Origin of the sequence: Agrobacterium vitis (assembly GCF_013337045.2) — a bacterium.
Classification (GTDB): domain Bacteria; phylum Pseudomonadota; class Alphaproteobacteria; order Rhizobiales; family Rhizobiaceae; genus Allorhizobium; species Allorhizobium vitis_B.
In genome coordinates, this window is sequence record NZ_CP118259.1 from 1,545,776 (window position 1) to 1,599,420 (window position 53,645).

Annotated in this window: 72 protein-coding genes (2 of these 72 running past the window's edge); 24 read left to right on the top strand and 48 right to left on the bottom strand. The window is 58.3% G+C overall.

What is annotated here, in order from left to right; genetic code table 11:
* The 24 genes from G6L01_RS07275 to G6L01_RS07390 all read right to left on the bottom strand — a co-directional run.
* Positions 1–685, bottom strand: the 5' portion of a protein-coding gene (locus G6L01_RS07275; RefSeq protein WP_070164792.1) for a hypothetical protein. The gene continues 101 nt to the left of window position 1, outside the view; 685 of the gene's 786 nt are visible here — the first part of the coding sequence; its start codon is at positions 683–685; the stop codon falls past the left edge of the window.
* A gap of 2 nt (positions 686–687) precedes the next feature.
* A complete protein-coding gene (locus G6L01_RS07280; RefSeq protein ID WP_070164793.1) occupies positions 688–1,059 on the bottom strand; it encodes a hypothetical protein in 372 nt (123 codons plus the stop codon).
* A 3-nt stretch (positions 1,060–1,062) separates the two neighbouring features.
* Positions 1,063–1,572, bottom strand: coding sequence for a hypothetical protein (locus G6L01_RS07285; RefSeq protein ID WP_070164794.1), 510 nt, complete (start codon positions 1,570–1,572; stop codon positions 1,063–1,065).
* Between the two features lie 77 nt (positions 1,573–1,649).
* Positions 1,650–2,666, bottom strand: coding sequence for a major capsid protein (locus G6L01_RS07290; RefSeq protein WP_070164795.1), 1,017 nt, complete (start codon positions 2,664–2,666; stop codon positions 1,650–1,652).
* An 11-nt stretch (positions 2,667–2,677) separates the two neighbouring features.
* Positions 2,678–3,040, bottom strand: a complete 363-nt coding sequence (locus G6L01_RS07295; protein ID WP_070164796.1) for a head decoration protein — start codon at positions 3,038–3,040, stop codon at positions 2,678–2,680.
* 3 nt (positions 3,041–3,043) lie between these two features.
* Positions 3,044–3,499 (bottom strand): hypothetical protein, encoded by a 456-nt coding sequence (locus G6L01_RS07300; protein WP_070164797.1) that lies wholly within the window; start codon positions 3,497–3,499, stop codon positions 3,044–3,046.
* 145 nt (positions 3,500–3,644) lie between these two features.
* Positions 3,645–4,565: a S49 family peptidase gene (locus G6L01_RS07305; protein WP_070164798.1), complete on the bottom strand. Its 921-nt coding sequence runs from the start codon at positions 4,563–4,565 to the stop codon at positions 3,645–3,647.
* Positions 4,566–4,575: 10 nt separating this feature from the next.
* Positions 4,576–4,842, bottom strand: a complete 267-nt coding sequence (locus G6L01_RS07310; RefSeq protein WP_070150693.1) for a hypothetical protein — start codon at positions 4,840–4,842, stop codon at positions 4,576–4,578.
* On the bottom strand, positions 4,842–6,479 hold the full coding sequence (locus tag G6L01_RS07315; RefSeq protein WP_070164799.1) for a phage portal protein: 1,638 nt from the start codon (positions 6,477–6,479) through the stop codon (positions 4,842–4,844). The genes G6L01_RS07310 and G6L01_RS07315 overlap by 1 nt, the downstream gene beginning before the upstream one ends.
* Positions 6,476–8,491 (bottom strand): terminase gpA endonuclease subunit, encoded by a 2,016-nt coding sequence (locus tag G6L01_RS07320; protein ID WP_070164800.1) that lies wholly within the window; start codon positions 8,489–8,491, stop codon positions 6,476–6,478. Before G6L01_RS07320 ends, G6L01_RS07315 begins: the two co-directional genes overlap by 4 nt.
* A complete protein-coding gene (locus G6L01_RS07325; RefSeq protein ID WP_070164801.1) occupies positions 8,488–9,090 on the bottom strand; it encodes a hypothetical protein in 603 nt (200 codons plus the stop codon). The genes G6L01_RS07320 and G6L01_RS07325 overlap by 4 nt, the downstream gene beginning before the upstream one ends.
* Before the next feature lie 242 nt (positions 9,091–9,332).
* On the bottom strand, positions 9,333–9,962 hold the full coding sequence (locus tag G6L01_RS07330; protein WP_070164802.1) for a phage tail protein: 630 nt from the start codon (positions 9,960–9,962) through the stop codon (positions 9,333–9,335).
* A 286-nt stretch (positions 9,963–10,248) separates the two neighbouring features.
* The gene (locus tag G6L01_RS07335) at positions 10,249–11,028 is read right to left on the bottom strand and encodes a hypothetical protein (RefSeq protein WP_070164804.1); all 780 of its coding nucleotides are present in this window, start codon (positions 11,026–11,028) and stop codon (positions 10,249–10,251) included.
* 449 nt (positions 11,029–11,477) lie between these two features.
* A complete protein-coding gene (locus G6L01_RS07340) occupies positions 11,478–13,481 on the bottom strand; it encodes a phage/plasmid primase, P4 family (protein ID WP_070164805.1) in 2,004 nt (667 codons plus the stop codon).
* Positions 13,478–13,663, bottom strand: a complete 186-nt coding sequence (locus G6L01_RS07345; RefSeq protein WP_345799425.1) for a hypothetical protein — start codon at positions 13,661–13,663, stop codon at positions 13,478–13,480. The genes G6L01_RS07340 and G6L01_RS07345 overlap by 4 nt, the downstream gene beginning before the upstream one ends.
* A complete protein-coding gene (locus G6L01_RS07350) occupies positions 13,660–14,925 on the bottom strand; it encodes a hypothetical protein (RefSeq protein WP_156584058.1) in 1,266 nt (421 codons plus the stop codon). The genes G6L01_RS07345 and G6L01_RS07350 overlap by 4 nt, the downstream gene beginning before the upstream one ends.
* On the bottom strand, positions 14,922–17,129 hold the full coding sequence (locus G6L01_RS07355; RefSeq protein ID WP_174089237.1) for a DNA cytosine methyltransferase: 2,208 nt from the start codon (positions 17,127–17,129) through the stop codon (positions 14,922–14,924). Before G6L01_RS07355 ends, G6L01_RS07350 begins: the two co-directional genes overlap by 4 nt.
* 2 nt (positions 17,130–17,131) lie before the next feature.
* Positions 17,132–17,452, bottom strand: coding sequence for a hypothetical protein (locus G6L01_RS07360; RefSeq protein ID WP_156584060.1), 321 nt, complete (start codon positions 17,450–17,452; stop codon positions 17,132–17,134).
* Positions 17,445–17,933: a hypothetical protein gene (locus tag G6L01_RS07365; RefSeq protein WP_156584061.1), complete on the bottom strand. Its 489-nt coding sequence runs from the start codon at positions 17,931–17,933 to the stop codon at positions 17,445–17,447. Before G6L01_RS07365 ends, G6L01_RS07360 begins: the two co-directional genes overlap by 8 nt.
* Positions 17,930–18,364, bottom strand: coding sequence for a hypothetical protein (locus G6L01_RS07370; RefSeq protein ID WP_156584062.1), 435 nt, complete (start codon positions 18,362–18,364; stop codon positions 17,930–17,932). The genes G6L01_RS07365 and G6L01_RS07370 overlap by 4 nt, the downstream gene beginning before the upstream one ends.
* Positions 18,361–19,626: a DNA-methyltransferase gene (locus tag G6L01_RS07375; RefSeq protein ID WP_081344050.1), complete on the bottom strand. Its 1,266-nt coding sequence runs from the start codon at positions 19,624–19,626 to the stop codon at positions 18,361–18,363. The genes G6L01_RS07370 and G6L01_RS07375 overlap by 4 nt, the downstream gene beginning before the upstream one ends.
* Positions 19,623–20,450, bottom strand: a complete 828-nt coding sequence (locus G6L01_RS07380; RefSeq protein ID WP_156584063.1) for a helix-turn-helix domain-containing protein — start codon at positions 20,448–20,450, stop codon at positions 19,623–19,625. Before G6L01_RS07380 ends, G6L01_RS07375 begins: the two co-directional genes overlap by 4 nt.
* Positions 20,450–20,653: a hypothetical protein gene (locus tag G6L01_RS07385; RefSeq protein WP_070164814.1), complete on the bottom strand. Its 204-nt coding sequence runs from the start codon at positions 20,651–20,653 to the stop codon at positions 20,450–20,452. Before G6L01_RS07385 ends, G6L01_RS07380 begins: the two co-directional genes overlap by 1 nt.
* Positions 20,650–21,114 carry a hypothetical protein gene (locus G6L01_RS07390; protein WP_070164815.1) on the bottom strand — a complete coding sequence of 155 codons (465 nt, stop codon included), beginning with the start codon at positions 21,112–21,114 and terminating at the stop codon, positions 20,650–20,652. Before G6L01_RS07390 ends, G6L01_RS07385 begins: the two co-directional genes overlap by 4 nt.
* Before the next feature lie 127 nt (positions 21,115–21,241).
* Between G6L01_RS07390 and G6L01_RS07395 the strand changes: the two genes are divergently transcribed.
* Positions 21,242–21,559: a hypothetical protein gene (locus G6L01_RS07395; RefSeq protein ID WP_156762428.1), complete on the top strand. Its 318-nt coding sequence runs from the start codon at positions 21,242–21,244 to the stop codon at positions 21,557–21,559.
* A gap of 64 nt (positions 21,560–21,623) precedes the next feature.
* Positions 21,624–22,445: a S24 family peptidase gene (locus G6L01_RS07400; protein ID WP_081344051.1), complete on the top strand. Its 822-nt coding sequence runs from the start codon at positions 21,624–21,626 to the stop codon at positions 22,443–22,445.
* Here G6L01_RS07400 and G6L01_RS07405 read toward each other — a convergent pair.
* Positions 22,442–23,329: a hypothetical protein gene (locus G6L01_RS07405; protein WP_139190301.1), complete on the bottom strand. Its 888-nt coding sequence runs from the start codon at positions 23,327–23,329 to the stop codon at positions 22,442–22,444. The genes G6L01_RS07400 and G6L01_RS07405 overlap by 4 nt on opposite strands.
* Before the next feature lie 182 nt (positions 23,330–23,511).
* Here G6L01_RS07405 and G6L01_RS07410 point away from each other — a divergent pair, with 182 nt between their 5' ends.
* The 21 genes from G6L01_RS07410 (at position 23,512) to G6L01_RS07510 (ending at position 34,129) form a co-directional block, all read left to right on the top strand.
* Entirely contained in the window at positions 23,512–23,676 is a 165-nt protein-coding gene (locus G6L01_RS07410; protein WP_156584065.1) for a hypothetical protein, read from the top strand.
* A gap of 7 nt (positions 23,677–23,683) precedes the next feature.
* The gene (locus G6L01_RS07415; RefSeq protein WP_070164819.1) at positions 23,684–23,872 is read left to right on the top strand and encodes a hypothetical protein; all 189 of its coding nucleotides are present in this window, start codon (positions 23,684–23,686) and stop codon (positions 23,870–23,872) included.
* The gene (locus G6L01_RS07420) at positions 23,869–24,165 is read left to right on the top strand and encodes a hypothetical protein (protein ID WP_070164820.1); all 297 of its coding nucleotides are present in this window, start codon (positions 23,869–23,871) and stop codon (positions 24,163–24,165) included. The genes G6L01_RS07415 and G6L01_RS07420 overlap by 4 nt, the downstream gene beginning before the upstream one ends.
* Positions 24,162–24,860, top strand: coding sequence for a hypothetical protein (locus G6L01_RS07425; protein WP_070164821.1), 699 nt, complete (start codon positions 24,162–24,164; stop codon positions 24,858–24,860). The genes G6L01_RS07420 and G6L01_RS07425 overlap by 4 nt, the downstream gene beginning before the upstream one ends.
* Positions 24,861–24,876: 16 nt before the next feature.
* A complete protein-coding gene (locus G6L01_RS07430; protein ID WP_070164822.1) occupies positions 24,877–25,314 on the top strand; it encodes a hypothetical protein in 438 nt (145 codons plus the stop codon).
* Positions 25,314–25,679 (top strand): hypothetical protein, encoded by a 366-nt coding sequence (locus G6L01_RS07435; protein ID WP_070164823.1) that lies wholly within the window; start codon positions 25,314–25,316, stop codon positions 25,677–25,679. Before G6L01_RS07430 ends, G6L01_RS07435 begins: the two co-directional genes overlap by 1 nt.
* Positions 25,679–25,924, top strand: a complete 246-nt coding sequence (locus G6L01_RS07440; protein ID WP_070164824.1) for a hypothetical protein — start codon at positions 25,679–25,681, stop codon at positions 25,922–25,924. Before G6L01_RS07435 ends, G6L01_RS07440 begins: the two co-directional genes overlap by 1 nt.
* Positions 25,924–26,400: a single-stranded DNA-binding protein gene (locus G6L01_RS07445; protein WP_070164825.1), complete on the top strand. Its 477-nt coding sequence runs from the start codon at positions 25,924–25,926 to the stop codon at positions 26,398–26,400. Before G6L01_RS07440 ends, G6L01_RS07445 begins: the two co-directional genes overlap by 1 nt.
* Positions 26,401–26,445: 45 nt before the next feature.
* Positions 26,446–26,790 (top strand): hypothetical protein, encoded by a 345-nt coding sequence (locus tag G6L01_RS07450; protein WP_070150669.1) that lies wholly within the window; start codon positions 26,446–26,448, stop codon positions 26,788–26,790.
* 58 nt (positions 26,791–26,848) lie between these two features.
* Entirely contained in the window at positions 26,849–27,793 is a 945-nt protein-coding gene (locus G6L01_RS07455; RefSeq protein WP_070164826.1) for a DUF2303 family protein, read from the top strand.
* 4 nt (positions 27,794–27,797) lie between these two features.
* Positions 27,798–28,067, top strand: coding sequence for a hypothetical protein (locus tag G6L01_RS07460; protein WP_070164827.1), 270 nt, complete (start codon positions 27,798–27,800; stop codon positions 28,065–28,067).
* Positions 28,068–28,295: 228 nt separating this feature from the next.
* Positions 28,296–28,517 (top strand): hypothetical protein, encoded by a 222-nt coding sequence (locus tag G6L01_RS07465; protein ID WP_070164829.1) that lies wholly within the window; start codon positions 28,296–28,298, stop codon positions 28,515–28,517.
* 5 nt (positions 28,518–28,522) lie between these two features.
* On the top strand, positions 28,523–29,305 hold the full coding sequence (locus G6L01_RS07470; RefSeq protein WP_070164830.1) for a hypothetical protein: 783 nt from the start codon (positions 28,523–28,525) through the stop codon (positions 29,303–29,305).
* Positions 29,302–30,402, top strand: a complete 1,101-nt coding sequence (dnaN, locus tag G6L01_RS07475) for a DNA polymerase III subunit beta (RefSeq protein WP_174089204.1) — start codon at positions 29,302–29,304, stop codon at positions 30,400–30,402. The genes G6L01_RS07470 and dnaN overlap by 4 nt, the downstream gene beginning before the upstream one ends.
* Positions 30,403–30,412: 10 nt before the next feature.
* Positions 30,413–30,778 carry a hypothetical protein gene (locus G6L01_RS07480; RefSeq protein ID WP_070164831.1) on the top strand — a complete coding sequence of 122 codons (366 nt, stop codon included), beginning with the start codon at positions 30,413–30,415 and terminating at the stop codon, positions 30,776–30,778.
* Positions 30,779–30,781: 3 nt separating this feature from the next.
* Positions 30,782–31,693 (top strand): hypothetical protein, encoded by a 912-nt coding sequence (locus G6L01_RS07485; protein ID WP_197432310.1) that lies wholly within the window; start codon positions 30,782–30,784, stop codon positions 31,691–31,693.
* Positions 31,686–32,099, top strand: a complete 414-nt coding sequence (locus G6L01_RS07490; RefSeq protein WP_070164832.1) for a hypothetical protein — start codon at positions 31,686–31,688, stop codon at positions 32,097–32,099. The genes G6L01_RS07485 and G6L01_RS07490 overlap by 8 nt, the downstream gene beginning before the upstream one ends.
* A gap of 4 nt (positions 32,100–32,103) precedes the next feature.
* Positions 32,104–32,352, top strand: coding sequence for a hypothetical protein (locus tag G6L01_RS07495; RefSeq protein ID WP_070164833.1), 249 nt, complete (start codon positions 32,104–32,106; stop codon positions 32,350–32,352).
* Position 32,353: 1 nt separating this feature from the next.
* On the top strand, positions 32,354–32,536 hold the full coding sequence (locus G6L01_RS07500; protein ID WP_070150661.1) for a hypothetical protein: 183 nt from the start codon (positions 32,354–32,356) through the stop codon (positions 32,534–32,536).
* Entirely contained in the window at positions 32,536–33,609 is a 1,074-nt protein-coding gene (locus tag G6L01_RS07505) for a tyrosine-type recombinase/integrase (protein WP_081344053.1), read from the top strand. The genes G6L01_RS07500 and G6L01_RS07505 overlap by 1 nt, the downstream gene beginning before the upstream one ends.
* A 352-nt stretch (positions 33,610–33,961) precedes the next feature.
* On the top strand, positions 33,962–34,129 hold the full coding sequence (locus G6L01_RS07510) for a Thivi_2564 family membrane protein (protein WP_234902226.1): 168 nt from the start codon (positions 33,962–33,964) through the stop codon (positions 34,127–34,129).
* Between the two features lie 136 nt (positions 34,130–34,265).
* On the opposite strand, the gene G6L01_RS07515 is transcribed toward G6L01_RS07510, so the two are convergent.
* The 15 genes from G6L01_RS07515 to G6L01_RS07585 all read right to left on the bottom strand — a co-directional run bounded on the left by G6L01_RS07515 (position 34,266) and on the right by G6L01_RS07585 (position 42,854).
* Positions 34,266–35,150 carry a class I SAM-dependent methyltransferase gene (locus G6L01_RS07515; protein ID WP_174109422.1) on the bottom strand — a complete coding sequence of 295 codons (885 nt, stop codon included), beginning with the start codon at positions 35,148–35,150 and terminating at the stop codon, positions 34,266–34,268.
* Positions 35,151–35,155: 5 nt separating this feature from the next.
* Positions 35,156–36,919 carry a hypothetical protein gene (locus G6L01_RS07520; RefSeq protein WP_202037081.1) on the bottom strand — a complete coding sequence of 588 codons (1,764 nt, stop codon included), beginning with the start codon at positions 36,917–36,919 and terminating at the stop codon, positions 35,156–35,158.
* Positions 36,916–37,098, bottom strand: a complete 183-nt coding sequence (locus tag G6L01_RS07525; RefSeq protein ID WP_156615295.1) for a hypothetical protein — start codon at positions 37,096–37,098, stop codon at positions 36,916–36,918. The genes G6L01_RS07520 and G6L01_RS07525 overlap by 4 nt, the downstream gene beginning before the upstream one ends.
* 4 nt (positions 37,099–37,102) lie before the next feature.
* Positions 37,103–37,405, bottom strand: coding sequence for a hypothetical protein (locus G6L01_RS07530; protein ID WP_139190298.1), 303 nt, complete (start codon positions 37,403–37,405; stop codon positions 37,103–37,105).
* Positions 37,406–37,495: 90 nt separating this feature from the next.
* Positions 37,496–38,143: a hypothetical protein gene (locus G6L01_RS07535; RefSeq protein WP_070164778.1), complete on the bottom strand. Its 648-nt coding sequence runs from the start codon at positions 38,141–38,143 to the stop codon at positions 37,496–37,498.
* 187 nt (positions 38,144–38,330) lie between these two features.
* Positions 38,331–38,813 carry a hypothetical protein gene (locus G6L01_RS07540; RefSeq protein WP_070164779.1) on the bottom strand — a complete coding sequence of 161 codons (483 nt, stop codon included), beginning with the start codon at positions 38,811–38,813 and terminating at the stop codon, positions 38,331–38,333.
* Complete coding sequence (locus G6L01_RS07545; protein WP_070164780.1) at positions 38,813–39,337, bottom strand: lysozyme; 525 nt, start codon at positions 39,335–39,337, stop codon at positions 38,813–38,815. The genes G6L01_RS07540 and G6L01_RS07545 overlap by 1 nt, the downstream gene beginning before the upstream one ends.
* Complete coding sequence (locus tag G6L01_RS07550; protein ID WP_070164781.1) at positions 39,324–39,569, bottom strand: DUF7940 domain-containing protein; 246 nt, start codon at positions 39,567–39,569, stop codon at positions 39,324–39,326. The genes G6L01_RS07545 and G6L01_RS07550 overlap by 14 nt, the downstream gene beginning before the upstream one ends.
* Before the next feature lie 64 nt (positions 39,570–39,633).
* Positions 39,634–40,647, bottom strand: coding sequence for a phage late control D family protein (locus G6L01_RS07555; RefSeq protein ID WP_070164782.1), 1,014 nt, complete (start codon positions 40,645–40,647; stop codon positions 39,634–39,636).
* Entirely contained in the window at positions 40,647–40,880 is a 234-nt protein-coding gene (locus G6L01_RS07560) for a tail protein X (protein ID WP_070164783.1), read from the bottom strand. Before G6L01_RS07560 ends, G6L01_RS07555 begins: the two co-directional genes overlap by 1 nt.
* Positions 40,877–41,296, bottom strand: coding sequence for a phage tail protein (locus G6L01_RS07565; protein ID WP_070150712.1), 420 nt, complete (start codon positions 41,294–41,296; stop codon positions 40,877–40,879). The genes G6L01_RS07560 and G6L01_RS07565 overlap by 4 nt, the downstream gene beginning before the upstream one ends.
* Positions 41,297–41,377: 81 nt before the next feature.
* Entirely contained in the window at positions 41,378–41,551 is a 174-nt protein-coding gene (locus tag G6L01_RS07570) for a hypothetical protein (RefSeq protein ID WP_174109424.1), read from the bottom strand.
* A 19-nt stretch (positions 41,552–41,570) separates the two neighbouring features.
* Positions 41,571–42,311, bottom strand: coding sequence for a BRO family protein (locus G6L01_RS07575; RefSeq protein WP_174109426.1), 741 nt, complete (start codon positions 42,309–42,311; stop codon positions 41,571–41,573).
* Positions 42,308–42,616, bottom strand: a complete 309-nt coding sequence (locus G6L01_RS07580; RefSeq protein WP_174109428.1) for a hypothetical protein — start codon at positions 42,614–42,616, stop codon at positions 42,308–42,310. The genes G6L01_RS07575 and G6L01_RS07580 overlap by 4 nt, the downstream gene beginning before the upstream one ends.
* Positions 42,617–42,683: 67 nt before the next feature.
* The gene (locus G6L01_RS07585; RefSeq protein ID WP_174109430.1) at positions 42,684–42,854 is read right to left on the bottom strand and encodes an Arc family DNA-binding protein; all 171 of its coding nucleotides are present in this window, start codon (positions 42,852–42,854) and stop codon (positions 42,684–42,686) included.
* A gap of 89 nt (positions 42,855–42,943) precedes the next feature.
* On the opposite strand from G6L01_RS07585, the gene G6L01_RS07590 reads away from it, so the two are divergent.
* Positions 42,944–43,192: an Arc family DNA-binding protein gene (locus G6L01_RS07590; protein ID WP_174109432.1), complete on the top strand. Its 249-nt coding sequence runs from the start codon at positions 42,944–42,946 to the stop codon at positions 43,190–43,192.
* A gap of 30 nt (positions 43,193–43,222) precedes the next feature.
* Here G6L01_RS07590 and G6L01_RS07595 read toward each other — a convergent pair whose 3' ends face one another.
* The 8 genes from G6L01_RS07595 to G6L01_RS07630 all read right to left on the bottom strand — a co-directional run.
* A complete protein-coding gene (locus G6L01_RS07595) occupies positions 43,223–45,010 on the bottom strand; it encodes a phage tail tape measure protein (protein ID WP_174109434.1) in 1,788 nt (595 codons plus the stop codon).
* A 4-nt stretch (positions 45,011–45,014) separates the two neighbouring features.
* Positions 45,015–45,485 (bottom strand): phage tail assembly protein, encoded by a 471-nt coding sequence (locus G6L01_RS07600; protein WP_174109436.1) that lies wholly within the window; start codon positions 45,483–45,485, stop codon positions 45,015–45,017.
* Positions 45,482–46,015: a phage major tail tube protein gene (locus G6L01_RS07605; RefSeq protein ID WP_070164786.1), complete on the bottom strand. Its 534-nt coding sequence runs from the start codon at positions 46,013–46,015 to the stop codon at positions 45,482–45,484. The genes G6L01_RS07600 and G6L01_RS07605 overlap by 4 nt, the downstream gene beginning before the upstream one ends.
* Positions 46,016–46,042: 27 nt before the next feature.
* Complete coding sequence (locus G6L01_RS07610) at positions 46,043–47,305, bottom strand: phage tail sheath protein (RefSeq protein WP_174109439.1); 1,263 nt, start codon at positions 47,303–47,305, stop codon at positions 46,043–46,045.
* Between the two features lie 108 nt (positions 47,306–47,413).
* Positions 47,414–48,577, bottom strand: coding sequence for a hypothetical protein (locus G6L01_RS07615; RefSeq protein ID WP_174109441.1), 1,164 nt, complete (start codon positions 48,575–48,577; stop codon positions 47,414–47,416).
* Positions 48,578–48,586: 9 nt separating this feature from the next.
* Positions 48,587–51,796 carry a DUF4815 domain-containing protein gene (locus G6L01_RS07620; RefSeq protein ID WP_156584044.1) on the bottom strand — a complete coding sequence of 1,070 codons (3,210 nt, stop codon included), beginning with the start codon at positions 51,794–51,796 and terminating at the stop codon, positions 48,587–48,589.
* Between the two features lie 12 nt (positions 51,797–51,808).
* Positions 51,809–52,942: a phage tail protein gene (locus tag G6L01_RS07625; RefSeq protein WP_174109443.1), complete on the bottom strand. Its 1,134-nt coding sequence runs from the start codon at positions 52,940–52,942 to the stop codon at positions 51,809–51,811.
* On the bottom strand, positions 52,939–53,645 hold the 3' portion of the coding sequence (locus tag G6L01_RS07630; RefSeq protein WP_081344049.1) for a baseplate J/gp47 family protein. Its footprint extends 151 nt past the window's final position; the window shows 707 of its 858 coding nt (coding positions 152–858); its start codon lies beyond the right edge, outside the window — the gene reads right to left on this strand; it ends in the stop codon at positions 52,939–52,941. The genes G6L01_RS07625 and G6L01_RS07630 overlap by 4 nt, the downstream gene beginning before the upstream one ends.

A 53,645-nucleotide genomic window follows, 5' to 3' on the forward strand; every position in this document is an offset into this window, starting at 1 on the left:
GAACCGGCTTGGTCACGCCCAGCATCGCCTGCACCTCTTCCCATTTGGCGAGACTGGCGCCACCAGCCAGCGAGGCCGAGAAGATCCGCGCCAGATCGGCATAATCGTCCGTTGCGGTCATTTTCGCCAACCCGGTCGCAATCACCTCTGGTACATCCTGCCCCAGGGATGGCTCGGCTATCGGGTCGAGCGTGACTTCAATGATCCGGGCCGCATGCTTTCGTCCGCTTTCCGGATCGACCATGCGAACATCGCTGATCCTCCCGAAACCGCCGATGAGGCCAAGCAGGATCTGGGACCATTCATTTGCCGGGTCCGACAAAGCCAGCCGCCATTGCCGGTCCATCAGGTTCAAACTTGCTTCCAGCGCCGCATCCGTGGTGCCGATTTCCAGCATGGACATGCTGCCCGGACCGCCGTTTTCATCTTCCACCGCGACCGAAACAGATTTTGCCACGGCCATCTGCAACTGCAATGTCATGCTGACATCGGTGCGAAACAGGCCGTCGCCAGTTGATGGGCTGAGGCTGTCCTCGACAGAAACGGCGATGATTGGCTTCGGGTCATCATCCATGATTAATGGCAACGCCATGATCAAACTGTCCTTGACGCGATCCTCGGCAATGGTCCGCCAAAGAAGCGCTTCCGTCGCGGCAATCTGGATCAGCTGGCGAACAACACCCATGATTAGACCTCCGACAGCCAGAAAATCACGCCGGCGCCAGCATCCTCGCCAGGTCGCACGACTTCGAAGACATCGCCGTTGGCCCGCGAGATCTGGTCACCCTGTTTGGGCAACCAGGCAAGTGCTGCCCGGTCAAAGCTGACCGTCTTGGTTGCCGCACCCACGGTGGCGCGGGTGCGCACCACATCACCGCCACCCAATGCCGTATCGTCAGGCACAGAATCGAACCGCGCCATGACGCCGGTCTGCAAATCGCGCGACAGGTCGCGCCCCGACTTCATTTTGCTGATCGTCATCGGCGTGATGGTCGCGGGCTCACCAAGCAGAGCCCGCGTCATCGATGGCAAGGCAGCACGGGCAGCAGCGATATCCATGGATCAAGCCTTGCTCTGGCCGGACAAATCGAGCTGCTTGGCCTCATCAGCCGCCTTCTTCGCAGCAGCTTCATCAGCGGCCTTCTTGTCCGCAGCGTCCTGTTCTGCCTTGGCCTTGGCCGCAGCCTCTTCATCGGCCTTTGCCTTGGCAGCGGCTTCCTCGGCAGCCTTCTTATCGGCTGCGTCCTGCTCTGCTTTGGCCTTGGCGGCAGCTTCTTCCTCGGCTTTCACCTTGGCAGCGGCGGCGTCCGCAGCATCCTGTTCAGCCTTGGCCTTCGCGGCGGCCTCGTCATCGGCCTTCGCCTTGGCAGCAGCTTCCTCGGCCAGCTCTTCAGCAGATAGCACCTGCTCGAAGACAAGATCGAGCGCGGTCAAACGTTCAATGTCTTCATCGTCAAGCACCGGATCAGGGGTCAACGTCTCGGTCCTGTTGGGACGGATGGTGCAGTGGCCGCCGCGAACGCGGATAGCCTGCGACCGAAACCCATTATTCGTCACAGCATAGGAAACCATGATTTTTCCTTCCAATTCCAGGCAAACAAAGAACTGAAAAGGCGGGTCACCCCGCCTTTCCGATCTCGGATGGAAGATTACAGCGTGGCGCGGCGCAGGACCTGCGGCTGAACACACATGTAGAGGGGGTAGGAATAAAGCTCCCCCTTCGCCCAGGCCTCGCGGTCCTTATCCAAGATGTTCATGGCGTAGACATCCTGGCCTTTGGTGTTGACGAAGGGCATGAATTCTTCAGCAGGCGAGACGAACTTTTTGAAGACATTGCTCGCACCGACCGGGAAGATGCTGGCTTCATCGGTCGGAATGGCAACCGTCGAATTGTCATCAGTGCCGCGATAATTGTGCCAGGTGACGCCACCGAAGGTGAAGGCCTGGAACGCAATGTTCTGCCGCAGATCGGCAGCAGCAGCCCAGTTTTCATAAGTCCGGATGACCTTCGGGTGGTTCACCAGAGTGTCATAGAATTCATCGCCTGCGAGAGCGTGAACGCTGGTCGCAGTCGTGAACGCTCCTTTGGCGGAACGCGCCATGCTGCGGGTCAGTTCATGGCATTTGCCACGAACGTCGGTGGTCTCGACACCAAGAGCGAGATCGATGGCAGCAGGTTCGGCGATGTCGAATTCATCGAAATAGTCATAAATGATCGACGTGCCATTTGCATCGAGCAGCTTGCCCTGCAATGCGCCGAGGCGATGATATTCGTGGGTCAGATCCATATTGGTCCGTACATCCGCCATGCGTTCAGCATATTCGGTCTGCACTACCTTCAGCTCGCTTTCCGTGCCAAACGCACGGAAGCCCGCAACTTCGGAAGCGTAAAGTGTGAAACCGTCAGCCAGGCGGACAGACCGGAAATCACGGATATTGCCCGTTGTTGGCGTGGACTGACGCGGCGGGGCGCCATCTGGGGAAGTCGGGATCAGGCTGAGAGTATCGCCCTTTTTCTCGACGGCGATCTTGCGCACATATACGCCCTTTTCCTCGAAAATGCCGAGCGATCCCAGCAACTGAGGCACGTACTCGACTTCCTTCACCGCAGCGGAAAGCTCCACCATGCTGAAGGCATCGTCCCTGAAAATGTCCATGGATGCCATGGTATTGCTCCTTATCGCGCGATGATGCCGAGAGCCGCAAGTGCGGTGATCCCAGCGGTTTTCTGGTTGTCGGTGGCGCCGCTGAACCAGTTCAAGATTGGTGCCTTGACTTGGCAATGACGGCGCAGGACCGTCGCTTCGTCCTCGCCGGTCACCGGGTAGATGAGGATGGCGGCAACCGTCTGGCTGCCATCATTGTTGGCGGGGTTGTAAATGGCGTACTTGCCGGAAGCGGTGATTTTGCCCAGCACGGTATTGGCCGGATATGTCACGCCGACGCCAGGCGCGACGACAACAACGTCGCGGCTGTAAAAGTGGTCGCCTTCCTGGATGATGCAGGAACCGGGGCCGAGTTTTTCGGTCAGGACGGTCATGGGTTATGCTCCCTTCCGGCCGACGCCGGCCTTGGCAATGGCATCCTTCCAGGATGCACCTACGGTTTCCTTGGCCGCTGGCTGTCCGCCGCCGGGCATGGCAAGATTGGCGGCAGCAAGGCGCTGCTGCTCATAGGATATGGCTGGCTGACCAGCCGGTGCGGCGGCGGCGGGCGCTGGCGCCGAAGCCGCAGCAGGCGCGGCGGTGTTGGCACCGGCAACATTGCCCGTCACGAATGCCACGACCTGTTCGGCTGTCATGCCGGGGGCCGTGCTGGCGAGTTCGAGGGCGGCGCTCATGCGGGTGCCGTCCCCCTTGATGCCGTCTGCCGACAGGATCGCATTGATCCGGGTCATGGCAGCCTGTACGCCATCGGCACCACCCTGAACGGCGGCAGCGACGGCGGCGGTTGCTCCGGTCGCGGAAGCCGCGCCGGGCAGTGTCTGATTTACAGACATGTCACCTCCAGTGGTTGATGCCTCAGGGGTCAGAGGCGCTTCGTATAAGGACGCATTTGCGTCCGGTTCACCCTCGTCGAGGGCAAGGGGGTGCGATCCCGGAGAAACAATCCCCCGGATCGTGGCAATCAAACTGGTCATGGGATCAACTCCGGTTAACTTCCTTCACGAAGGCGTCGAACGCCTCGATGGGATCGCCGATGGCATCCACCAAACCCATGGCAAGGGCCTGCTTTGCGTCATAAACATCGGCTTCAGACGCCAGCGCCTTCGCCTTGGTGATCCGGTTCTTGCGGCCCTTGGCGACGGTTTCGGCGAATTTGTCGCGCATCTGGTCAGCCTGCGCCTGCCAGCGGTCGGCAACATCGGCGGACAATGGTTCGTAAGGGTTCCCATCCGCCTTTTTCTTGCCGGAGCGGATGATGGTGACCTTGATGCCATCCTGTTCAAGGGCCTGCGAATAATCGGCATGCATGATGATCACGCCAATGGACCCGGCCCCGCCGAATTCCGGCATGACGATGCCCCGCGCCTGCGATGCCAGCAGATACCCCGCCGAATAGGCAAAATCGGTCAGGATCGCCAGGGTCGGCTTTTCCCGCGAAAGCGCCTGCATGGCGGCGGCTGTTTCAAAACCGCCATTCACCTCGCCGCCGAAACTATCGACCTCGAACACCACACCTTTGACACTCGGATTTTTACGCGCCGCCGAAATCTGCGCCTGCAAGCCCTGGTAAGAGGTCTCGCCAGAATTAGAGCCAACCCATCCGCCCTTATGCACGAGACTGCCCTCAATCGGGATGATTGCTACATTATCGATCACGGCGAACGGCAGCAAGTTGGCGCGCTGATAGGCGCGCTCCAGTTGGTTTCCGACCTTACCCGCCAGTGGACGGCCATTGCCGAAAGCAACATGATCCGCAGCGCCCGCCGGGTTGGCGATGACGATGGTATCACCAGCGATCCGGCTGCCCATGCCTTGCAAGAAAGCTTCGGCCTTGCGCGGATCGTAGAGCAACGGTGTGTTGAACACCCGCTGCGCGATATGGCCATAGCGAAAACTCATGACTTTCCCTCTAAAACCGAAGCCGCCAGCGGCGACTAGGCCGCCGTCCGGTGGTCTTTTCCTGGCAAGCGGCAGCAAGCCGGTTCAGTTCAGCGTCGAGCGCTGACAGATTGGCTGATGAAAACACCACCTGGTCGCGGGTTACAGGTGACTGGATCGACATCTGGCTAACATGCTCGCCCGCCAAAGCCCTCAATTTCACCGAATAAAGCGCCTGAAACAGCGCGCAAGGATCGTCCTGATCGACATCGACACCGTTGATCTTCACCAGCGCCATCACGCACCCGCCGTCTGTTCCTGGCTCGCGCCAGATTCATTGCTGCCTGCTGGATCGCTCGGCAAGCCACGCTCGAATGGCGACGGCATGCCAGCATCCTTGTAGCGAGTGTGCCACCAGAAGCGGTTTTCAAACCGCTCTTCGGCATCGCCGCCCAATTCGCTGATTTCCTCGGTCAGATCGCCCGTTCCGTTGGCAATCCGTTCGCTGGCGGCTTTGGCCCGCTTCAAATCGTCGGCTGTTGGCTTGGCCGGGCCGTTGCACAGCGCCCACTGCGCCGCATCGCGGTTCGCACGGTAAACTTCAAGACCGCCCTTGAAGGGAATACGGCCCTCCTCGATCGCCTCATCCAGCCAACTACCGTACGGCACAAGCACATGCGGTGCGGCAATCCTCTGGGTCCGACGCTGGGCAATCGGCCAAAGCGCCGAATTCTCCATCATCGTCGAGGCATAGGTGGCATCCGTGTAATCAAGCGTGTAACCGCCATAGCTGACCCCGAGCCCACGTGCTGTCTCCCGATGCAATGAAGACATAAAGTCTTTATTGTAGGGGCCTGGAGCCGTGATGTTCTTGAATTCAAAATCCTCGCCGGGAGCGAGATGCGAAACACCGGCCCCAGAGCCCATCCGGATTTCCGATTCGGCAGCACGATCCATCTGTGCTCGAAAGTAATCGACAACGTCCTGCGCCATGTCCTTAGCCCCGTCCAAAGGACTGTCTTTGAGGCTTTCAAGCGCTTCAAACACCTCAGCGCTGGGCTTGTCGCTTTTCAGAACCGCCGAATAGATGGTCTGCATGAACATGATCTGCGCCGTGGCATCATCCGTGTTCTCGGCCATCAGATATTTCCGGAAGGTCGGGACCAGAGGGGAAATCCCACGCACATCTTCCGCCGAAAACGGATCGAAGGCATGCATCACAAGCTGTCGTCCATCCGCATCCGCCGCCGCATAGTCCACCGTATAGGTCAGACCGTCCCGGCATTCCTTGAAGCGATAAACCTGCGGGCGACCATAGGCATCGTGGTAGATGCCTTGATAGAGACCACTCATTTCGCTGGTATCCTGCACCAGCTTTTGCGGCGACAGCATAAGCATTTTCGTGCCGGTACGGCAGCCTGGAAGACGCTGCGCACGCGGCAGGTATGAAACCACACCAGTGCTTTCGCCAAAGGCCAACCAGTTGCGCACGCCGACATCGGTCATCTGGGCAATGGTCAGTTTGGCGCGGAAATCGCATTCACGCGGGTTCCAGCTCCATGTCTTCCATTCGGCCTTGACCAGCCGCGTCCACTCGATAGCTTCAAGCGTGTCATAGCCAAACCGTGTTAGATCCGGCTTCGGGTTCAATTGCAGCTCGACACCGATGGTATCGGCCAGGATCTGGTCAGCGGCCCCGCGCAACCGGCCGGAATTCTGCAACATGTCCATGGCAAGGCCCGCCGCCCGCCACCAGATGCGCCGAACCTCGTCACGATGCTCCCGCAAAGACGCCGGACGAGAGGCAATGATACCGGACTGGCTATCGCGCATATAGGCGGACGAAGCGCGCCCGTTGCGGGGCGCACCAGTTGGGCGCACTGCGGGCGCGCTCACGCTGCCCGCCTTCACCCTCACCCGTGGCTTTTCCGTCATTTGCGCTTTTTCCACCTGTTTTCAGTCGGTTTGTCTGCTCTGGCCTGCGCCGGTACCGACGACGCGGGCGCGGTAACCGGTATTTTCTGCGGCTCCGCTGGCCGATCCTCATGCAAGACCTTGTGGCTGACAGAAGACAGCAGGTCCGGCACAATCTCCGGCTCCAGCATTGTTCTCAGTCTTGCCCAATCGCTTGCGCTCATCTTCGAAAGGCCAAGGTGTTCCGCCATGGCCATCGCGTAGATTCTGCAATCGAGAAAGTGGTTATGTTCCCGCCGCTTCTTCCACTCTTCGTGCAGCTTGCCCTTCACCAAAGCCTGATGAAAATATTCCCCGGTGATCTGCTGGAAATATTCCTCGCCAAGCTCCTTATGGAAATGGCAATAGCCGGATGGGTCCTGCGCCTCTCCAGCCGCAAGACCAATCTTGTGCAAATTGCCGTAAAACTCTGCCTTCAATGACCATGTGCCGACCGGCCAGGACATCGCCGAACCGAACCGCTTGCGCTTGCCCCGTTTGGTAACGGTCTTGCGCGACGGCAGGCCGATGGCCGGTAGGCCCCGGCCTGGCTGGCCCTTCGTGGCATAGGCATTCGGATGGCGGCGGCACCATTCCATGACCTGGTTGGTACGCCAGCCAGCATCAACGGCCAGTGCATCGATCTTCCGAAGCACCCCGAACGCATCCGGAAATTCCTGCGAAACGAATTCCTCAAACAGCAGCCAGGCGCCCGCTTGCGGGTTGTCCGTCGCGCCTTCAAAGAATTCGGCGAAGACGTTCCAGCTCTGCCGATCCTCTCCGAAGGCAACGCCTTCGCAGTAGATGCCGTAGCCCTGGACGTCTGCACCGGCCACAAACAGCAGTCCGCCAGATGGGATGACGCCGGGCTTGTAGTCTTCCCGCCGCTCCATCAGCCGCTTGTGGTCCGGTGCGTTGCCCTTCATCTGATATGGCTTGGCCAGGATCAGATTATGGTAGTCCTTCGCGCCGGCCTCACCCTTTGCCTCGTAGCTGATCTTGTCCTCGGCAATCGCCTCGTAGGACATCATCAACGACATGAAGGCGTCGACATGAAAGCCAGGATGACGATCCGGCCCGGAGAGAGACGGAATATACCGCCCTTCCCGCACCGCAGATACCCGCTCCATTTCCGAAATATGATGCCCGCATTTCACGCAACGCATCACAGATTTATGCGGCTGGCCCCGGTTGATCAGAAAGTTCTGATCGTCCTGGACCTGCTCAACACCGCATTCCGGGCATTTGATATGCCAGAATCGCTGGTCCGAACGCCGGAACGAACGGTCGATACGGCAATGGCCAGGCCCCTCGCCCAGCGCATCGCCACTGTCCAGTTCCGGCGTGGACAGCTCAAAAATCTTATAGGTCTTCTGCCTGCGAAACGCCGTGAAGCGACCAAAGAACAGGTTTTCCGGATCAGCGCCATTCGGCAGCATGTTCCATTTGGACACCTCGTCCTTGACGCCGAACCGCGCCGTCTTCGCCGACAGATCCATGACCGTGTTGGCATTGGCCAGATAGATCGCACCGCCGGCGAATTTCTTCTCATACGTGGTTGATCCAACCCCGGAACGGCTGGTCGAGGGATAGATCGTCTCTTTGCCCGTCCGCTTCTGCCAGGCGTCGATCAGCGGCTGAAGCTTGCCGGAGTTGATGTCTTGCAGAGCATCGATGCCCGGCACGCCGTACAGCGCGTTATCCGGGCAGGTCTCGGCAATGTACAACATCCAAGCCAGCGCCAGGATCGAGACCCCGGTCTGTTGCGATTTACGACACGAAACCAGATTGCAAGGATGCTCCTGGCTCAGACATTGCGCCATCTCGACCAGGTATGGCGCATCCGCCGCTGACCAAAGCTCACCCTTTTTCGGCCCGTCCACCAAAACGACATTCTGGGTCAGCCAACGATCAAAGGGCACGGGCGGCGTTGGCCTGATAGCTGTCGCCAACGTGGACGCAACACCACGCAGCGCACCAGGATGAACTGTCACGCTTCCTCTTCCTCGATCAAGGCATCACCGGCCGGCGCTTCGCTGGCAATCGCCTCCAGCTTGTCCGCCATCTCGTTGCCGATCTCAAAAGCGATTTCCCGCAACAAGACCCGCACACCATGCACGCCCTCTTTCGAGACGGCCAAAGCGAGATCGTCCGCCAGATTCGGTAACCGCCGGATAATCGCCTGCAATTCGGCCCCGATGCCGCGCACCGCAGCATCCACGCTGTCTTTGCGCACCAGCTGCCCGCATTCTTCCTGCCGCCGTAGCTTCTCGCGGCCAACAGCCAGCCATTCTTTCTGGCGCCGCGCCTCATCAAAGCTTTCACTTTGCGGCAAAAGCGGCCCAGCATTACCGGGCCTGTCTTCGGACCCAACGCCCCGAATGGGCGCCGAGGCCTTGGCCGGGTTGATATGCCGCGACCGGTAATGGTCATAGTGCGCCAAAGACACCCGCATGACCTGCCCCTGCGGACCACGATCAACCGGCGTTTCCGGCTGGGCTTCCAACATCTTCTTGACCGCCTTGGAAATCGCAGCCTTCGAAACACTGTCCCGCGCCGCAATTTCGGTGATTGACCACATCACATCCGACATCGATCACCATCACCTTTCAGCCGTCAACCCCGTCAACCACCCCCGTTAACCCCGTCAACCCCGTTAACCCAACATTCAAACCTCTGAGACTGCCCGAAACCCGGGCACAAATCTGTTCGTGGGCCTGTCGGGCTGGGGTACGGTCCCTAGACCAAGGGGGGGGTGTGGCAGGGTTGCCACGCCCGGCTCTCGGGGTGGAAATCGATGCAAAATGCAACATTTTGTGCCTTTACGTCATTTTTTTATTCAAAGAAACCAGGGATCAGATACCCGATCTCATGCATGACGCGCGTCGGCAGGTTAGTCTCGACGGTCTCGGTGAAGACCTTGGCGCTTGCACCTGAGACCATCTCGGACGGAATGACCACACCAGAGTTTTGAAGCTCGATAGGGTTGCGACCTTTTCCCGCCCGGCGGAAGACGTGACCGTGAAGGGAAGGCGCATTCACCCGACCAGGGAAACGCCCGCCCTTCATGAATGTGCCGGCGAACAGCGTGCGCTTACCGAACGGGGCAGCGGTCACGCCAGCCTTGGTTTCCCGAGCCTTGAAGTATTTCAGGGCGATATCGCCGCCCCGAGATGTGATCGTGTAGTTGAACGAGGCATCGGTAAACGAGACGATCTCGCCAGTTTCCCGGCTGATACCCGTTCCCGTCGCCTTTCGAACCTTCAACGCCTTCTTGATGACGCCGTATGGCAGTCCGGTCTGCTTTGCCAGTGTGCGACTGACCTGTGTCAGGGCTTTGTCACCGGTATGATTGACCGCACGCTGCAAGACGATCCGCTTTTGCGGGCCATCCAACTTTTTCATGGCGTTTTCCAACCGGTTCATACCGGAGACATCGCCCCAACGGATGGTCAGATCAGCCATAGCAAAAACTCCAGAGTGATCGAGGCGACCGCTGGGCCGCTTATAGATGTTTGGTTCTCCAAGCAGCTGCTATCCCAGAACGGCACCAGACATCATCGCCTCTCACTGAAAGCCGCCATTACAGCGGCGGGGTTCATGGTCGCCTCCATCGGCTGGAAATGCGAAACCCGCCGAGCGTTTCCGCCAGCGGGTTTTTCTTACCTTTTTCAGTGTGTTCAACCTATGTCAAACTTTGGCCGACGTCCATTGACCGCAATTGCGATTATTTCGGTGTATTTTCAATGAACTATGCACATTCCTGCATTTTTTCTTCGCTCGCCCAAGGCTCAAGATCCGGCTCGAAGGGCAGAATTTCATGGGCTAGCAAATCAGTTTGCAGATCGGCGGCGAGGATGGCGAGGGCGGCTTGCCATTGCTGCCATTCCATCCGGTCGAGGATCGCACCCCGGATGGACGATGCAAGCTGGTATTTGTGGTAGGCGCCACGGTGCGGCTTGCGGGCGCGGCGGTTATAGCCGTCCGTTTCGATGGTATAGGATCGACCAAAGGCATCCTTCGATGTTCGCTGGCAAAACCAGCGTGGCGTGCCATCCTTGTCGGCAATCATTGTTTCGCGCGGTTTCGATGCCTGCCAATCGGGGCCACGGTTGAGAATGGCGCATGTGGTGACCAGCGCGGCCACATGACTGCCAGCCAGCCTATCGCCCTTGATCATCACCTCAGCTCTCACGCGCTCAACTTCGGCGGCAACCAGACCATGGTCATCCGGCCATTCGGGAAAGAGGTTCCAGCCTTCTGGAATATCCTGGGCAACAGTAGCCAATTGCCGCACCGCGTCCCCTGCCCGCACTGCGTCCGCGTGCGGCAAGCCATCCTCAATGAAATCGGGGATCACGCCGTACCCGTTCGGGCTGCGGTCAATCATCGTGCCCAAGGCCGCGTATGAGCCGATCATCCCCCAAGACGATGGAATTGAGGCCAGACCGACATTTGATCCAGACCCGACTTTGCAGAGTTCTTTCGTGAAAGCCCAATTCAGAAAGGCTTCAATCGTAATTTTTTTCATTCTCTCACCTCTTATTTGCAAAGTTTGGACAGCAAGGACAGATAACTGGTAAAAAACGGACAGATAAAATCGACAAATGGACAGATAAAATCTAATAAAAACAATAGATGGACAGCTAGGACAGATAAGTTGCGACCTTTAATGATGCGCGCAATACAAACCGCATCATCAATTTCTCATGACACGCATCATCCATGGCAATCCGGTTCTGAAAAAATGCGCGCGAGCGCGCATCACGAAAGGACGGTAATTACCTGTCCTAGCTGTCCATCGTTCATAACATTTTGAAAACGTTGCGCTCTTCCTGTCCGAAGAAAAAAACCTATCTGTCCGTAAGAATGGTTTATCTGTCCTAGCTGTCCACCCCGGACCCTCGGAAGGGTGCAAAAGGCAGGTAGACGCCGCGCTGTCCACCTTGTACCACCGAAGGGTCCGGGCGCGCAACGGCATCAGAAGCCCTCCGGCATGGGTTCGTGGTCTGGATAATGGCCGCCAGGCGCTTCCGGCCTAAATTCATCCCTCACGCGAATGCCGTAGTAGACCGTGCCATTCGACCGTCCACGGCGGAACTGATGCATGCCGCCATCTGGCCCCTTCCAACTCTTGCGGGTTTGATCCGGCAATCGGCGGGTGAATGTGGGCTGATGAAATTCAGACAGCCCCTCGCGCTTCGCATAGCGCTGATAGGCATTGTATAGGTCGAGCGGTGTTTCCTGATCGGCGTCGGCGCCTGTAATATGGCAGGCATGGCGCAAGAACGCGCCGATAGGGTCGCTTTCCTCGCGATACTCGCGTGTCGCGTCCTTAATGCCCTCTGGCTCTTGAAGCCCTGTCTCCAGATAGGCAATCGCCCCCGACACCATCCAGGCGAATATGCCGTTGCGTTCCTCGCGCAATTTGCGCGGCAGGTCGCGGTCTACGTCTTCTTCCGGGATCTGGATCTCCCACGGCACCAGCTTTACGCGCCGCCATATGCCGTCCGAATCGTCCTTGATGATCGGCTTATGGTTGCCGGACAGGATGATTTTGAATTGCGGGATCAGTTCGAAGAAGTCCTGGTTGAGCTTTCGCACCGGGAGTGGTTCGCCACCGGTCAGGGATTTGATCAGCGCGTCCTTGAGCTGCACGCCCATTTCCGGCTCCGAGGCCGCCACCAGGCGCACGCCGGGCAGACGAGCCAGATCGGGCGTGGCCTCGGCGCCAGAGCGGCGCTTTTCGCCGGCGAAACTATCGATCGACATGGACGCGGCATAATCAGCCAGAATATCCACCATCAGATCCACGAAGGTCGATTTACCGTTGCGGCCAGCGCCATAGAAGAACAGCAAGCACTGCTCGCCGGTCATTCCCAACAGGCAATAGCCGAGATAGCGTTGCAGAAAGTTGCGATACTCGACATTCGGCATGACCTGTTTCAGAAAATTGCGAAATGTCGGGCAATCCTCGTCCGGCGTGAAATCCACCTCTGCCATCTTGGAGATCAGGTCTTCCGGCCGATGTTTGTCCATCCGGATTTTCCAGCGCCGCACGCCTTCCACCACCCGGCAATAGAACCGCAGCGTCCCGCTCTGGCAATTCATGGCGTAGAGATCGGTATTCAGATCCTTCACATCCAGCGAGCAGTAAGGCACCGCCTCTTTCAGCATATTGTCGATCTTGGATGTCCCGGCCGCGCTCTTGGCGTGGCTGTGGCGGGAAGACATGCGGCCACGCCGCCCCTCTTCCACCTCGTCCATGGCGTCGACCATCTTTTCCAGTTCGGCATACTCGGCATATTGCTCTGGCGTCCAGGAGGATGTGGCATCCACCATCTTGCGCCGCGCCCGCTCGGCCTGCTGACCGGTTTTGATCCGATCCTTGATTTTCTGATGCTGCACATGGGCTTCCTCTGGCCATTCGGCTTTCGGGTTGCCCATCATCACCTTTTCCCGTTCGGCTTCCTTCATATCGGCGATCAAGCCGTTCAATTCCGCCAATCGATCATCGTCGACGGCCTCGCGCACGGTTGGCGGGCGGCCCATATCCTGCAACTTTTTCGCGGCATCGCGCCCGGCCTCGATAGCCGCCTGTTCCTTGGTTGAGCAATCCAACAGGATCGCCTCATCATCGATCAGCTCGGCAGTGCGATGGGCAAAACGGCGCACCACGGCGCCGGATGCATCTTCCATCCAGCGTTGACCGTCGAACCCATGCCAGCCGACATGCGTCACATGGCGCAAATACCGCCCATATCGGGTCAGCAGCCGGTTGGCATTGCCGATGTCGGTTTCGGGCAGAGCCGCGCATTCTTCGAGGATCTCCGGCCCGGACAGCTCAAGGACTTCTTCGTCCGGTTCCGGCTCATCAATAGGCAAAGGGTCCGGGCGACCGGCATAGGCCTGCCGCTGCGCCGCAGCTTCTTCCAGAATCTTGCGGACGGCCTCCGGCAGATCCGGTTTTTTCGGCTCTGTCATGGCTTGCGGGTCCAGTCACGGTTAAGAAAATGGCGAAAGACATGCCAAGCGCCAAGGGCAATAACCAAAAAGATCACCAGCCCCGGCAAAAGCCCAAAAGCGGAAGCCTTGACGTTTGAGGAAATTAAACCTGCATAGTAGGCCACGAAGAAAAGCCACATACCATTGTTCTTCATCATCATTCCTCCCCTCGCACGGCGGCAAAGGCTTCTGAAAAATCCATTGTGGCGGGCGGATAGACGATCTGGATATCCAGCCCCGGTCGCTCCAGGCGGGCGGCCATGCGGGCGAGGCAGGCGGCGGTTTGTACCGGTTCGCTATCGCCATCGGCCAGCACCAGCAGTTCGGTCACATGGGCGGGAACCTGCATGGCATCGTCCGGCGCCTGGTCCGGCTTTGGCGCCGGACCCTGCACATTGACACGACGCGACCGGCCGATCTTGTCGACCGTCGTCAGCGTCGGGTGTTTGAAATCCGAGGCCGGGTCGCGTGGACCGGCGAGATTGCCGATGTCGCCGGCGGCGAGGTAGAACGTGTCTTCGCGCCAGCCTTCCGGCCCGGCCCAGGCGGCGGGATTTTCAATCCCCTCGCCGACTACCCAGCGCTTGACCTCCGGATTGCCGAACACCGGCAGGATCGAGCCTTTCTTGACGCCGTGCATTTTCTTCGATGACAGCGGTTTTCCCTCGGCATCGAGCAACACCGGGCGGTATTTCGGCTTGTTGGCGAGATTGATCCAGATCTGTTGGCTGCCGGTGATCCGAAAGTCCAGATTGACGAAGGGAATGGACAGTGCCGGGCCGACATAGATCGACATCGGCCGCTTCCATTCGTCGACACCATAATAGGTGGCGCGGGGCAGGAAACGGATATGCTCGAACACGCCATCATGCGGCCAGAAGCCGGTGCGAAACCGCAGGTAACGGCGGATCAGCGCATAGCCTTCCGCCTCACGCTGACCAGCGGCAAGGCAATCCAGGGCATTGAGCCAGAGATTGCGCCCGAGGTTGATGGCCTTCTGGCGCTGCTGATCGGCCTTTGCATCGTTTTCGGCCCGTTTCTTATCGGCCTTGGCGCGGCTATCAGCTGCTCGCTGTTCGCGCGCCAGGCGCTGTTCTTCCGTTTCCTGCTCACCCTCGGCTGGCACCGTCTCACCTAAAGCGTGACCGCAGGCCATCAGAAATTCCGCCCGGTTGCGCAGATCGAGATCGCGCCAGACAGCCGCCAGACCGATCCCATCGCGCCCGCCGCCGCAGGTGCGGCAATTGAAGACATTCTTGGTGCGGTTGACGGAAAACCGATCCGTGCCATCATGGCAGCGCGGGCACGGCCCCTGATATTCGGTGCGGCCTTTGGTTTCACTGATCCCGAGCCGGTCAGCGGCCTCCGAGACGGTGACATCGCGGGCGCGGGTGACGAAATCGTCGATGATGGGGCTGGTCATTCGGCAGCCTCACGCCACACCATCAGCTCCGGGCAATTTGCGGCAACGATGGCAGCATAGGGCGGTGGCGAAACGCTGTTGCCGACGCATGAGACCTGCACGCTCTTCGGGAAGCTGACCCAGACGGGATCACCACCCGATTCGGGAACGGACCATCCGCCATCAATGACGTAATCGGGAGGGAAACCCTGCGCATTGTAAAGCTCGCGCGGGGTCAGCATTCGAATGCCGATATCGACGACGACATAGGTCTGTTCGCCGATATCAAGCGTTACGAATTCGCGATCATCCCAAAAGCTGTAGGACCGCAGAAAGGCCGCAACCTGCCGCGCCCGGTCTTCCTGATCGGCCGTGAACGGCGGCACAGAAATACCAGCCTCAACATGGCCGAAGCGATCTTTGACCGTTACGGTGCGCATTGGGTCATCATGGCGGGCGCCATCACCCATTCCGTAATATGACTGGAGATAAGGCGTCACCAGTTGCGATTTCCCACCGCCATCCGCCATAACCGTCGCCGCAGGCTCATCAATGCCGTGGCCAGTCGATGTTCCGAACTGCCGGGCGATGAAGGCCGAAACCGCGCCCTGCTGCGCACCGGTCTGCGTCACTGTTGAAAGAGGCTCTTCCGCCGCCCTGCCCGGGTTGACGCCACCCACGCGGCGGCTGTCGTTATTGTGCTGGGCGATAAATGCCGCAGCAACACAGGCATCGGCCTTGGTGGTTATGGTCGCCATCGGCTCATCACCGCTACGCGGGCGGCTTTGACCGGCCCGGCCACCGCAACCGACCAGCGACGGAATGATGACGGCATTCTGATCTTTCGCACTGGCACAGATTGTGTGGTGCGGTGCGTCGATAGGCCGGACAGCGCCGCCCTGTTGTGCGTGGGTCAGGACAGGGGCAACAACGGAAAGGCCAGCGCCACCGGCGGTTATCGTATGGGTCGGTTCATCTGCCCCGTTGAAAGGCTTGCCTGAGTTGCGCATGGTCATGACATGCGGCGCGATCAGCGAATGCCGATTTTCAGTGGGGATTGTCGCAATCGGCTGAGAAAGATCGGCGACACGCTCCGACCTGCCATCCGTGTGGCTGTAGTATGAGGCGAGATGCGGGGCGACAATTGCGTGGGAAATCCCGCCGCTGGTGACGGTTCCCATTGGATCATCCAGCGGATATTCCCGCCTTCCACCGCTATAGCCATGCGCGACCGACACGAGATGCGGGGCAACGACCGCCTTTTCACCACGGTTTGCGCCCGTGATCGTCTTGAACGGCTCGTCAACATCCTCAAGGCGTGCGCCATGGGTCAGATTGACAAGGAACGGGCGCTCGGCATCGAGAACATAGCGCTTCATGCCCCTCGCCACACGGGCCATGGTCGCATCCGCCAAAGGCCGCACGGCCCGCAGACGGTGCTTTGCAAAGATCTGCTCTGCCGTCTCGAAAATCGACGGGCATGGCAGCGACCAGTCAATGCATTCTGCGGCGGTGCGCCATGGCAGTTTCGTGCCAGAGAGAACATCGGGATCACCAGGTGCGCCGTGTGTCGGCTCTGGCCAGACAATCGGCTTGCCGTCAAACCGGATCACCAGGAACAACCGCTTGCGGATCGTCGGCGCGCCAAAGTCGCAGGCCCGGATTTCACGGAATTCCATCTTGCCGCCGAGCCTCTTGATGGCCTTGCTCCAGGCGGCAAAGGTTTCGCCGCGCCGCTCAGGGTCGGGCATCAGACCCTTTTCGGTTTGCAGCAGCGGCCCCCAATCCTTCCATTCCTCGACATTTTCCATGGTGACGACATCGACCTTGCCGCCACTTTTCTGGATGCGCTCGATCCAGCCGGGAATGATCCAGGCGAGATCGCGGATATTCCGCTCGACCGGTTTGCCGCCCTTTGCCTTGGAGAAATGTTTGCAGTCGGGACTGAAATGCATGAGCCCGATGTGCTTGCCCCGCATATGGTCCAACGGGTCGACCCGGTAGACATTTTCGGACAGGTGCAGCGTTTCGGGATGGTTGGCCGCATGCAGCGCCAGCGCCGCCGGGTTGTGGTTGATGGCAATGTCCGGTGATCGGCCCAAAGCCATTTCAATGCCGGTGGATGCACCGCCGCCGCCAGCAAAACTGTCCACGATCATCGGGCGACCGGCTGTCAGCGCAGGTGCAGAGGTGGAGGCGCGGAAATCGTCCGGCAAAAAGCTCATATTCATGATACCACCTCCCCACGGGAACCGTGCTCCCCACGCAATTCGCGCAATTCCTTAAAGCCGATTCTCCGCAACCGGCCGCTGGCCAGCAGGCTTTGCGCCAGGTCTTTCAGCCGCACGTCTTCCCGGCCGAACAGATTGAAATCGATCAGGCAGGCCGTGCCTTCGTGCCAGCCACGCAGGCCTTCCGGGCAGGTGATGACGCGCAGCGCGCGGCCATCGCCAAGGCGGCCACGCGGCACCTGCCAGGCATCGCAGGTCTTCGCCGCCGCATCCCGGTTGGGGGCGATGATCAGGGTGATTTTTCGGTCCTCACCCATCGGCCGCCTCCAGCGCAATGGCCGCAATGGCAAGACGACCGGCGTCGGTGACCGACCATGTGCTTTGACGCGGGCCTTTGCCGGCGCGAAGGCAGACGATCAGTCCGCGTTCCTTCAGGCTTTCCAATATCCAGCGCACCGAACCTTTGGTCAGGCCCGCCCGACGCTCCATTTCAGCATGAGGCATGCTGATCGGCCCATCTTCGGCACAAAACAGCCGCAGGATTTTCGAGGCGGGCGCAGAGAGATCGTCATCATCGCTTCGTTCGCAGCGGTTGCGTTCCCTCTGGTCTGGCATATTGACCTGATGGCGCGCCGCGCCGATCCGCTGCATGCCATCACCTTTCAAGCCCGTGGCACCGGCCATTTCCGACATTTTTTCAAACATCAGGCGGACGCAAAGCGTCTGATCTGCGGGGGAAAGGCTTGCGAATTTTACCGGGGACAAAGAACAAGGCCCGAAGAGATCCAGTGCGATCATGACCACCTCGATTTTCTGGGAAGGGAAGACGCGGCGGCCTGGTCCGGATGACTGGCCGCCGAGGGAGAGGAAACCGGCGCGGAGGGTGCGGGTGACGGCTCCGTTGGTGTGGCCGGCGCATCGACGGCCCACCGCTTGTCATGCCAGGCTTGAAGCGTGGCCACATGGGCGGCATAATCCATGTCGAATTTCCGCCGCTGGCGCTCTTCGCGCCAGATCTGTTCAAACAGATCGCCGTAGCCGTACCATTGGTTGATCACCTTGGCGTCGGTCGGGATCGCCGGGATCCCCGAGACATCACTGACGATCCGCGCCCATGCAGGCACCAGCTCCAGATCGCAATGAAAGAGATCGATGGCTGCCGCCTGCGGTTTGTTGGTGACGACGTAGAGGCCGGGCGCGGCAGATGGCTTGACGCTGGCGCTGCTCACTGGGCTGCCTCCACAAAGAGAGGGAGAACACCAATCGGGTCTTTCCGCTTTCGCTGGACCCGCCATTCATCTTCAATCCGAGATTTTGCAATTTCTGCGTATTCTGCATTCAGCTCGATCAGCGCCGCGTTTCTGCCATGTCTGAGAGCGACCAGCGCCGTCGTGCCAGCGCCGCCGAATGGGTCGAGGACGAGACCACCCTTTGGGCAGCCTGCCAAAATGCAACGTTCGGCCAGCTCAGTTGGGAAGGTTGCAAAATGCGCCTCAGAGAAAGCCTGCGTTGCCATCTCCCAAACGGTCAGCGGCGCTGGCTCATAATTGCGAAGATACCGACCATTACCCCGTCCCAGCTCATCGAGACCGGTGTGGTTGATTTGTCCTTGGTGACGCGGCGTTACCTCCAGGATCTTTCCTGATTCGCGACCACGACGATGGCGAGAGCCATGGGCACCCTCGCCAGATTCCCATCCATCTGGCATCTTGATTTTGCTGGGAGCTCGGCGCTGGTTCTCCGGGATCGCCTGTCCAAGGCTGTGGCGGTTATGTTCATTACCGGTTAAACCCGGAGCGCCGCCTTGTTTGACGACTTCGGCATCATAAAAAGACCCTATGCGTAACCATCGGGCGCCATCCCGCTTCGGGTCCGTCACCAAGCCGCAACGCTCCGACAAGTCTGGGAAAAATGAGACTTCCCCTGTGTCGCGTGCTCGCCAGACGTCACCGTCCGCCGTTTTCGTCAGCATGAAGATCTTTTCATGCGCCGTGGATGGACGATAAGCACCGGAACTATCGGGCATAGGGTTTGTCTTGCCCCAGATGATTTCAGACCGAACCCACCACCCGGCATCCTGCAACGCAATCGCGAGGCGGTTGGGAATCATGCACAGGTCTTTTGCCTTGATACCGCCGCCAACCGTCGAGAATGGCTTATCGCGGAACGTACGGTCATCATTGCCGGCGGTCTTGGTATCCGCTGCGCTCCGACCATTTGGCGCTGCGGCATAACAATCGCCGTAATTGATCCAGCAGGTTCCAGTTGGCTTCAGAACCCGTCGCACTTCATCAAAAACCCCGACCATCACGGCAAGATGTTCGGCTAATGTCGGCTCAAGACCGATTTGGCCTTCAACGCCATAATCCCGCAAACCCCAATAGGGCGGCGACGTCACAACGCAATCGATGCTGTCGGAAGTAATGGTGCGAAGCACCTCCAGGCAATCGCCAGGATACAAGGTCACGCGACCATCGAGAAAGGTGATCATGCCACGTCACCCCGCACCAGCTGATAGAATGTCGGCTGACCGCCGCGCTTGCCTTGCCGTGCGACCTCAAGAAACCCGCGCCGCGTCAGCGATTGGAGGATTTCGTGCGTACGCCAGCGTTCGGCACTGAGGGTTTCGGCGATCTGGTTGGTTGAGAGTTCCACCGGCCCGGGCGGCTGATTGGCAAACCACTCCAGAAAGCGGCGTTGCGTGGCCCCGAGCCTCGAGGGCGGGCGTTGCGCCGCTTTGGCAGGCTGTTCGGCCACGACGGCAGGCACGCGCACGAAGGCTTGCGGCGGGTCGCCGTCGAACACCGCGTCAATCAGATCGGCGGCGACGACTGCCTTCAGCAGCGCCAGCGCCACATGCTGCGGCAGGCAATCATGCTGCTCGGCCTTGGCATGCAGGGCAGAAATCACCAATTTGTCGTAAACGGTCACGCCCAACGAGCGCTGAAACCCGCTATGCTCAGGCAACGCAATAGGGGCGATCTTTTCGCGGCCACCCCGTGACACCTCGATCCAATAGCCCTGGAAACGCCGCGACAGAATCTCGATCCCATGATCGGACAACCGCGCCCGCAGCTTTGAGACATGAGCATGGATGGCACCATCGGCATTTTCCGGCTCGTCATCGATGTCATAAACCAACTGGACCAGCATGCTGGGCGAAACAGTGCGCCCCTTGGCATCCCAGAGCGCTTCGAAAATCTGCGCTTCGCGGCGCACAAGCCGCACGCTCCAGCCATCGCCGGAGACGACACCAGATCCGGCGTCAAACGTCACCGATGCAGGCTGATCAAGAACCGCTTCCGCCTCGACCATCACAGCAGATCCCTCCGCACTTCCGCGACAATTTCCGCGCAGCGAATGCAGTGTTTTTCGATCACCTCGGCCATTGTCAGCGTCGATCTACACTTCCGGCAGGTGCGCCGATCCATCGGCGGGTTGGGCGCAAAGGCAGCCACGTTGATTTCGTGGTCATGGCGACGACGGGCGTCGTGAAGCTTCTGTTCAACCGGGGTCATACGCTTGCCCCCGCCTTGGACATGATTTCACGCACTTTTTTGATGACCCGCTCACCTTCGCGGCCGATATCGCGGGCCTCACCCGTGGAAATATGTCCATCGTCCAAAGCCTCGACGACGGCGGTCTTGAGCGCGGCGGCAAAGCTGTCCATGGTCAGCAGATCAATAAAACCAAGCCCGGCAGGAACAGCTTCCGGCTCGTCCTTGACCAGGCGATACCCCTGCAACCGGGCCAGCTGCTCGGTAATCACCGGTGAACCGGCCTCAAGATCGGCTTCCAGCACGATATCTAGCGGCATGAACTTTTCCGCATTGTCCTCGGAGGTGCTGGCATAGTTGGACAGCGGCGCCTTGCCGACGCGCGTGGTGTGCTGAAAGCATTCCGCCGTGCCCGCCATCTGGACTGCGCGGCGGGTGGCGCCCTTCAAGGCGGCGGCCTGATCTTTGTTAATTGCGCGCACGTTTCCCTCCTCAGAAGTCAAGGATATTTTTTGCCGATTTGTTTTCGTGAACTGCCCCGCGCAGGCGGATAAAACCGCAACAGAAACAGGGGCTTAACTTTAGAACTTACTCATTTGCGAGGCCGATATGACCCAGACAAAACCTCCTGCCGAAACCAGGAACCCCCAGCCCCGGCAGGAGAGCCGCACAACGACCGGGGAACCCCAATCCGGCGGCAAGATTGCGCCGGGAAACGACCAGACCCGACGCGGGAGGAACGGAAAGCGGGGCGCTTCATTCGGCGACCTCCGGGACAAGAGCTTGATCTGGACGGGTAACGCCATCTGGCCAAACCAGATCAGCGGGCCAACGGTCAGAAAACCACTGCATGGCACGCTCAAATGTTCCGGTCGTCACATCGGCCCGGCCATCCGCAATAGCGTCAAGGGTCGAGCCTCGATTTAGCACCAACGTCGAAATGCGCTGGCGACCAACGCCGCGAGACGCAGCATAGGTATCGGAAATCAGAATGAGCTTTTCGCGCAATGTCATCATGGTCACGAAGGATACGGAACGTTTTCCGCATCGTCAACGGAATTCTTTCCGTCTTACCGAAAAACAAAACGCGGATAGTATTCCGCTCATGACCGAAAGCATTCAGCAGCGCATATCGAAACTCATCCAATCCACCGGGAAAGGCCCGCAGTGGGTGTCGAAGGAGATTGGCCTGGACAAGGAGACGCTGCCGAAGCTCCTCAGAAAGCCCGATCAGGTGCCGAGCATGCGGACAATCGCCGCCTTGGCGAAATTCTTTGATGTCACCGAGCAGTTCATCATGCACGGCAAAGCCGGCGATGAAGTGCAGGCGGTAAAGGAACAGGACGCTGCGCAGCCGGAAGTCTCCAGCGTCCAGGCCACGACCTCTGCGCCTCAAACAATGGCAATGGACGTTCCAGTCATGGGGACCGCCGCAGGGTCTCTCGTCAGGGGCGCGTTCAAGCTTGAACCAGGTGTCGTCGACTATGTCCGCCGTCCGCCAGCTTTGATGGGCGCGCGCGATATCTATGCCCTGTACGTCGAAGGGTCATCGATGGAGCCGCAGTTTTTCCCGGGTGACCTGATTTATCTCAACCCTCACCGCCCAGCCAGAGCAGGCGATGTCGTCGTCGTCCAAAGCAAAACCAGCGACCACATCGATGTCGAGGCATCGCTCGGAGTTTTCCTGCGAAAGACAGAGAACCATGTCGTCATCGGCAAGCACAATCCTGCCAAATCGGAGGTGAGCCTCCCAAGGGAATTCGTTGTCAGCATCCATCGCGTCTTGAGCGTCAACGAATTGCTTTCGTCTTAATGCGGTGATGTGCTTATCACTTTCAGCAAAATCAAAATGCCGGAGCCAATGGCCAGAAACCACCAAACTGGTAGGCTCTTCGCAGGTGGATGGCTAATTATGCCCTTATTTTGCGGGCTTTGGGCTGCCTGACTGGAAAGCCGGGCTTGGCTTTGCAAAACCTCTGCCACATGACGCTGGACAGACAATTCTATTTCAGCACTTACAGGCTCAGGCCTGACCGGAGCATGGCCAATCACGGAAAGAGCAGCCCGAACCTTTTGGAAGGCGCGGGTTCTCATACTTTCGCCTTGATGCCCTTTGTAGACCCCAAACCACCGAAATCCACAGACTGAATTCCGACAAACGCGCCTTAGGACAGGAAGCCATTCCGGGTCAGCCATCAAGTCCTGAGCGACACTCTTCAGTTTTGGATCGTCAGGCGCAAAGCCACCACCCGGTACGCCATGGTAAAGCATGTGGCGAGAAACCCTCCACACGAACCAGATGGTCATATCCATCCACGCCTCTCGGTGAAGCAGGTGGTTAAAAATGCGCTGGTACACCATCGGCTTCGATGCATAGCGCGTCACTTCAACGCGGAAAAGCGCGGCAACATTCATATCCGTCTTATTGATCGCAAGCTGCTTCCTCAACGTGGCATCAGTGAGATCGATGGCCTCATCCCTTGACAACCCGCGCGGCGCATCAACGCCTAAACCTTTTAGATAGGCGATCTGCGCCTCGGTCGCAGGCTCTGGCGGAAGCAATTGCGCCACCACACTCCCGTCAACAGCCTCACCCTTGCACGTCTCACAGGCGTCCGCCTCGTCAAAGGCCTTCACATTTCTGCTGTTGTGCTTACCGGTTTTTGTCGAGACGAAACCGACTCTGTAAATTGGCACGGAATACCCTCTCCCAACAAAAAACGGAATTCCTTCCGCACTCCCCGTTGACACGGAATTCATTCCGCATCATATTCCGTTTCATCCACCGCAACCACACGGTGGCTACCCCGAGGCCCGCCGCCATTGCCCTACAGATCCACCGGGCGGCGGGCACCCGGACCTTCAACGGGGAACAGATCATGTCTTTCAAATCACTGCAATTGGTGATGGTGCCTTTTTGCGTCCCTTCGCCCGCCACCCGCTTTGACCTGCGCCGCATCGGCGCTTTCATCGCCCGCCACCAGATCGCTTTCATGCTGCCCTGTGCTTGCGCTATCGGCTTCATGATCGCTTGCAGCGTGTGAGGCGGCCATGACACCGCAAGAGCAAGACGCCCTGATCCGCGAGAACTACACCCTGAAAATGGCCCTTGTCCGCACATTCAGGGAAATCGACCCCTGCACGATGATCGACACCAACACGCCGATCAAAGAGCTGTGCGATCTGCCCTTCACGCTGCGCAATCAACTGCGACTGCTGACGCTGGAGGTTGCGCGATGACGCCTGACGTCTTGATGCAGGTTTACGGCCTGATCCTCCTGGTGATCTGCTGTTTCGGATGGATACTGTATTTGTGGAATTCAAACAGCACGTTGCGTAGGGCTCATGTGGACGACCGCGTCCGCCGTGTCAGCGCCGAGGCCGCCCTTTCCTTTGCCGCCAATCTGCCTGCGCACGACCGGGCAGAATTCATCTGGCAATACCATTTCGGCGGGACGCCTGCCGTTGGCTACCCGGCTTGGCCGCAATTTCTCCAGGCGCGCATCAACGTTGCGCTGGACAATCGCTCATGACCCGCCTCGCCCGCGCCCCGGTTTCGTCTTTCCGCGCCGATGGTTCGCTGCTGGATATGGTTGCGCCTGATGTCGGAGAGGTCTGCATCTATAAGATGGCCGCAGGCCTATCGCGCATCAACCGTTACAATGGCGTGCCGGAAGCGGGCGGGTTTAGCGTTGCCCAGCACAGCGTTATGGGCACCGAGGCGCTGCTGCACGAGCGCGTCGATCCCATCGTGGCCGCGCTATTTTTGCTTCACGATGGCCATGAATTCGTTGTGGGGGATTGGACCCGCCCGGCGCAAGACGCGCTGGCCGCAATCATCACCCAGCAGACGGCGGACCCTGCCTATGCCGTCGCCTTCCGCCGCGCCATGCAGACCCTGAAAACCGGATGGGACACGGTGATCTATACCGCGCTTGGCCTGCCCGCGCCTGCCGCATGGCGCAACAATCACCGCAAGCTGGTCCACGACATGGACCTGATGATGCTGGGTGCCGAGGCGCGCGCGCTGTTTCTGCGCGGCCAGGAGCTTTACCCCATCGGCAAATACCCCCAGCCGAAGCTGAAGGGCGCGATCACCCCATGGGGTCCAGCCAAGGCCGAAGAGGCCTTCATCAAACTCGCCATCCGCCTGATCGGCCAGGACCGCATAGACGCCTGCCGACTGGCCCACCTCGCCCATATTTCCAAGCCGGCCAAGGGCCGGTGAACTGGAGGAGTTTTTTATGTCCAGAATCTACCTTGCATCCAGCTGGCGGAATACGTCGCAGCCGCTAGCCGTCCAGACGCTGCGCAACGCAGGTCACTTTGTCTACGATTTTCGAAACCCGCCAAACGGCGTCAAGGGCTTCGCGTGGTCCGAAATCGATCCTGACTGGCAGGCATGGGATGCGAAGAAATACCGCGACCTACTGACCACCCATCCTACGGCTGCACTCGGCTACATGAATGACTTCCGAGGCATGGAGTGGGCAGACACCTGCATCCTGCTCCTACCCTGCGGACGTTCGGCACATCTGGAAGCCGGATGGTTCGCCGGTCGCGGCAAGCGCCTGATCATCTGGACCCGCGATGGCGAAGAGCCGGAACTGATGGCACTGATGGCGAACGCAATCTGCACATCGCTGGACGAAGTGCTGAATGCCTTGGAAGGCGGTGCGTGATGGATAATCAACGCATAGCGCCACCCTTCGAAGGCCAGCAATTTACCAGCTTTCAGCAGTGGGTGAACAAAGCATCTTCCTGGCTAACCTGCCATCCTGAATACAGGAATACCGAGCATGGCGAAGGGAAAGGCTGGCGCGGCAATCATTTCACAGCGATGTGCTTTGATAGCATCGGTCGCCGTATGCGCTGCGGCGCTGATTTACACCGCGCCGATGCGGAGGGAACTTTCCCTGTCTGGTGGGTTTGGCCCGATCAGATTTGCGAGCTTGTAGCGCGCGTTTCCGACCTTGCCGCACACGGTAAGCTATCGATGGGAATTGGCGAAAAAGCCACCAATCCATCAGAATCGGCAGATGCGTGATGGCCTATTTTTCCAACGCATCGGAGGGGATGGGCTACGTCGAAGAGCATTGCTCTCGCTGCGTCCACGACGAAGGCTGCCCGGTCATGGAAGCCCACCTGCTGTTCAATTATCGGGAATGCAACAATCCCGACAGCATTTTGAACATGCTCATCCCGCGAGACGGAATCGTCAATCAGCGCTGCAAAATGTTCATTGAGAAGAAGGCGGTCGGTGACCTGTTCGCAGAAACGGCAGGTGCATAATGGCCGGTTCCGTCAACAAAGTCATTCTCATCGGCTACCTCGGCGCCGATCCGGAAATTCGCCGCACCCAGGACGGCAAGCCGATTGCCAATCTGCGGGTGGCCACATCCGAGACCTGGCGCGACCACACATCCGGTGACCGCAAGGAAAAGACCGAGTGGCACAGCGTGGTGATTTTCACCGAAGGTCTCTGCAAGGTTGCCGAGCAGTACCTGAAAAAGGGCGCTCACGTCTACATCGAGGGCAAGCTGCAAACCCGCAAATGGCAGGACCAGAGCGGCAACGACCGCTACAGCACCGAGATCGTGCTGAACGGTTTCAACGCCACCCTGACCATGCTGGGCAGCAACTCTTCCAACCGCCCGCCCGCCGCCGATAGCCCGGATGATTACGGCCAAAGCCGCGACACCGGCAGCCGCGCTGCGCCTGCTGGGCGCGACTTCCGCGACGATATGGATGACGAGGTGCCGTTCTAGCACCGAGCATTCTAGCGCCTTCCCAACCCCGAAAGGACCAATCCGATGAAAGTCATAAATGAAGCCAGCGTGTTGCTGGGTGTGCTCGAACAGGGGGAGTTGAACACTGACCTGTCACGCACACTGAAAGAGGTCATCACCATTCTGCACGATCTCTCGCAGGAAAGCCCGAAGACGAAATTCAAGGGCGAAGTCAGCCTGATCATGAAGTTCGAAATGCACAACGACATGGTCAACGTCAGCAACGAGATCAAGACAAAGACGCCGAAGGTGCAGCGCCGGGGCGATGTCTTCTGGGCAACGGATGAAGGTGCGCTTTCCACCGAACATCCCAGCCAGCGCGACATGTTCGGCGGCCCGCGCGTCATCGAAAGCACACGCCAGAACTGACCCTTTCCCCTCTTCGCCTTCCAAGTTTCACAGCCTTTAAACCCCAAGGAGCATGACCATGACAGAAATTGACACCCTCGTCGGCAGCCTGCAACCGCTGACCCTCGATATCAACGCCATCCGCGAAATGGCGGACGATGCAGGAACGAGGATTGACCATGTCGGGTTGATCACGGCCATCCACGGATTACCCTCGGAAATCCCCATTCTGATCGATCGCAAGGCCGGCAAGGCGATCTCCGTCAAGCCGCTGCTGGAGGAATACCGTGAAAAGCCCCGCGCCAAACTCGGCACAGCCGAAGTCAAAACGCTGGAAAGCTTCATCGGTCTGGTCAATCGCCACAAGACCAGCGACAGCGTGATTTTCGCCGAAACCGACTGGCAGAAACCCAGCATCACCGCCGTGATCGATTACCATCAGGCGGTAAGCGGCGGCGAAGCCGACAATTGCAAGCACCGGATCAAATATCCATTCCCGTTGTCGGAAGAATGGCAGGCATGGGTCGCACAAAACGGTCAACCCATGAACCAGACGGATTTTGCGCAGTGGATCGAAGATCATATCCCTGATCTGGCCGCACCGACGCAGGCGGAAATTGACGAATACCTGGACACATTCAGCCTGAAAACCGCCTATCCGAACGAGCTGGTTACTCTGTCGCGCGGTTTGCAGGTCAATGTCGAAAGCAGCGTGAAGAACAACGTCACCCTGCAAAGCGGTGAAGGCCAGATCACTTTCGAGGAAGTGCATCGGGACGCAACCGGCGCCAAGATTTCTGTGCCTGGCCTGTTCATCCTTTCCATCGCGCCGTTCTTCATGGGCACCAAGGCCCGCATTCCCGTGCGCCTGCGCTACCGCGTCAAGAACGGGTCAGTTATCTGGAGCTTCCACCTTTACCGGCCGGACATCCATATCACCGACCAGGTGCGCGCCGATCTGGACAGCGCGGAACAAGAGACATCCCTGCCTGCCTATGAAGGCAAGCCGGAAGTGACGGCCTAACACCATGACCCCACTCGCCAGCAACCCCGCCGTGACCGATCCGAATGCGACCCTGACGCCAGCCCAGCGGGAAGCCCTGCTGGCCATCCGCTTCTATCGCTTCAACGGTCGCGAGCGGGGCGGCTGGCGAGTGGGCAACCTCTCCATTACCGCCGCCACCATCAAGGCCTTGATCAACCATGGGCTGGTGCTGGAGCGGGGCAACCGAAACCCATTGACCCTGACCACGGCTGGCGAACTGGCCGCCGACAAGCTGAAAGGCTCCGGGCTATGAATGCCGATCCGCCGCTCTTCACCTGTTTGATTTGCGAAAAGGACGTGCCGCAGCCGAGACCCTACGAATATGTGTCACGGGTTGGTCCGCCAGAGCGGCCACCGATCTGCAAATCCTGCGCCTCACGCTGGGGCAACAAAATCTCCGGGCCGGTTTTCAACCGCCGCAATTTCCACGTCCTCCGGCAACTGGACGCCATGATCAGCCTTTTGCAATGGGAAATCCACAATGGACAATTCAGACATCGGTAGCGCCTTCGACGTACCCGGCATCATCACCGGCCTGCGGCAAGACCTGGCCGAATTGCGCAGCGGCACGATCACGGCGCACGAAGCGAAAGTGCGAGCCGAGATCGCCAAACAGATTTTCAGCGGCCTGCGGCTGATGGTCCAGGCTCAGAAATACATGGCTGGCAATGCCAAGCCTATCACCCAAATCAGTGAGGGATAGAGACAATGGCCGGGAAACCAATCCTTTTCAGCGGACCAATGATCCTTGCCCTGCTTGCCGGGACGAAGACACAAACTCGGCGCGGGCTAAAGTTTCAGCCTGCACCAGGTATCAACATAGTGCGAAAAAACATTCGCCCGTTTGATGCAGACCCATACCATTCTTTCGAGCGTCGGAGTGTCTATGGCAATTATGCCGGCGAGCTAGACATCAAGATCAAGCGCGGCGACCGGCTCTACGTTTGCGAAGAACACTATCGTTACGGCCATTGGGAAACCGCCGAAGCCGCCCGGACCAAACAAGGTCGCCAGAAATGGCATTTTGTTGAGGATAGCCCTGAAATCCATTTCGAAGCGCCGGAAGTGTTTCGAAAGGGGCGGCACCACCATGACCCGGCCACCCCGGCTTGGCACAAGCGTCTGGGCCGCTTCATGTTTCGAAAACACTCGCGCCTCACCCTTGTCATCACTGATGTCCGCGTCATGCGAATGCAAGATATCACGGATGCCGATGCCATTGCAGAGGGCGCGACCTACCGGCTGGAATGCCGCGGCGATGCCTTGGAAGACATCGGCTGGTCAATGGATTGGGGTCCGGTCGATAGCGGCAAGGTGTTGGATATCGATCATTGCCTGTCGACAGCGGGCGGCGCTTTCCTCAACTATTTCCACACCTTGAACAAGTTCCCCAAAAAATACGGCGATGACCCGAGCATGTGGCCGAACCCATGGGTCGCTGCCTACACCTTCCGCGTCATCAAATCCAATATCGACAGGGTTTCATCATGATCACCGCCAGCAAATCCGCCCTCGCCGCCGCGTTGAAGATCCGCAAGAGCATTGTCGAGACCCGCAACACCATTCCGATTCTCTCCAATGTCGGGTTTGAGCGCGGGGCCTCTGGCCTGCAACTGCGTATGACGGACCTCGACATTGAAGGCACCGTCGATCTCGCGGCCGATCTTGATATGGATTTCCACCCGTTCACGATCGCGGCCAAGCTGCTGGACGATATCGTTGGCAAGCTGCCGGATGGCGTGCAGGTGAAGATCAAGTTGGATGCGGATAAGACGCAAGCCATCGTCTCGTCTGGCCGGTCGAAGTTTCAGCTTCAGGTGCTGCCGCTGGACGATCTGCCGATCATGCCGGATTTTACCGCCGATAACCCCACCCGTTGCACCGCCTCCGGGTCGGGGCTGAAAGCCGCACTCACCTCCGTCGCCTTCGCCATTTCCACGGAAGAGACCCGCTATTATCTGAATGGCGTCTTTATTGAGCCAGGCGCCGATGGGGCCTTGCTGGTGGCGACGGACGGCCACCGCCTGGCCAAGCGCTGGCTGCGCATCGAGGGCGTTGCCCCTGATCGCATTATCCTGCCGCGCAAGCTGGTTACTGCGTTGCTGGCACACCTGCCCGATGGCGACGTGACGCTGGAGGCGACGGATAGCCGAATCTCTATCACCATGCCCGGCCTGCGGATCGTCTCAAAGCTGATCGACGGCACTTTCCCGGATTATACCCGCGTCATTCCGCAGGCGGGCGCGGCGAAGGCTGAGTTTGAGGCCAAGGCCATCAGGCCCGCCGTCGAGCGCGTCATCGTCATTTCCAGCGAGAAAGGCCGGGCCGTCAAGTTCAAGTTTTCGGATGGCCAGTTGCAGCTGTCCGTCAACAACCCAGACGCTGGATCGGCCGAGGAAACCATTCCGGTCGAAGGCTCGCTGGAAATCGAAGCCGGTTTCAACGGCAAATATGTCCTCGACGCCCTGACCCACCTCGGCGACGGGCCGCTAACCCTCGCCATGGAAACCGCTGGCAGCCCCGCCATCCTGCGGGCCGATGGTGACCACGAAGAAAACCTCATCGTGCTGATGCCGATGCGGGTGTGATTGGAGAGAGATGATGGAAATCACAGACAAAATGGTTGATGCCGCCGACAGCGTTCTTTCCAGGTCTCGTCCCGGTATCCCCGATGACGTTATTCGCATGGCTATTCAAGCCGCCATTGCCGCAGCGCCTGCGCATGCCGACGATATCGCTGTTGACCGCTTCGCCGCAGCTATGAAGGAAAAGCTCGCCAAGAAGCGCCTCGATGGCCGCAGTGGCTGGGAGGACAAGGATGATTGCTCACAACTTTTCATTTCGCATCTCCTCCGCGAGCATGTCGAAAAGGGCGATCCAGTCGATGTTGGCAATCTCGCAATGATGCTTCACCAACGAGAGGAGCGGATCGCCTCTCTCCTCGAAACTCTTCAAGGAGAATAGACGATGATAGATGCAGAAGCCCAACTTCATGCCGTTGTGGATGCGTGGGAAGCGCTACCCGGTGGGCGTCAGTGCGGCGTAAGGGACGTCGAAGCATGGCTTGCGAGGGATATGGCTCCAGCCATCAACGCTATTCGTGGATTCCTCCGTCGTCCTCGACCCGATGGCGTCCTTCCACCATCGCCGCAATCGATTGTGATGGCACCAGCGCATGAACCCGTCACTCTCACCACTTCGCCAGCGCAGGAGCCAATTACCTATCATAACGACGATGCGGGCTTTACCGAATTCCTCAACAGTGACCAACCGTATTCCGTCCGGGAGATTGATGGACATTGCGCAATCCTAATGGATCTGAAACAGGCCAACATTATTGGCTATCGGGCTTATGACCATGAGCGTACCGATCCTGTCACTCTCACCTACACCAACTATCGCGGCGAGACATCAGAACGCACCATCCTACCCAAGAATATCTGGTTTGGCTCGACCGAGTGGCACCCGGAACCGCAATGGCTCCTCACGGCCTTCGATCTAGGCAAGCAAACCGTCCGCGATTTCGCGCTGAAGGACTTTGGCAAACCCACATCGACCGAACTCTTCGGCCTTTGCGTCCTGCCCGTTCCCATGCCCTTCGCAATCGGCGACACAGTCGAAAAACACACCGGCGACTACACGGCCAAGGGCGAGGTGCGCGGCATCTTCGCCACAACACGCGGCGCTGTCCGCTACGTGGTCGAACATCAGGCCGATGGTGGCGGATCGTTCTGCCACATCTACAGCGAGAAGAACCTGCGCCCCGCCCGCAGATTTGTCAAACTGTCGCCTGACGAGCGGCTGGAGTGGATCGCCAAATCCAAAGCCGCCGAAGACGGCATGCTACCAAAGGCAATGGAGGGCAGCGCCGATGCATGAGAAGGAGAAAACCAATCGATCCACTGTCGAAATTGACATTGTCGAGCGCCTACGAACATATCGGCCAACTGACGAGTGGGGCGATGGTGTCCACCACACCATTTGCGACGAAGCCGCAAACGAGATCACCCGCCTGAGCAACGAACTACGGCAATCTCAATCTGCCCTCGATCTTGCCATTAGTCGCGGCTGCGATCACTGCGCCGAAAATATCCGCCATGCCCGCAACATGGCCGTGCGGTCGGTCATCTGCCCAGCCACAAGCCCCGAACTACTGGAACTGATCGCCAAAGCCAAAGCCACCTACGACGCCATGTCACCGGAGGAGAAGGCGCGGCACGACCAGGCGCAGCGCGAAAGCTTCCTGCGCGGCATGATGCCAACCGGCGATCCGAGATTGGACTGAGGACATGAGCACCATGACCACCGCCCGCGCCTACAAACTCCAATCCACCACCCGCTGCCCATGCTGTGGCGCCGACCGGATTATGCTGGATGTCGACACCGCCAGGACCTGGGCAACCGTCACCTATAAGTGCCACGCCAGTTTCACCATAACCAACGGTGAAATCACCGTCGCCGGCGTCTGCCACGCCGGGACGAACCTGGCTGCGTATTTGATGAATGCCGAAACCATGGGACCAAGAAGGGGAAAATGATATGGGTAGAAGAACCATTCCCTTCACAGAGGACTCTATTGCCAGGGCCATCAAGGCGGTGAAGCGCGCGGGCGTCGAAATCAAAACTGTCCGGGTCAACCCGGATGGCGCGGTTGTGATTAACGGGGATAACGACCAGATCAGCGAAAAACAGCTTGAAGAAAGCGCGAGAGGCTATCTCTGATGGAGGATATGCCGCGCCCCCGATATCAATATGTTCAGAAGCAGACGACCAGACACAATAAAACCGTCTGGTACTTCCGCATCGGCGACGGCAAGCGCACGCGGTTGCCCGGTGAATACGCATCGGAAGAATTCATTGCCGCCTGGAAAAGTTTGATGGCCGGTGCGCAGGTCGAGAAGTCCGCACCATCGAAACACACTCTGCAATGGCTGGTCGACAAGTACCAGGAGAGTGCCGCCTTCAAGGGCCTGAAGGAATCAACCCAGGCCAATCGCCGCAACATCCTGAAGGTTGTTTGCAAGACAGGCGGCAAGATGATCGTATCGCACATCGATCGGGCAGCGATCGCCGCTGGCCGTGATCGGCGAGCGGCCACGCCCCACGCCGCCGTGAATTACATGAAGGTGATGGGCTATCTGTTCGAATGGGCTGTAGACGCTGGCTATGCCCGGGAAAACCCCGTTCGTGGCGTGAAGCGGCCACGGCCCAAATCTCGCGGCTTTTTACCTTGGTCAGAACAGGACGTCATTGATTTCTACCGCCATCATGGCCCCGGCACGCCGGCACGTCTTGCAATGGAAATGATGCTGTTCACCGGATTACGCCGACAGGATGTCTATCGCCTCGGCCCGCAGCACATCAAGGATGGCGTCATCGAGATCCGCGCGGGAAAGAACGACGCGGAACTATTCATCCCCCTGCACCCGATTCTGGCGCAGACATTGAGCAGGACAAGCACAGGACATCTGGCCTATCTGGTGACACCCGTGCACGGGCGCCCCTTCAAATCCGCCGCGGCCTTTGGCAACTGGTTTGGCGACATGTGCAAGGAAGCTGGCATCGACGGTCGAGCCCACGGGCTGCGGAAATCCATCGCCCAAAAACTCGCTGAGGCGGGCGGCAGCAACGCCGAACTGAAAGCACTCTTTGGCTGGAATTCCGACGCGATGGCCGCGCTCTATACGAAAAAAGCCGACCGCAAGAAACTCTCGCAGGCGGCTGCAACGAAACTGAACGGGAACAGTCTATCCCCTCACCCTAAACCACCAACCCCTCACCTTAAAAATAATTGAATATCTTCAATGGCTTACGCGGTGAATTTTGAAGATTGGCGACCCCTGCAGGCGCGTCAATATCATTTGATTTCAATTGGTTACCATCAGGTGGGACAGAAAGTCGCCCCGTTGAAAACACTAATGAATTTCAATCGCCGGGTCGCACTGGGGCGATCATGAAAAGGCCTAACATCGCCAGTTGCTGGAAGTAAGTCGGTACACTAACGCAGCGATTGCGTCGCCGATGGTCTGTCGTTTAAATCTACTCAAAGGTGGGGCTGCTATTTTGTGAGCCCCTCCCCTTTCCTTTTGAAATCACAGCATTATGTTCCACCGCACGGCGCAATTAAGCGTCTTTAGGAGTGGGGCTTTGGGTACTTCAATTCTCATCAGCATCCTAATCACCTTCCTGGTGATTGTGCTGATTCTCTATCTCATTGGCATGTTGCCGATTGATGCCCGGGCAAAACAGATCGCCCGTCTCGTCGTTATCATCATCGGCATTCTTTCGCTGCTGAAGTACATTGCTGTGTTCTGAACGACAAAAAGCCCCGACAGGATACTGCCGGGGCTTTTGGCTTGATCAGCACCCATAGGACGGCAGAGGCGGAACGCCACGTTGTGCCGCATCGATGCGCTGCAAGATTTCCCGCATACTCGTTTGAACTCTTTTTTCACAGCCTGCGCATAACGAGTACATCTTGATTGGCACAGAAGTGAATAGGTCCTGAAATTGCGGACTGCCTATGCAACAAAACTTCAAAACCTTCGAACATTTCAGCGAAGAACTGTTCACTGGCAAGGGTGGCGACAGAATTTTCTCCTTCTGCCGCATCTGGGAATTGATGCACATAGTGTTTATCGCTCCGCATAACATCGGAGAGATCAGGAATTAATTTAGAGAACTCTTGATGATACATTGACCCATGGAATGAAACAACAAGAACACCGCCACCCCGCATTACTCGAGACAATTCCTGGGCCCATTTTCGCATCGACACACTCGACATGTGTGTGAAAACTGACGAACTATAAATGAAATCAAACGTTGCCGGACCAAACGGCAACGGCGGCATCAGATCTGTTTGATAAATCTCCGCGAACGGAAATGACCGTTTTGCAAAATCTACCAACTTTGGATTTATATCGCAGCCGACAAGTCTGACATGATTGGAAAACAAGCCCTCAAAACCTGCGAGCACCCTTCCACATCCGCATCCAAAGTCCAACACGCTTGAAAAGCGAGAGAACTCTTCACCAGCGGCGGCGACCAATCGAACTACATCCATTGCGGCTGGTCGTCTCGATGCGGCATGCGCAATCACGTCACGATGACCATTCACAAGTAGAACCAGATCAGGTGTGGGCAAGTTTGTCGTTAGACCATCCTCGCCAGAGGATTTGTAACCAATAACTCGGCTCTCGTTTGGATGAAGATCGAAATGATCTCTTCCCGAAACAAAATCCCCACGCTCTACGGCCGCCGCTACATCCTCGTTGTAGGCAAGGTAAGCCGTTTCATCAAAGTTTTTCGGGTCGGCAATGATGGCTTGATACATGTTGATTAGCTCAGTGCTACTGTTCCAGATCGCACAACACCATCCGTCCCCCTTAAACGGAAAGTGACGGCATTGTTGTTCGTAGTTTCGATTATTAGATCGCCGTTGGCAGCCGGCACAATAATGGTTCCTACGCCTGGTTGCAAAGTCAACTTATTGAATTTTGTTCCACCGGGCGCGATGCTGAAGGACGTCCCCTTCATATAGGCGCCATGCACATTCGCGGTACCGAAATCAATTCCGTGGAGAAGATGATCGACATCAAACCGAATACCGGTACTATTCTCAGTCAATGGCGCGCTACCATTTTCACTGCCGAAATGAACACCTACATCCCAAAACGCGCCATCCGCTAGATTGCTGATCGCAATGGCATAATCATGGACCGTTCCTTTACCAGGCCCCCCACCCGCGATTTGAATACCAGATCTATACCAAGCCGAAGTGTTAGCATCCATGGTGACGTTGAATTCCCACGAAGTGACATTTCGCCAGTTGATCGCTCCCGACTTGAGTTGTGCAAAGCTACTTCCGGCGAATAGCGCGCCCTGGCTCAAAGACGGCGACGAACTAGTTGTGCCATTGTCAGCGCTCGTTGCAAATGCTCCCGCCTGTATACCAACGTAATGAGCACCCTCGCCTGGAGCGTTTCCAGAAGGCGCTTCGACATAGATAGACCCACGAAGATTTTCACGGATTCCAGTCGCCCCTGATCGCTGACGTGTAACAACGCTGACATTACTAACGCGCCCGGGAAACACCTTGATATCATCGAAAGCTTCAAAGGTATTGTAATTCACACTCTCCGTTGAAGCATAACCGAGACCAAGCGAAGAGAACCACCTGCCGAGCGAAGGGATTGCGCCATTCCTGAAGGTCTTTGGACCGTAAAGATTGACAGGACCGAGAAGAATGTCCGCCCAGTTAAACCCTGTGAGCAACAACGTGCCATAAACATCCCAGTTGACGCGCTTCGTCCCGGAAACACCAAGAGTAAAATCATAACTCCCCGGCGGCACAACAATCGTATCGCCTTCACTGGCAGCATTATAAGCCGCCTGAAACGCTGTCGAGGTTGCGGCGGCATTCGTTCCATCATTATATGCGCCATGCTGAAGCACATTGCGGCACACCCATGTTTTGGGCACGACAGCATTGACCGCCGCAAAATCCGACGCTGCCGACAAAGCAGCACTTCCCAAGCCCATGTTGGTGCGGCCATTTGCCTTCTGCGTGTCGGTCAACCCCTGCGCGGCGGTATCCACCCGTAGCCGGTTGCCAAGCGCGGTCGACATGGTCGTCGCAAAGTTCGGGTCATTGCCCAGCGCGGTCGCCAACTCGTTCAGCGTATCCAGCGCTGCCGGCGAACTATTCACCAGCGCGGCGATGGCAGCGGAAATATCGGCAGGCGTGGCCTTGGCCGCCAGCGCAGCGATCAACCCGGTGATGGTTGCCATCGCCTGTTCGCCCGTGTGGCTGGAGCGATCACGCAAGGCGGCATCTGTCGCGTTCGCCGTTGCACCGGTCGCCACGCCGTCCAGTTTCACTTTGTCGGCGGCGACCATCAGGCCGTCTTGCGCCGTCGTCACCAGGTCATCAGGCTGGATCGCGGTGACGGCCAATGCACCCTGTCCAGCCGTGGCGAAGGCGCTGGCGTCTTCATCGGCCGCGCTGCCCAGCTCCATCGCTTCGCGCAATGCGGTTTTCAGTTCACCGTCATCGCCGGTGAGATCATACAAAAATGCGTCCTTGCTCTGGACCTTGCTCATGCGGAAGCCTCCAGGGGCGCGTAAACATAGGCCCCGTTGCGATCAATCAGGTAAAGTTCGGTGGAACCGGTGCGCACAACCCAACCCATGCCATCGGGCGGGTCTTCGGTCGGGGCAACGGGCGTCCAGGAATACAGCGACCCAAGCGCTATGTTGGGCCGGCCAAAATTCAGCGCCATGGCATCAATCGCCCTGCATTTCGATCCGCAGGGCGCTATCACCCTCCGGATAGCCGTAGACATCGCAGGCCTCGGTGAAGCTGGCCGCGTAGGGTTTCAGCGCTGTCATGGTCACGAAGTGAAAACTGGCGTCACTGGCCGATCCTTCCGGATCAGGCGCAACGGCGGGTGCGTCCGATCCGGCTTCGACACGGCGGATGTAGAGCGTGCCGGTCTTCGGCAGGTTGACGAGAACGTTCAGAACGCCATCAGCAATCAGTGTCCATTGCGCCGCTTGGCACAAAACAGCACCGTCTTTCAGGGCCATAGGAAATCCTTTCGCCGCCAGATCTGGCGGTTCCATCGAGGGTTAAACTTTTGAATTACATTGCGGTGGCTACCCGATCAGGACATGTGGTCAGCTCGGCGGGCGTTGGCCGTAAAGCTGGCGCTCGAAACGATCCTGCCGGTCGCGCATATCCAGCAGCAGGTCACGGGCACTATAGGTGGTGGCCTGCCCCTGCTTCAGTTCATCGATCTGCTTTTGCATTTGCGCGCGCTGCTGATCCTCGGATTGCCATGCCCGCTCCAGCTCGGCCCGGGGCACCTGGTCTTTGCGGATGGTTTCGAGCTGCGTATTCACCTGGTTGAATTTGTCGATCAGGTCGTTGCGGGACACGACCCGATTGTTTTCATAAGTCGCCTTGAAATCGGTGAAGGCAGCGACCGATAGAGAATTCTGCGCCGTGACCCGCAAATCTGTCTTCGTCTCGGAAACTGCTTCCTTGATCGGGCTCAGAGCCTGCGATCCGAGCGCAACGATAATCCCGAAACAGACGCCAGCCGCCGCCCAGATCACCGGCCACTGTGTCTTGCTGGAGCTGCGCAATTCATTCGACAAAGCATTGATCGAAGATTGCACGCTCTGGAAGCCGGTGTTCATATTCGACCTGAGATCGACAATGTCCTTGCCCTGGTTTTCGACGCGCTCGCTCAACCTTGCCCAGGACGCCATCGGGTCGAACAAATTGGTGCTGGCTGCCACGTCCTGTTCTCCTGTCGCCATCAGCCCCTAATTCCCCTGCAATGAATTGATCGTCGCCGCCTTCGCGGCATTTAAGGCACGGCAGTCCGCCAGCGCCTTCCTGTCCTGGCCCCACAGCCGGTATTCGTCATCCCGGTCCACACCGGCCGGGATGTATGCAAGCCCCGCACAATCGGCCATCACGGCGGCTGATACGTTCGGCTTGCGGTCATGGCTTGGTTGCGCCGATAGCGTTGAGCGCGTTCCGCACCCCGTCAGGCATGCCACCATCAGAGATAGCAGGGCAGGCAGAAGAGCCAGCAGCATTCGGTTTCGCATTTTTTCGTTTCCTCTCATCGGCAAGCGCTGCTTCCAATCCGGCGACCTGCCCGACATGCGCGGCAATGGTGGTGACCAAGGCCGCATCAGCGGCATTGATCTGCTTCTGCTGAGCCTCGACCTTGGCAATCTGCTTCAGATCCGCCCGGCGCTGCGCCTCGGCCCATTGCTGGCGAACCTCGATGCGACCCGATTCCTTCGCGGCGTTAACCTGCTGGGTGATCTTGCCATCGATGATCTGCCAGCCGAAGAACGGCACACGCAGACCTTCATAGTTGATGCATGTCGCCGCCCATGCCAGAAAGGCACCGACAGCGAGGCCTACGATGATCGACAGACCGATCTTGATGGGGTCAGTGAGCGCCGAGAACATCAGAGGCCACTCTTGCAAAGCTCGTACTCACCTATACGGTTTGCATCTCCAAGCTTCCTCCTGCTATCCAATCCCGGTACAACCTCGTTACCGGCGCGGTTGAACCAAGTCATAGCTTGGCAACTCCCAAGCCAATCCGCCTTCAGCGCGCGGTTGCGGGCCGTGGATTTGCAGAACGCACCGACACCAACATTGTAAGAAAGGGAGATCGAGGATGCCCGCCAAGACAGTGGTGCGGCATCATAGCTAGGCACGCACTTCTTGATCGGATCTTCGTAGTCGGTCTTGAGACGCTTCCAGAGCATTTCGTCGCATTGCTGAGGGGTGTACTGATCACTCATCTTGACGCCTTTTGTCTCGCCGTAGCAGACCGTGACGACTCCAACCATGTCGCGATAAGCCTTGGTTCGCAAACCCTCCCAGGGCTGCACAAGTGCAGTCCCGGCGAGGATGACAGCGATCCCTCCAGATGCAGCGATAGCCTTTTTGGCGCGAGCGCTGGACTTAAAATTATTGATCGGCATCGGACAATCCTTTCTGGGCAACGACGCGCGCCCATATCGCCGCAAATGTCAAAAGCCCTTGAAGGCCGCGAAGCAGCAGATTGACCCACGCCTCAAGGCCGTAGGCACCGTCGACAAGAGCGTCGACAACAGGCTGGATGACAAAAATCAGTCCAGCAGCAGCCGTGAAGCGGACAGACCAGGCCCGGGCCAGAACCGTTCGCCAATTTTCAACAGGCCTTAAATTGCGCATGGCACACCGCCACCCGCGAAACTCTCCGCGCGATCCATGATCGTTTCCTTATGTTTGTTAAAATCTACCGGCTGTCCTGGCCGGCCTTGCCCTGCGGCTCGCTCAGGCTGATCGAGGTCGTGTATCCAGACGAGCGGGAAAGCTCGTCAGTCACGCTCTTGATCGTATAGGTTCCATCCACCCCGGCCCGCAGACCGGAAAGAATGCACTTGCCGCCCGGCTGCGGGGTGGCATCGCCATTGATGACAACCGATCCCTCGGCCTTGTCACGGCTCGCCTTCCTGGCGCCGGACTTGGCCCGACGGTCGGCATGGTCCTTTGACGAGGCGGAAAACCCGGATTGCAGATCCGCGTCCACCTTGTCGCCACTGGCATATTGCGCTGCCAGCCGCGAAGCCTTGTCGAGGTCGTAATAGGTCTCGACCTTCTGCTTGATGCGCGGGCGGTCTGTCACCGGGGCGAAGCCCGTGGCCGAAAGCAGGATCGACCGGGTGACGGTGAAGGCCGAAAGATCGGCCCCGGTCACACCCTTGCCGTAGGGGACGAACACGGCGGATGTGCCGGAAATCCGAAAGATCGCCCCGTGCTCACGCGCCAGCCGCTCGCCAAAGGCAATGAAGCTTTCCGCATCCATTGCCTCCCAATCCAGAACTGTTTCGGCATAATCGGCATGGACAGAAACCGATATCCCCGCATCTTCACCTGCATCCTGAAGAACAGACTTCAAGGGTTTGCTATCCCAGTGCTTTTCCTTGCTGGCCTTCGCCTTACCTTTCAACGAAACAGACCGGGCCGTCACCGAAAGCACCGAGCCTGAACCCCGGCTTAGGGACCAGCTGGCCGTATCCACTTCGCCGTCGAATATGCGGATCGCGCCATTTTCCCGGCCAAGCTCGACATGCACTTTCTGCCCCGTCTGCGGCCAGCGCAGCGTGCCGCCGCTGTCATCGAGGTCGAATTGCGCGGCATCCGCCGTCTTGTCGACACCCTTGGTGATCGAGGCGGACAGCAAAACGGGCAGGAAGTTTTTCGTCACCACCCGCCCGTCGACCGACACCAGAAAATGCGCCTTTGCCATCAGTCAAACAGGCCCGTGATTTTGCTGTCGGTGGTATCGGTCGACAAGGCATCCTTGGTCGGCACGGTCAGCACCGTCCCGCGCGGGACTTCCGCGCCCTTGCGGGCAAGATCCTGGTTGAGCGACCAGACCTGTTCGCAGGCACCCGCAATCACCTGCCGGTAATGCCGCGCCAGCACGCCGGACAGGGTCAGCCCGTCGCGGCCAACGGTGATGGTTTCCGTATCGCTCAAGACACCAGCTCCCACAAAGTCGAGAAGTAACTTTCGCCGTCCGGTGCATCGGACTTTTTCAGCTCGATCTGCATATCGATGACCTGGCCGACACCCTTGGTATTCAGATAGGTGTGACCCTCGGTAATGCGGGTGATGACAAACCAGCCCATGACCTCGCCATCGCCGCGCACCACCAGCTGCGGCACCTGGTTTTTCAGCAGGGTCTGCAATGTCTTCAGGTTGGACAAGCCACCGAGCTTGTCGGGAAACAGCCGACCGGCAAGGGTCATCTGTTCCGGCCCCTCGCCCATGGCTTCCAGCGGCGGGCGCTCGCCAATGACGGGCTTGTCAACAAAATCCGCCGTCGTCTCGCGCGAAACCCCATCGAGGTTGAACTTGAGATCGAAGGTCACCACGCCGATTTGATAGAGCATCACATTGCCTTAGGCTGGACAAAACACGAGCGCCCCGCCGAGAGACCCGGCAGGGTGCAGATTTCAGGTTTTTTCAGGTTTTCAGGCGCTCTTGTTGAGCAAATCGGAGACCTGGGGTAACTCAGATTCCTCCCAGATCTTTCGAGCGGCCTCCTTGCCATAAAGTTCCAGCGCGAATTCCAACAACGTAATCAAGGCATCAGCTTGCTTCAGAGGCATGCCGAAGACCGTGAGATTATCGATTTCACTGTTCATGTTCATATCCTCTTCACGGTCAGGATGTTTGGTCGGATAGTTGGCTCTGATGCTTCAGGCGCACGCCGATATAGCGTGAACCAGTGCTGACATGCCGCTTCACGATGCCCGCACGGATCAGGAACTTTCCGAAAGAATTATTCATGATGTACGGCGCATCATTCTTTGTCGACCACTGCTGATAGCGCAAATATACCTCTTTCCCGGTGACTTCGGCCTTCGGATCGAACACCATGCAATCATCGATGAAATCATAGACATACTTCATCAGCCCCTTGGCCTGTCTACGCTCATTATCCGGCACTTCATCCTTAGGCATCGGCAGGCCCAGTTCCCGCCACAATGCCGCAGCCGCCGCTTTACCATGTGCGAGCCGCGCCTCACGCACCATGGCAAGCTGCTCGCGGGCAATTTCCCAATCGATCACCGGCTCCAGGGCGAAGCGACCGGTACGCCGCAACGCCGGCAGAACCTCGTGGAAGACAAACCGCTTCAAGCGCTCGGCCTCCGGCTTGGTGCTTGAGAAAATCAGGCGGTAGAGACCAGGCTCGTTGATACAAACCGTTTCCTGCTCTCTGCCGTGGGGGTCGGAAATTCCTACCCCCGATTTTTCGTCGTCGTGCAACTTTCTAAGCGCGTCATTATGGTTCTGAATATTAAGGCACCTGCACACGTCCTTACCAACAAACCATTCCTGCTCATCTCGTTCAAATGCCCGCACCGGCTGGTTTTCAAAATCGAAGGTGAGAAGCCCGCTCATGCTGCAATTCCTTCCTGTTCGGCTTCATTCCGTTCCTGCGTTTCAATCACCGTGATGAGATATTTCTCCGCATCGTCCACCAGACCTTCCAGATACCAGGAAAGCTCCAGCGCCGATTTGTTGCGGCGATAGGTCGTTTCCGCATCTTCGATCACCAAGAGATCGTTGATCGCGTAAACGATGCGCTGAATGGATGTGATCTTGCCCTCGACATTTGCCAGCAGGCAGGCCAGAGGCACAGGCTTTCTTGACGTGGGCCGGGGTCTTGCCAGACCGGGCGTGGATTTGCTATTATGCTTTCGCATGTTCGATCTCCTTAGGTTGGAGCATGTTGCAGACCCTTACGGGATTGTTGAGAAAGAGCGGGAAGGTTTACGAGGCCTTGTTCCCGCTCTTTTCGTTTTGATGGATCTCCATTTTTTGCTTGAGAATGAAGATAATTTCTGAAGTCGCAGACCTCAGGTTGGCTTCTGCCTGGCTCATTACCCATGCTTTTATGTCGCTCGGGATGCGGAGCCGAAAGTGTTCGTCGTTTCTCGCCATTGCCGTTTCCTATGACGCATTGTGCGTCACTTCTATATAGCGCACAATGCGTCATTGTCGTCAATCAAAAAGTGCGGCATATGTGCGTCATGGCAAAAGATGATCCGCATTTCCGGCTTCGAATTCCGGAAACTCTGAAAAATCAAATCGAGAGCGCAGCCGAAAGCAATCATCGATCTATAAATGCCGAGATAATTCATCGGCTCGAACAGTCGTTTGCCACCCTGCCAGATTTGGATGAGGATGACCTACAAGCCATCCTTCGGCAAATTGACGTTGTGAAATACAATATCGTCAAAGCCCACTCCAAGAAAAATCAGCAGAACAGCGGCGACTAAGACCGCCTGCTCAATTTTGAGCAGACGGTATCAAGGCGCGTCGATAAACTGCCCGTTGCTCTGCTGCTGCACCGCCTGCCCCGTGCTGCGTGGCTGCCCACCGCCCGGGTTGGCCATGAAGGAACCGAGGGCTCCGGAGATTTTCGAGACGATGGCAGACCCTATGGCGGCGCCAATCGCACCCGCCTGGCTCTGCATAGTATCGGCCGCCGCCTTGCCTGCTGCACCGCCACCTTGGGTGATCTGGTCGGAAATCACGGTGCCAATATTCGGCGCACCATTGGTGCCCATCAGCGCCGCATCCATTTGCTGCTGGAGTAATTCATTCTCACTCAAGGCAGATTGCACGGACCCTGCCGCTTTTGGCCATTGACGTGGCGGGCCATCGGTAAATTCGGCCATCACGTCTTTCTGTTCGCCGCTTTTCACCCGTTTGGTCGCCTCGAAATAGGCGTTGCCCGCCTCCCATGGCCAGGCATTCGGATTGCGGGCATTCCAGGCCCCCTTATATCCGGTCGCCTCACTCTGCACTGCCTTGATGCGCTCGCTTTCCGCTTCGCTGGCTTTGCGGTTCGCATCCATCTGTTCATTAATGTAGCTCAAAGCCGGGCTTGCCACCTTGGCAACACCAGAGCCGACATTCTTCACCAGCCGATCCCATTCATTATTGAGATCCTGCAACTTGGCTTTGCTATCGCCAATGACCTGCGCAAAATCCCGCATGGTCGAACCATCGACATTTTTCAGGGATGCATTCAACTTGTTCATTTCCTCGCGCTGGGTGATCAGGCCACGCACACCGGCCTGCATCTGCGCATCGGGAAACAGCAATGTCAGCTTGGAGAGATCGCCTTTTGTGGCGATCAGGCTCATATCAAGCAAAACGTCGATCACATCCTTGCCGCTCTTGCGGGCCTTATCCAATGACTTCGGCAGGTCAATGCCGAATTTCTTGAACTTGGTGGCGGTGTCAGCCGAATACATCTTCTGAAGGATGTTTTGCAAATTGGTTGCCGCCTCGCCGGAGGTGCCGGTCTGGTTGCGCAAAACCTGCAACATCGCCACCATCTTCTCCAGTCCAGCGGTACCCTTGTACCCAAGGGCCGCGAAGGCTGGCAGCAGACTTGGCAGTTCGGACGCCATATCCTTCAGCTCAAACTTGCCAGCCTTGCCGCCTGCCACCAGAATATCGAAGGCATGCTGCATGTCTTTGGCACCAATCTTCAGCGATCCGGACATCGAATCTGCCGTCAACGCCATATCGGAGATAGCCGCACCGGATGCCTGCGCCGTCATCGTTACCGCTGGCAGAAACTGCATCGCTTCATCAAGCGAACGCCCAGATGAAACCAGCGTCTCCAAACCTTCGACAACATCGGAAAAGGCCATCTTGGTCGTAGACGCGACTTCCTGAAGCTTGGCAATTGTCGGCTGAATTGCATCGGCACCCTTATCGGCGTTGATCACGATGCGGTTGACCCGGCGCTCCAGCTCGGCAAAGTCAACATAGGCCTTGCCCGCAGCGGCGCCAGCGATGGCAACACCGCTGGCCAGGCGGCCTATAACCGCCGCCCGCGAAGCCACGCTTCTGGCATGGTTTTCTCTCATCTGGGCAAGCCGCGCTTCCTCGGCAGCCTGCCGCTCCATCATCAGGCGTTCCATCGACCTGTCTTTATTAGACAGCCGCAAGCCCTTGCTGGACAGCATATAATCCCGCTCTGCCTTTTGCAGACGGCTCATATTGCCGATAACAGCCGATGTTTTCGCGCCGGTCTTGTCGACCAGATCGACCACCAGCGAGGCTTGCAACTTGCTCAACGGATCATTCCCCGATCATGAAGGACGGCACGACATCGCGGTAAAGCTGGAATACAGCCTCCGCATCCGGCCATTTCAGCCGCTTGATCACGGCTGGATGCAGCCCGGTCAGGCGGGCCAGCATGGCGCGGGTGCCAGAGATTTCGCCGGAATAAAAATCATCGATATCCTGCTGTTCCGGCAGCCGCATGGTGACGGTGGCCAGCAACACGCCGTCCACCTTCGGCTTATGCACCAGCGTGTAAGACCGCGATCCGGCGCGCTCATCGTCGTAAATGACAACCGGATCACGCTCTTCGTCATCAAGATCAGGCGAATTGTAAACCTCGCCTACCGATGTGGTGAAGGCATCGAGATCGACCAGCGTGGCCTTTGGCGCGGGGGACGCTTCCGGCACGGCGGGTGCAGGCCCGGCCAGGGCCTGCCCCAAGGGATCATCAACCGGCTTGCGGCTGCGGCGCGGCTCAACCATCATTCAATCCCCAGCGCCACGCGGATCGACTGCGTTTCGTCATTGCCGAACTGGCGGACCGTCGAGGTGAAATAGTCCAGATAGAACCACTCCGTGCCGTCAACGGTCAGCTGGTAATGCGTCACTTCTGTGATGCCATGATCGTGGCCGAAGGCGCTGGCCCGGTCGAAACTATCCGGCGTCACCTTGCCGACAATGCCCTGGATAACGGCCTTGGCCTGCAAGATGGCACCCGTCTGCTTGTTGCGCAGCACACCATAAGCGGTGAATTTCTGGCTCTCATTGCTGCCGATCCCGAGATACTTATAGGATGTCTCGGTGAAGCCGGCGAGTTTGAAGCTGGGCTCCAGCGCGTTGAAGGCGCCAACGGTCCAGTTGACACTCATCACAGCACCGCCGCCCAGATGCGAGACGGCGGCGCGTTCCAGTGTTGGCAGGCCAAGGCTTTGCAGCTTGACGTGGTTGGTGTCCTCAGGGTCAGCATCGCCGACGAAGATGTTGACCTGTTCGAGGATAAGCAGTTTTTCAGCCATGTGCGTGTTTCCTTATCTCGCCAGCGGTCAGGCGTTCTGTGCCGCCAAGATTTCATCGATGGTGGCATCCAGCGCCGCCGCGTAAGGCCGGGAGGCCACAGTCAGACGCTTGAAGACCGGGGCTTCTTCGAACTGCATATCCACGTAGATATGCCCGGCGCGCAGGTCGCTGGCATTGTTCTTGTCCGCGTCGAACCGCGCCCGGAACCCGAGGATATCGCCGTTTGACTGCCGGTTCTGCAGGATGGTGGAAATGGTGTTGACGACAGACTGGATGGTCTGTGTGGTCAGATTGTACTTGCCGAGGTAGGACCGCACGGTGCGCAGCACGGTCAGCTCGACAAAATCGCGGCCACGGACCTTGTGATACTGGTCCCAGACGCTTTCCTCGGACAGATTGTCCGTGCCGATGAAGACGAAACCGCCATCGGAAATCGAGAAATCGTCGCCGCTTTCGCCCCGGACGATAATGCCGCCATGCACGGCCAGGATCTGCTGGCCCTCTGTCGATCCATCCGTGAGCGAAAACCGCAAATTCTTTTCCACGCCGGTAATGCCATAGACCGTCTGGTTGGCAATCGACTTGAAGGGCGATCCATCATTCTCGTAATCGCGGCGTACGAACAGACCAGCCACGCGCGGGCTCATCGGTCGCAACACATCCGTGCCGGTGCTGTCAGTGGCATAGACGCCCCCGGAAACGGGAATGATCCGCATACCGGCATGGTTTTCGACCCAATCGGTAAAGTCGGTGAGTCCTGCCGGGCCATCGGCAATCACCTGCGCGAGGATCTGGTTGGCCACAGTCGGCAACGACGCCAGCACCGGGTTGGCGGCGCCATCGGCATGGACCTTGGTAAAGCCCGGGCAAATCAGCAGGCGGGGATAAACCCCGACATCCGGACCGGCATCGAGAAAGGCGAAGATGCCCGTGCCTGCCACCGATGTGCCGGTGATGTTGGCCATGGTCGCCGCATCGTCGACACCCTCGGCAACACGGACAACCACCAGGGTGGCCGCCGTCTGATAGCTGCCAAGCTGATCGTTGATGCCTTCGACCGCGTCGATGAAGCCGCCATCCTGATCGCAGAGCGCCAGAATGCTGGTGTCATTGCTGTTCAGCTTAACGCAGGTGTTCAGCGGGAACGCCGTGTTGAACGCCGTCTGATCGGCGCTGGCAGCCTTATCGATCGGCATGCAAATGCCAACGACGCTCATCTGCGCTTTCGAGGCCGTCGTCGCCTCGTTGGCGCTTCGGTTGATGGTAATGCCAAATGTCGGGTCGGTCATGACCGAAGCTCCTATTGCTGATAAGCCCCGGCCAGCGGGCAAATACGGCCATAAAAAAAGCCGCCAGAAAGGCGGCCATATCGGGTGGCGTCAGTGGTCAGGTGGTGGTCATCCGACCCTTTTGGCGTGATACCATTGAGCATGGCCATCACCCAGACCGCCACGAACTCTCCATGTCCCATTCAAAGGCGTTCCCGCGTCAGATCGGTTGGCGCGCGTGAAGCCACCACCATTGGTCTTGTTGTGGCAAGGGACGATCAGCGCGTTACGATTGAACACGAGCCCGCCGGAATAAACGATGATACTTTCACCAATCGGGAAATCCGTCAGGTCCGTCTCTGATCCTGTATAGACTTCTGCGGCGACAAACCCGAGCGGGTGATCGTGGCCGGTATTATCGACTGTTCCGGTCGTACTGTTGGTGATCGGCTTGGCGCTGCCGAGCGAAATGGCACGATCTGCGGAAAGATCGCCGCCGCCATTCAATCCGCTGCCCGCTGACACCTTGCGTCCGACCGGAACCACCGAAGCCGCCAAGCTCGACAGCGAGGACGAAACAGAGGCCAGGGCTGTTGAGATCGCCGTTGTGACAAAAGCTGTGGTCGAAATGCGCGTATTGTTGCTGCCAGCTGTCTGTGTCGGCGCTGTCGGGTTGCCGGTGAAGGCGGGGCTGTTCAGCGAGGCCTTGTTGCCCAAATCCGACGCGACCGTGGCGGCAAAATTCTTGTCCCCGCCAAGCGCTGCAAACAGCTTGGCCAATGTATTGCCATCCGCCGCCACACCGCCGAGGATCATCGCCTTGATCGACTGGACCCATCCGGTTGTCGGGATCTTCTGCGAATTATCATCGGCGGCGGGCGTGACTGTCGTCGGTGTCCCGGTCAGATTGGCGCTGTCCAGCGGTGCGCGGGTATTGATCAGCGCCGTCAGTCCAGTGACGACATCAGCGTCTTCAAGCGCCGCCTGCAATTCGGTGATGGTCGAGATCGCGCCTTCCGCGTCGGACAGAAATTGCGAAAGCGCCGCCTTCACATGCGCGGTCGTTGCCAGCGTGGCATTGTTTGCGGTTGGTGGCTGGGTGGGTGCTGTCGGGCTGCCGCTGAAGCCCGGGCTGTCAATGGCGGCCTTCAGCGCCAAGGTGGTCAAGATGCTGGCCACATCTACATCGATGGCCGTCAGCGCGCTAATCAGCCTGGCAACATCATGCGCCATGGTATTTTCGATGTTTGGCAGCGGGTATTCCCGGTTGCTTGTCTCAAGATCGACGGTCATGTTCTACCCTCAAAACGTCCAGGCGCGCAGGTCGGCAATGGCAGGGCGGGCCGCCGGCGTTCCGGTCAGCACCATTTTCAATCGCCCACCATCCGGTGCGGCATGGCTGGCAATCTTGTAGGTGTATTCCACCCAGCCATCGTCCAGGGCCTCGGCCTTCGACAAGGACGCCGCAGCAAATGTGCCGTCATTCGCATCGGCCGACACAGCCACCGTTGACCCGTTTGGCAGCAGACCAGAAAACACCACATTCAGCTCGACGCCCGATCCCATGGTGAAGCTGCGGCCGACATAGTCGCCCATTGCCCGCATGGTTCCGAAAATCACCGTGACATCCTTGTTCAGCAGCGGCGAAACCTTCGACGTGCCGGACAAAACAGCTGTGATGGTTACGGTTCCCGTGGCAAAATAGTCCAGCTCCAAGGTCTGATCGACAGAGACCGTGTAGGTCGTATAGGTCGTGACGCCGCTGGTCACCTTCGGCACCTTCACCTGAAACACCACGGAACAACTGCTTTCCGGCAGAATGACATCGGAGCGGATCAGAATGTCGGACACGTCAGCCACGACGAAATCACCGATGGCAATGTTTTTCGTGATCGGCGAAAACACGGCGGCCCGCATCTTGAAACTGATGTCGCTGGACGGATGCAGCAGCCAGCTTTCATTGTTCGACCCGGAAAACCGGTCGCCAATCGTATAGGGCTGCGATGTCACCCACGCCTGCGCGCTCGAATCGAAATCGCCGAGCGTGGCGATCCCGATGGAATGGCTGGCATCGTCCGTGCGCAGCTTGAAGGCCAGATAGGTATCGGCCGGATTGTAAACCGGGCAATCCAGCGCCGCCTTCGTCCAGCCCCCGGTGGCAACCGAATTCATATCGATCCGCTTGTTGGCAAACACCGAATTGGTCGGAAAGCCGTTTTCCATTTCCACGAAATCGATATCAACAGGCTTAGAGCGCGTGCCGATGGCGCAGAATTTCACATCCAGCGATGTGATATAGCGCCCTTCGGTCAAAGCGTAGCTCTGCGCCTGCGGGTCGGAACTGTTATGGCCGCCACTTTCATGTTCACGGGTCACGGTCACTGTTGAAAACCGCTCGATGACGGTGGTGGTTTGCGTCGTGGTCGTTTCCAACCGGCCTTCACCCCGGAAGGTCGCAGATGCCGAAAGCCCTGCCCCACCAACCGCCTCGATCTTCTTGGTGCCAGCCGAGACATTGGCGGGGATCTGGAACGTGCCGGTGGCCTTGCCATTCACATCGGCGACGATCCCGCCCGGGTTCACGTCCAGCCCGTCGAAGGTGAGGCCCGACAGGTTCTCGCCGCCGCCCATGCCGGTGATTTCGAAACCAATGTCGATCTGGCGCAAATAGGCAATCACCGTGCTGGTCGTGGTGGATGATACGGTAGACGACCGGACGCGGCTTTCGTTGCCGGAGCCGAACACCTGCGTGATCGCCGAAAGCGAAACCGTCTGGGTTTCGGTCCAATAGTCCGTCGACGGGTCAATGGTGATTTCGAACGGGACCGGGTTGAAATTCTGATAGGGATTGATCTTTTCGCAAGCCGTATAAAGCTCCTGCGAAACAATCACTTCCTCGCTGTAATCTAGCAGCCCCCAATCGGCCAGCCGAACGGATCGCACATCGGCGTCGATTGCCACTTGCATCGATCCGTCAAACACTGCCGCCGTCTGGGCGACCCCGAAATCCCGGTAGCTGTCATCCCACAGAGGATCGGTAAACACCCCCAGCGTCGGCCCGGCAGAACGGGCGTTGGCGTCGGATTTCAGCCGCTCGATCAGCACAAGGTCGATCACCTCGGAAAGCCTGTCCTGAAGATAGTTCAGCCTCTTGTATCCGATAGCACGGGTCGCATCGTTGTTGATAACAGGCGTGCCATACCAATCATTCTGCACCGTGCAGAGCGACAAGGCATCCTCCGGTTCGGCGGGCGCATGCGGATTGGCGACCGACGAAATGCCCTTGAGATAGGATAGCGAACCATCGGACGAGATCAGGATGCGGTCATAGCGCGGCAGTTTGTAGGAATATTCCAGGAACATGTCGGTCCCGTCGACACCGCCAGAGACCACAATGGTGGTCGAGGTGAAGCTGTCAGGCACGACATTGTCATAATAGCGATAGGTCACCTGATAGCTCGACCCGGTGGCAGGCTCGGCGCCAGCGGGAGACCAGTTCACGCTGTCACCGGATCGGATGTAATCGGTGTCGACAGTATAGGTGGTCGAGAGCTGCACCACGCTGATGATGCTGACCACGCCGGTATCGGGCAGTGCATCGGAAGAACCACCAACACCCTTGGAGAGCGTCACAGTCTTCTGCCGGGTGATCACGATATCCTCGATAGCCGCAATCGGCGGACGGCGAGCGGTAATGGTGACCGTGCCCGTGCCGCCACTGGCAAAGGTATGCCCTTCCAGGCTGACCGATGCCACATCGGGCTCTTCCGCCACGGTCAGGCGGTTGTCGCTGCCACGGGTGACTTTCGTCCCCTGCACGTTGCAGACACCAGCGCCCACGGAAAACACCTGTGCCGATCCTGTCTTGCCCAGCGCCGCAACAGTGCAGCCTCGCACCACATAATTGCCATGGGCATCATAATCATAGGTGCCGATCTGCTTTTGCACGCCGGTCAGCGTCGGCGGGGCATCCTGCGAAATCACAGCACCGTCGCGCAACATGGAATAGCTGTAGAAATCGCCCTCGCCGCCATCCGTCGCCGTCGCCCAGGTGATCGCCATATTGGTGCGCACCGCACCTTCTTCGCCGTAGCCTTCCGTGCCGGAAACGAGACCATAGAAAATACTGTCATCCGCCGCCGTCAGGGGCGAAGTCACAACCCGCACACCCAAGGAAACATCGCCGGTCATCGCAACACCCGTCAACGTCCGGGCGTCAACGCTGCGCGGCGCACCCTTCAGATAGATCGAGCCCTGCGTGATCAACACCGTTCCAGCATCCACGTCGACGACAATGTCAGCACCGGACAGCCGGTCGCCATCGGAGGCGACCAGATCACCAATCGCGCTGCGCTTCTTTTCCTCGATGGAAAACGCCTCATTGATATCGGCAGCCTGCGCAAAATCACCTTCACCGAAATAGACGCGGTCAATGTCCGGTCGGTCCGTCGACCGGTCATGCACATTGGCAAGATCCGGGTACGTCCCGGTATCGAAAACATTGGTTGTCATGGATAAATCCTATTAGCCGAGGCTCAGAGCAGGGTTTGCGTAATGCACCGGCACGATCTGGATCGGATTGATGGTCAGCGTCACGGTCATCAACTCGCGCACCGTCCTGAAAAATGTCAGCGCGAAATTGGTTTTCCCAACCTCGACGCCAGATCCGGCAATCACATCGGACGGCTCCAGCCAGGGCTTGTAAGGTTTGACGCCATCGGCCAGTTCAAGCCCGTAGATGATGCTGATCTTCGCCACGGTCTTCCCGGCCCCATTTCCGAATCGGGTCCGGACTTTATAGGCGACGGTCACCAGGTCATCGTCTGCGTCCGTCTGGTTTTCCGCCGCCATGATCACCCGGGCATAGCCGATCACATCCCCACCAGCGGCATAAAATGCGATAAAGGCGGTCTGCTGTAACAGCAGCCATGCCTTCATGGTCGTCGACGATCCTGCAGCCGACCACGGAATTGTCGCCTGCGACCACGCAATGCCGGGCCATCCCCCATCGCCAAAAGCCGAAAGCAGATCGTTCCAGCCGAACAATTCCCATTCGTAGAACGTATCTTCGATGGCAACCGAATGGCTGCGGCCATGGCTCCATTTGACCGGGTTGCCATCGATCCGTGTGCCCGATGAATCTCCCCACAATGCCCCACCCCAGCGATGACGGCTCCAGGCAAGGCCCCGAACATCATAACCGAAGTAGCCGCGGAAGAATTCCGCCCGGGCCGGGTCCGACAGATCAGCGAGATACCAGGCATTATAGAGCCGCTGCACCTCGTCATCGCCGGGCAATTCACCCATGGCGATCTGATAAAGATGCCAGCGGCGGCGACCCTTCACCTGGTCTTCAAGCCGCGCGCCGTAATAGGCAATCCAGCGCAGCGCATCGAGAACGGCTTTCGGCGTCCCGCGAATTCTCTGCCAGGCCCGGCCGGTATCGATCAGGTCTTCTGCTGTCGCAAAGAAATCGGCAATCGGCCCAAGCCCGTATTCCTGCACCAGATAGGGCGCCACAGTCGCATTCAGCGGGCGCTGGTAGCGAAACCCGCGCACCGCATCGATATCATCAAGCGTGGCGTCGTAAGGATCGGTGGCAACGGCCAGCGCCTCTTCCAGCACCGTCGAATTGCTGGGAACAATCACCGCCGTCATTTCGAGCGGCCCTTATAGGCAAGGGTGATCGTGCCAAATGTCGCCGCCGAATTGCTGTCCACTACCACATCGGCGGCGGGCGCGGTGATCGACACCTTGGACACACCTGATACCATCAGTTTGGCAATCAGCCAGGCCCGGTTTATGTCGAAGCCGAAGCCTCCCTCGCTATCGAGCGCAGCCCGCAACACGGCTTCCAGACCATCGAACACGGCAACCGGCGTATCCGGCAACAGCCAGACATCCACCACGACATCAACAGTGGTCTTGGTGCCGGACACCACAGACACGATATCATTCACGCACCGCACCGCGTTGGAGGTGACTTTCGCCGAGACCTGCGCTAGCAGCGCCGAAGATGGCACGCCACCCTCCGCAGTCGACAGAATGGCAACCTCAATTTCCGGGCCGCTGCCCGTCCGGTAAACCGCAACAGCATCCACTTCGGACGAAACGGACCGCGCCTGATAGGCGTACCATTCTTCCGACCCTGCCGTGGAAGAACCCTGATCGGCCAGCACGATCCGAGACCGCAACTGCGCATCTGTCTCGCCCGTCAAGCGGGTCACTCCATGGTCGGCGGCAAGCGCATCAAGATCGGCCCCGGCGGAAAACGCCAGCAGATTGGATTTCAGCACATCGTTGAAAGACGCATAGAGCGCCGCCCGCTGATAGGCCTGAAACTCGATCTGCACGGCAATCG

Bases quoted from the DNA above. Each gene is read 5' to 3' on its own strand.
- G6L01_RS07280 (WP_070164793.1), bottom strand. From the start codon at position 1,059: ATGGATATCGCTGCTGCCCGTGCTGCCTTGCCATCGATGACGCGGGCT.
- G6L01_RS07285 (WP_070164794.1), bottom strand. From the start codon at position 1,572: ATGGTTTCCTATGCTGTGACGAATAATGGGTTTCGGTCGCAGGCTATC.
- G6L01_RS07290 (WP_070164795.1), bottom strand. From the start codon at position 2,666: ATGGCATCCATGGACATTTTCAGGGACGATGCCTTCAGCATGGTGGAG.
- G6L01_RS07295 (WP_070164796.1), bottom strand. From the start codon at position 3,040: ATGACCGTCCTGACCGAAAAACTCGGCCCCGGTTCCTGCATCATCCAG.
- G6L01_RS07300 (WP_070164797.1), bottom strand. From the start codon at position 3,499: ATGTCTGTAAATCAGACACTGCCCGGCGCGGCTTCCGCGACCGGAGCA.
- G6L01_RS07305 (WP_070164798.1), bottom strand. From the start codon at position 4,565: ATGAGTTTTCGCTATGGCCATATCGCGCAGCGGGTGTTCAACACACCG.
- G6L01_RS07310 (WP_070150693.1), bottom strand. From the start codon at position 4,842: ATGGCGCTGGTGAAGATCAACGGTGTCGATGTCGATCAGGACGATCCT.
- G6L01_RS07315 (WP_070164799.1), bottom strand. From the start codon at position 6,479: ATGACGGAAAAGCCACGGGTGAGGGTGAAGGCGGGCAGCGTGAGCGCG.
- G6L01_RS07325 (WP_070164801.1), bottom strand. From the start codon at position 9,090: ATGTCGGATGTGATGTGGTCAATCACCGAAATTGCGGCGCGGGACAGT.
- G6L01_RS07330 (WP_070164802.1), bottom strand. From the start codon at position 9,962: ATGGCTGATCTGACCATCCGTTGGGGCGATGTCTCCGGTATGAACCGG.
- G6L01_RS07335 (WP_070164804.1), bottom strand. From the start codon at position 11,028: ATGAAAAAAATTACGATTGAAGCCTTTCTGAATTGGGCTTTCACGAAA.
- G6L01_RS07340 (WP_070164805.1), bottom strand. From the start codon at position 13,481: ATGACAGAGCCGAAAAAACCGGATCTGCCGGAGGCCGTCCGCAAGATT.
- G6L01_RS07345 (WP_345799425.1), bottom strand. From the start codon at position 13,663: ATGATGATGAAGAACAATGGTATGTGGCTTTTCTTCGTGGCCTACTAT.
- G6L01_RS07350 (WP_156584058.1), bottom strand. From the start codon at position 14,925: ATGACCAGCCCCATCATCGACGATTTCGTCACCCGCGCCCGCGATGTC.
- G6L01_RS07355 (WP_174089237.1), bottom strand. From the start codon at position 17,129: ATGAGCTTTTTGCCGGACGATTTCCGCGCCTCCACCTCTGCACCTGCG.
- G6L01_RS07360 (WP_156584060.1), bottom strand. From the start codon at position 17,452: ATGGGTGAGGACCGAAAAATCACCCTGATCATCGCCCCCAACCGGGAT.
- G6L01_RS07365 (WP_156584061.1), bottom strand. From the start codon at position 17,933: ATGATCGCACTGGATCTCTTCGGGCCTTGTTCTTTGTCCCCGGTAAAA.
- G6L01_RS07375 (WP_081344050.1), bottom strand. From the start codon at position 19,626: ATGATCACCTTTCTCGATGGTCGCGTGACCTTGTATCCTGGCGATTGC.
- G6L01_RS07380 (WP_156584063.1), bottom strand. From the start codon at position 20,450: ATGGTCGAGGCGGAAGCGGTTCTTGATCAGCCTGCATCGGTGACGTTT.
- G6L01_RS07385 (WP_070164814.1), bottom strand. From the start codon at position 20,653: ATGACCCCGGTTGAACAGAAGCTTCACGACGCCCGTCGTCGCCATGAC.
- G6L01_RS07395 (WP_156762428.1), top strand. From the start codon at position 21,242: ATGACCCAGACAAAACCTCCTGCCGAAACCAGGAACCCCCAGCCCCGG.
- G6L01_RS07400 (WP_081344051.1), top strand. From the start codon at position 21,624: ATGAGCTTTTCGCGCAATGTCATCATGGTCACGAAGGATACGGAACGT.
- G6L01_RS07410 (WP_156584065.1), top strand. From the start codon at position 23,512: ATGTCTTTCAAATCACTGCAATTGGTGATGGTGCCTTTTTGCGTCCCT.
- G6L01_RS07415 (WP_070164819.1), top strand. From the start codon at position 23,684: ATGACACCGCAAGAGCAAGACGCCCTGATCCGCGAGAACTACACCCTG.
- G6L01_RS07420 (WP_070164820.1), top strand. From the start codon at position 23,869: ATGACGCCTGACGTCTTGATGCAGGTTTACGGCCTGATCCTCCTGGTG.
- G6L01_RS07425 (WP_070164821.1), top strand. From the start codon at position 24,162: ATGACCCGCCTCGCCCGCGCCCCGGTTTCGTCTTTCCGCGCCGATGGT.
- G6L01_RS07430 (WP_070164822.1), top strand. From the start codon at position 24,877: ATGTCCAGAATCTACCTTGCATCCAGCTGGCGGAATACGTCGCAGCCG.
- G6L01_RS07435 (WP_070164823.1), top strand. From the start codon at position 25,314: ATGGATAATCAACGCATAGCGCCACCCTTCGAAGGCCAGCAATTTACC.
- G6L01_RS07440 (WP_070164824.1), top strand. From the start codon at position 25,679: ATGGCCTATTTTTCCAACGCATCGGAGGGGATGGGCTACGTCGAAGAG.
- G6L01_RS07445 (WP_070164825.1), top strand. From the start codon at position 25,924: ATGGCCGGTTCCGTCAACAAAGTCATTCTCATCGGCTACCTCGGCGCC.
- G6L01_RS07450 (WP_070150669.1), top strand. From the start codon at position 26,446: ATGAAAGTCATAAATGAAGCCAGCGTGTTGCTGGGTGTGCTCGAACAG.
- G6L01_RS07455 (WP_070164826.1), top strand. From the start codon at position 26,849: ATGACAGAAATTGACACCCTCGTCGGCAGCCTGCAACCGCTGACCCTC.
- G6L01_RS07460 (WP_070164827.1), top strand. From the start codon at position 27,798: ATGACCCCACTCGCCAGCAACCCCGCCGTGACCGATCCGAATGCGACC.
- G6L01_RS07465 (WP_070164829.1), top strand. From the start codon at position 28,296: ATGGACAATTCAGACATCGGTAGCGCCTTCGACGTACCCGGCATCATC.
- G6L01_RS07470 (WP_070164830.1), top strand. From the start codon at position 28,523: ATGGCCGGGAAACCAATCCTTTTCAGCGGACCAATGATCCTTGCCCTG.
- dnaN (WP_174089204.1), top strand. From the start codon at position 29,302: ATGATCACCGCCAGCAAATCCGCCCTCGCCGCCGCGTTGAAGATCCGC.
- G6L01_RS07480 (WP_070164831.1), top strand. From the start codon at position 30,413: ATGATGGAAATCACAGACAAAATGGTTGATGCCGCCGACAGCGTTCTT.
- G6L01_RS07485 (WP_197432310.1), top strand. From the start codon at position 30,782: ATGATAGATGCAGAAGCCCAACTTCATGCCGTTGTGGATGCGTGGGAA.
- G6L01_RS07490 (WP_070164832.1), top strand. From the start codon at position 31,686: ATGCATGAGAAGGAGAAAACCAATCGATCCACTGTCGAAATTGACATT.
- G6L01_RS07495 (WP_070164833.1), top strand. From the start codon at position 32,104: ATGAGCACCATGACCACCGCCCGCGCCTACAAACTCCAATCCACCACC.
- G6L01_RS07500 (WP_070150661.1), top strand. From the start codon at position 32,354: ATGGGTAGAAGAACCATTCCCTTCACAGAGGACTCTATTGCCAGGGCC.
- G6L01_RS07505 (WP_081344053.1), top strand. From the start codon at position 32,536: ATGGAGGATATGCCGCGCCCCCGATATCAATATGTTCAGAAGCAGACG.
- G6L01_RS07515 (WP_174109422.1), bottom strand. From the start codon at position 35,150: ATGTATCAAGCCATCATTGCCGACCCGAAAAACTTTGATGAAACGGCT.
- G6L01_RS07520 (WP_202037081.1), bottom strand. From the start codon at position 36,919: ATGAGCAAGGTCCAGAGCAAGGACGCATTTTTGTATGATCTCACCGGC.
- G6L01_RS07525 (WP_156615295.1), bottom strand. From the start codon at position 37,098: ATGGCGCTGAATTTTGGCCGGCCCAACATAGCGCTTGGGTCGCTGTAT.
- G6L01_RS07530 (WP_139190298.1), bottom strand. From the start codon at position 37,405: ATGGCCCTGAAAGACGGTGCTGTTTTGTGCCAAGCGGCGCAATGGACA.
- G6L01_RS07535 (WP_070164778.1), bottom strand. From the start codon at position 38,143: ATGGCGACAGGAGAACAGGACGTGGCAGCCAGCACCAATTTGTTCGAC.
- G6L01_RS07540 (WP_070164779.1), bottom strand. From the start codon at position 38,813: ATGTTCTCGGCGCTCACTGACCCCATCAAGATCGGTCTGTCGATCATC.
- G6L01_RS07545 (WP_070164780.1), bottom strand. From the start codon at position 39,337: ATGCCGATCAATAATTTTAAGTCCAGCGCTCGCGCCAAAAAGGCTATC.
- G6L01_RS07550 (WP_070164781.1), bottom strand. From the start codon at position 39,569: ATGCGCAATTTAAGGCCTGTTGAAAATTGGCGAACGGTTCTGGCCCGG.
- G6L01_RS07555 (WP_070164782.1), bottom strand. From the start codon at position 40,647: ATGGCAAAGGCGCATTTTCTGGTGTCGGTCGACGGGCGGGTGGTGACG.
- G6L01_RS07565 (WP_070150712.1), bottom strand. From the start codon at position 41,296: ATGCTCTATCAAATCGGCGTGGTGACCTTCGATCTCAAGTTCAACCTC.
- G6L01_RS07570 (WP_174109424.1), bottom strand. From the start codon at position 41,551: ATGAACAGTGAAATCGATAATCTCACGGTCTTCGGCATGCCTCTGAAG.
- G6L01_RS07575 (WP_174109426.1), bottom strand. From the start codon at position 42,311: ATGAGCGGGCTTCTCACCTTCGATTTTGAAAACCAGCCGGTGCGGGCA.
- G6L01_RS07580 (WP_174109428.1), bottom strand. From the start codon at position 42,616: ATGCGAAAGCATAATAGCAAATCCACGCCCGGTCTGGCAAGACCCCGG.
- G6L01_RS07585 (WP_174109430.1), bottom strand. From the start codon at position 42,854: ATGGCGAGAAACGACGAACACTTTCGGCTCCGCATCCCGAGCGACATA.
- G6L01_RS07590 (WP_174109432.1), top strand. From the start codon at position 42,944: ATGGCAAAAGATGATCCGCATTTCCGGCTTCGAATTCCGGAAACTCTG.
- G6L01_RS07600 (WP_174109436.1), bottom strand. From the start codon at position 45,485: ATGATGGTTGAGCCGCGCCGCAGCCGCAAGCCGGTTGATGATCCCTTG.
- G6L01_RS07605 (WP_070164786.1), bottom strand. From the start codon at position 46,015: ATGGCTGAAAAACTGCTTATCCTCGAACAGGTCAACATCTTCGTCGGC.
- G6L01_RS07610 (WP_174109439.1), bottom strand. From the start codon at position 47,305: ATGACCGACCCGACATTTGGCATTACCATCAACCGAAGCGCCAACGAG.
- G6L01_RS07615 (WP_174109441.1), bottom strand. From the start codon at position 48,577: ATGACCGTCGATCTTGAGACAAGCAACCGGGAATACCCGCTGCCAAAC.
- G6L01_RS07620 (WP_156584044.1), bottom strand. From the start codon at position 51,796: ATGACAACCAATGTTTTCGATACCGGGACGTACCCGGATCTTGCCAAT.
- G6L01_RS07625 (WP_174109443.1), bottom strand. From the start codon at position 52,942: ATGACGGCGGTGATTGTTCCCAGCAATTCGACGGTGCTGGAAGAGGCG.